Annotated in this window: 53 protein-coding genes, 1 tRNA gene and 2 CRISPR repeat arrays; of the genes, 49 read left to right on the top strand and 5 right to left on the bottom strand. The window is 36.8% G+C overall.

All coding sequences use genetic code 11. The features are described from left to right. Positions 1–120: 120 nt before the first annotated feature. Positions 121–540 (bottom strand): hypothetical protein, encoded by a 420-nt coding sequence (locus tag Q0E20_RS05445; protein ID WP_366509650.1) that lies wholly within the window; start codon positions 538–540, stop codon positions 121–123. A gap of 109 nt (positions 541–649) precedes the next feature. On the opposite strand from Q0E20_RS05445, the gene Q0E20_RS05440 reads away from it, so the two are divergent. The 5 genes from Q0E20_RS05440 to Q0E20_RS05420 all read left to right on the top strand — a co-directional run bounded on the left by Q0E20_RS05440 (position 650) and on the right by Q0E20_RS05420 (position 3,931). Next, positions 650–1,495 carry a hypothetical protein gene (locus tag Q0E20_RS05440; protein ID WP_295997403.1) on the top strand — a complete coding sequence of 282 codons (846 nt, stop codon included), beginning with the start codon at positions 650–652 and terminating at the stop codon, positions 1,493–1,495. A 96-nt stretch (positions 1,496–1,591) separates the two neighbouring features. Then, the gene (locus Q0E20_RS05435; protein WP_295997400.1) at positions 1,592–1,924 is read left to right on the top strand and encodes a LemA family protein; all 333 of its coding nucleotides are present in this window, start codon (positions 1,592–1,594) and stop codon (positions 1,922–1,924) included. Between the two features lie 342 nt (positions 1,925–2,266). Next, complete coding sequence (locus Q0E20_RS05430; RefSeq protein WP_295997397.1) at positions 2,267–3,085, top strand: class I SAM-dependent methyltransferase; 819 nt, start codon at positions 2,267–2,269, stop codon at positions 3,083–3,085. Positions 3,086–3,093: 8 nt separating this feature from the next. Continuing rightward, on the top strand, positions 3,094–3,441 hold the full coding sequence (locus tag Q0E20_RS05425) for a nitrous oxide-stimulated promoter family protein (RefSeq protein WP_295276146.1): 348 nt from the start codon (positions 3,094–3,096) through the stop codon (positions 3,439–3,441). Further along, the gene (locus tag Q0E20_RS05420; protein WP_105084401.1) at positions 3,431–3,931 is read left to right on the top strand and encodes a folate family ECF transporter S component; all 501 of its coding nucleotides are present in this window, start codon (positions 3,431–3,433) and stop codon (positions 3,929–3,931) included. Before Q0E20_RS05425 ends, Q0E20_RS05420 begins: the two co-directional genes overlap by 11 nt. A gap of 75 nt (positions 3,932–4,006) precedes the next feature. Here the strand turns inward: Q0E20_RS05420 and Q0E20_RS05415 are convergent, their stop codons facing one another. Further along, the gene (locus tag Q0E20_RS05415; RefSeq protein ID WP_205096883.1) at positions 4,007–4,285 is read right to left on the bottom strand and encodes a glutaredoxin; all 279 of its coding nucleotides are present in this window, start codon (positions 4,283–4,285) and stop codon (positions 4,007–4,009) included. 182 nt (positions 4,286–4,467) lie between these two features. Here Q0E20_RS05415 and ilvB point away from each other — a divergent pair, with 182 nt between their 5' ends. The 20 genes from ilvB (at position 4,468) to cas2 (ending at position 26,015) form a co-directional block, all read left to right on the top strand. Beyond that, positions 4,468–6,195 (top strand): biosynthetic-type acetolactate synthase large subunit, encoded by a 1,728-nt coding sequence (gene ilvB, locus Q0E20_RS05410; RefSeq protein WP_295997393.1) that lies wholly within the window; start codon positions 4,468–4,470, stop codon positions 6,193–6,195. 8 nt (positions 6,196–6,203) lie between these two features. Further along, positions 6,204–6,716, top strand: coding sequence for an acetolactate synthase small subunit (gene ilvN, locus Q0E20_RS05405; RefSeq protein ID WP_205096881.1), 513 nt, complete (start codon positions 6,204–6,206; stop codon positions 6,714–6,716). A gap of 32 nt (positions 6,717–6,748) precedes the next feature. After that, positions 6,749–7,336 (top strand): carbonic anhydrase, encoded by a 588-nt coding sequence (locus Q0E20_RS05400; RefSeq protein WP_295997389.1) that lies wholly within the window; start codon positions 6,749–6,751, stop codon positions 7,334–7,336. A 306-nt stretch (positions 7,337–7,642) separates the two neighbouring features. Continuing rightward, positions 7,643–8,830 carry a M20 family metallopeptidase gene (locus tag Q0E20_RS05395; protein WP_295997386.1) on the top strand — a complete coding sequence of 396 codons (1,188 nt, stop codon included), beginning with the start codon at positions 7,643–7,645 and terminating at the stop codon, positions 8,828–8,830. Positions 8,831–8,872: 42 nt separating this feature from the next. Continuing rightward, on the top strand, positions 8,873–9,883 hold the full coding sequence (gene argF, locus Q0E20_RS05390; protein WP_366509651.1) for an ornithine carbamoyltransferase: 1,011 nt from the start codon (positions 8,873–8,875) through the stop codon (positions 9,881–9,883). A gap of 60 nt (positions 9,884–9,943) precedes the next feature. Continuing rightward, positions 9,944–10,894, top strand: a complete 951-nt coding sequence (gene argC, locus Q0E20_RS05385) for an N-acetyl-gamma-glutamyl-phosphate reductase (protein WP_295997384.1) — start codon at positions 9,944–9,946, stop codon at positions 10,892–10,894. Further along, positions 10,891–11,748, top strand: a complete 858-nt coding sequence (gene argB / locus Q0E20_RS05380) for an acetylglutamate kinase (RefSeq protein ID WP_295997382.1) — start codon at positions 10,891–10,893, stop codon at positions 11,746–11,748. The genes argC and argB overlap by 4 nt, the downstream gene beginning before the upstream one ends. 89 nt (positions 11,749–11,837) lie before the next feature. Continuing rightward, a complete protein-coding gene (locus Q0E20_RS05375) occupies positions 11,838–13,025 on the top strand; it encodes an aspartate aminotransferase family protein (RefSeq protein ID WP_295997380.1) in 1,188 nt (395 codons plus the stop codon). A 141-nt stretch (positions 13,026–13,166) separates the two neighbouring features. After that, entirely contained in the window at positions 13,167–13,349 is a 183-nt protein-coding gene (locus Q0E20_RS05370) for a hypothetical protein (protein ID WP_005378597.1), read from the top strand. Positions 13,350–13,477: 128 nt separating this feature from the next. After that, the gene (locus tag Q0E20_RS05365) at positions 13,478–14,656 is read left to right on the top strand and encodes a M20 family metallopeptidase (RefSeq protein ID WP_295997375.1); all 1,179 of its coding nucleotides are present in this window, start codon (positions 13,478–13,480) and stop codon (positions 14,654–14,656) included. A 131-nt stretch (positions 14,657–14,787) separates the two neighbouring features. Then, positions 14,788–15,114: a hypothetical protein gene (locus Q0E20_RS05360; protein ID WP_295997373.1), complete on the top strand. Its 327-nt coding sequence runs from the start codon at positions 14,788–14,790 to the stop codon at positions 15,112–15,114. Positions 15,115–15,549: 435 nt separating this feature from the next. Continuing rightward, a CRISPR array of direct repeats spans positions 15,550–16,438; the repeat unit is 34 nt; unit sequence GTTAAATTAAATAATCCCCTAATGGGGACGGAAA. Positions 16,439–16,680: 242 nt separating this feature from the next. After that, positions 16,681–19,230: a type III-A CRISPR-associated protein Cas10/Csm1 gene (gene cas10, locus Q0E20_RS05355; protein ID WP_295997409.1), complete on the top strand. Its 2,550-nt coding sequence runs from the start codon at positions 16,681–16,683 to the stop codon at positions 19,228–19,230. 10 nt (positions 19,231–19,240) lie between these two features. Further along, on the top strand, positions 19,241–19,753 hold the full coding sequence (csm2, locus tag Q0E20_RS05350) for a type III-A CRISPR-associated protein Csm2 (protein ID WP_295997371.1): 513 nt from the start codon (positions 19,241–19,243) through the stop codon (positions 19,751–19,753). Positions 19,754–19,765: 12 nt separating this feature from the next. Beyond that, a complete protein-coding gene (gene csm3, locus Q0E20_RS05345; RefSeq protein WP_295997369.1) occupies positions 19,766–20,449 on the top strand; it encodes a type III-A CRISPR-associated RAMP protein Csm3 in 684 nt (227 codons plus the stop codon). A gap of 9 nt (positions 20,450–20,458) precedes the next feature. Continuing rightward, positions 20,459–21,457 (top strand): type III-A CRISPR-associated RAMP protein Csm4, encoded by a 999-nt coding sequence (gene csm4 / locus Q0E20_RS05340; RefSeq protein WP_295997365.1) that lies wholly within the window; start codon positions 20,459–20,461, stop codon positions 21,455–21,457. Beyond that, positions 21,450–22,640, top strand: coding sequence for a type III-A CRISPR-associated RAMP protein Csm5 (csm5, locus tag Q0E20_RS05335; protein WP_295997362.1), 1,191 nt, complete (start codon positions 21,450–21,452; stop codon positions 22,638–22,640). Before csm4 ends, csm5 begins: the two co-directional genes overlap by 8 nt. Then, on the top strand, positions 22,630–23,400 hold the full coding sequence (gene cas6, locus Q0E20_RS05330; RefSeq protein ID WP_295997359.1) for a CRISPR system precrRNA processing endoribonuclease RAMP protein Cas6: 771 nt from the start codon (positions 22,630–22,632) through the stop codon (positions 23,398–23,400). Before csm5 ends, cas6 begins: the two co-directional genes overlap by 11 nt. Beyond that, complete coding sequence (locus Q0E20_RS05325) at positions 23,397–24,716, top strand: type III-A CRISPR-associated CARF protein Csm6 (protein ID WP_295997356.1); 1,320 nt, start codon at positions 23,397–23,399, stop codon at positions 24,714–24,716. Before cas6 ends, Q0E20_RS05325 begins: the two co-directional genes overlap by 4 nt. A gap of 26 nt (positions 24,717–24,742) precedes the next feature. Then, positions 24,743–25,738: a CRISPR-associated endonuclease Cas1 gene (cas1, locus tag Q0E20_RS05320; protein ID WP_295997354.1), complete on the top strand. Its 996-nt coding sequence runs from the start codon at positions 24,743–24,745 to the stop codon at positions 25,736–25,738. A gap of 1 nt (position 25,739) precedes the next feature. Then, positions 25,740–26,015 carry a CRISPR-associated endonuclease Cas2 gene (gene cas2, locus Q0E20_RS05315; RefSeq protein ID WP_295997352.1) on the top strand — a complete coding sequence of 92 codons (276 nt, stop codon included), beginning with the start codon at positions 25,740–25,742 and terminating at the stop codon, positions 26,013–26,015. 301 nt (positions 26,016–26,316) lie between these two features. Continuing rightward, positions 26,317–27,669: a CRISPR direct-repeat array (repeat unit 35 nt; unit sequence GTTAAATTAAATAATCCCCTGATGGGGACGGAAAC). 253 nt (positions 27,670–27,922) lie between these two features. On the opposite strand, the gene Q0E20_RS05310 is transcribed toward cas2, so the two are convergent. Together Q0E20_RS05310 and Q0E20_RS05305 are read right to left on the bottom strand one after the other, a co-directional pair. After that, positions 27,923–29,041 carry a hypothetical protein gene (locus tag Q0E20_RS05310; RefSeq protein ID WP_295997350.1) on the bottom strand — a complete coding sequence of 373 codons (1,119 nt, stop codon included), beginning with the start codon at positions 29,039–29,041 and terminating at the stop codon, positions 27,923–27,925. 282 nt (positions 29,042–29,323) lie between these two features. Beyond that, entirely contained in the window at positions 29,324–31,675 is a 2,352-nt protein-coding gene (locus Q0E20_RS05305) for an autotransporter outer membrane beta-barrel domain-containing protein (RefSeq protein ID WP_295997347.1), read from the bottom strand. 380 nt (positions 31,676–32,055) lie between these two features. On the opposite strand from Q0E20_RS05305, the gene Q0E20_RS05300 reads away from it, so the two are divergent. The 3 genes from Q0E20_RS05300 (at position 32,056) to Q0E20_RS05290 (ending at position 34,850) form a co-directional block, all read left to right on the top strand. After that, entirely contained in the window at positions 32,056–32,652 is a 597-nt protein-coding gene (locus Q0E20_RS05300) for a DNA-3-methyladenine glycosylase I (protein ID WP_295997346.1), read from the top strand. Between the two features lie 128 nt (positions 32,653–32,780). Next, positions 32,781–33,497 carry a DUF554 domain-containing protein gene (locus Q0E20_RS05295; RefSeq protein ID WP_295997344.1) on the top strand — a complete coding sequence of 239 codons (717 nt, stop codon included), beginning with the start codon at positions 32,781–32,783 and terminating at the stop codon, positions 33,495–33,497. Between the two features lie 168 nt (positions 33,498–33,665). Beyond that, on the top strand, positions 33,666–34,850 hold the full coding sequence (locus Q0E20_RS05290) for an MFS transporter (protein WP_295997341.1): 1,185 nt from the start codon (positions 33,666–33,668) through the stop codon (positions 34,848–34,850). Between the two features lie 87 nt (positions 34,851–34,937). Here Q0E20_RS05290 and Q0E20_RS05285 read toward each other — a convergent pair whose 3' ends face one another. After that, complete coding sequence (locus tag Q0E20_RS05285; protein WP_295997339.1) at positions 34,938–35,924, bottom strand: GMP reductase; 987 nt, start codon at positions 35,922–35,924, stop codon at positions 34,938–34,940. A gap of 188 nt (positions 35,925–36,112) precedes the next feature. Between Q0E20_RS05285 and thiT the strand changes: the two genes are divergently transcribed. The 21 genes from thiT (at position 36,113) to mscL (ending at position 55,305) form a co-directional block, all read left to right on the top strand. After that, on the top strand, positions 36,113–36,643 hold the full coding sequence (gene thiT / locus Q0E20_RS05280) for an energy-coupled thiamine transporter ThiT (protein WP_295997337.1): 531 nt from the start codon (positions 36,113–36,115) through the stop codon (positions 36,641–36,643). After that, positions 36,636–37,760 carry a molybdopterin-guanine dinucleotide biosynthesis protein MobB gene (locus Q0E20_RS05275; RefSeq protein WP_295997331.1) on the top strand — a complete coding sequence of 375 codons (1,125 nt, stop codon included), beginning with the start codon at positions 36,636–36,638 and terminating at the stop codon, positions 37,758–37,760. The genes thiT and Q0E20_RS05275 overlap by 8 nt, the downstream gene beginning before the upstream one ends. Beyond that, positions 37,741–38,976, top strand: coding sequence for a molybdopterin molybdotransferase MoeA (locus tag Q0E20_RS05270; protein WP_295997328.1), 1,236 nt, complete (start codon positions 37,741–37,743; stop codon positions 38,974–38,976). Before Q0E20_RS05275 ends, Q0E20_RS05270 begins: the two co-directional genes overlap by 20 nt. Before the next feature lie 206 nt (positions 38,977–39,182). Next, positions 39,183–40,205 (top strand): AraC family transcriptional regulator, encoded by a 1,023-nt coding sequence (locus Q0E20_RS05265; protein WP_295997325.1) that lies wholly within the window; start codon positions 39,183–39,185, stop codon positions 40,203–40,205. A gap of 346 nt (positions 40,206–40,551) precedes the next feature. Continuing rightward, entirely contained in the window at positions 40,552–40,818 is a 267-nt protein-coding gene (locus tag Q0E20_RS05260) for a SemiSWEET family transporter (RefSeq protein ID WP_295997323.1), read from the top strand. A gap of 105 nt (positions 40,819–40,923) precedes the next feature. Next, positions 40,924–41,565: a hypothetical protein gene (locus Q0E20_RS05255; protein WP_295997320.1), complete on the top strand. Its 642-nt coding sequence runs from the start codon at positions 40,924–40,926 to the stop codon at positions 41,563–41,565. Between the two features lie 52 nt (positions 41,566–41,617). Beyond that, positions 41,618–42,640 carry an AraC family transcriptional regulator gene (locus Q0E20_RS05250; protein WP_295997316.1) on the top strand — a complete coding sequence of 341 codons (1,023 nt, stop codon included), beginning with the start codon at positions 41,618–41,620 and terminating at the stop codon, positions 42,638–42,640. A gap of 387 nt (positions 42,641–43,027) precedes the next feature. Next, entirely contained in the window at positions 43,028–43,930 is a 903-nt protein-coding gene (gene ttdA / locus Q0E20_RS05245; protein WP_295997312.1) for a L(+)-tartrate dehydratase subunit alpha, read from the top strand. Next, positions 43,930–44,541: a L(+)-tartrate dehydratase subunit beta gene (gene ttdB, locus Q0E20_RS05240; RefSeq protein ID WP_295997309.1), complete on the top strand. Its 612-nt coding sequence runs from the start codon at positions 43,930–43,932 to the stop codon at positions 44,539–44,541. Before ttdA ends, ttdB begins: the two co-directional genes overlap by 1 nt. 251 nt (positions 44,542–44,792) lie before the next feature. Next, the gene (locus Q0E20_RS05235) at positions 44,793–46,463 is read left to right on the top strand and encodes a formate--tetrahydrofolate ligase (protein WP_295997305.1); all 1,671 of its coding nucleotides are present in this window, start codon (positions 44,793–44,795) and stop codon (positions 46,461–46,463) included. Between the two features lie 70 nt (positions 46,464–46,533). Beyond that, the gene (locus tag Q0E20_RS05230) at positions 46,534–47,151 is read left to right on the top strand and encodes a cyclodeaminase/cyclohydrolase family protein (RefSeq protein WP_295997303.1); all 618 of its coding nucleotides are present in this window, start codon (positions 46,534–46,536) and stop codon (positions 47,149–47,151) included. Positions 47,152–47,314: 163 nt separating this feature from the next. Beyond that, entirely contained in the window at positions 47,315–48,637 is a 1,323-nt protein-coding gene (locus tag Q0E20_RS05225) for a nucleobase:cation symporter-2 family protein (RefSeq protein WP_295997300.1), read from the top strand. Positions 48,638–48,809: 172 nt separating this feature from the next. Then, positions 48,810–49,250 (top strand): MOSC domain-containing protein, encoded by a 441-nt coding sequence (locus Q0E20_RS05220; protein ID WP_295997297.1) that lies wholly within the window; start codon positions 48,810–48,812, stop codon positions 49,248–49,250. Between the two features lie 19 nt (positions 49,251–49,269). Beyond that, entirely contained in the window at positions 49,270–50,235 is a 966-nt protein-coding gene (gene moaA / locus Q0E20_RS05215; RefSeq protein ID WP_295997294.1) for a GTP 3',8-cyclase MoaA, read from the top strand. A gap of 4 nt (positions 50,236–50,239) precedes the next feature. After that, complete coding sequence (locus Q0E20_RS05210; RefSeq protein WP_295997291.1) at positions 50,240–50,542, top strand: hypothetical protein; 303 nt, start codon at positions 50,240–50,242, stop codon at positions 50,540–50,542. A 90-nt stretch (positions 50,543–50,632) separates the two neighbouring features. Further along, positions 50,633–50,708: transfer RNA gene (locus Q0E20_RS05205), tRNA-Lys, on the top strand. 69 nt (positions 50,709–50,777) lie between these two features. Then, a complete protein-coding gene (locus Q0E20_RS05200) occupies positions 50,778–50,975 on the top strand; it encodes a helix-turn-helix domain-containing protein (RefSeq protein WP_295997290.1) in 198 nt (65 codons plus the stop codon). Positions 50,976–51,063: 88 nt separating this feature from the next. Further along, complete coding sequence (locus Q0E20_RS05195) at positions 51,064–52,005, top strand: Dyp-type peroxidase (RefSeq protein ID WP_295997287.1); 942 nt, start codon at positions 51,064–51,066, stop codon at positions 52,003–52,005. 139 nt (positions 52,006–52,144) lie between these two features. Then, entirely contained in the window at positions 52,145–53,644 is a 1,500-nt protein-coding gene (gene thrC, locus Q0E20_RS05190; protein ID WP_295997284.1) for a threonine synthase, read from the top strand. Positions 53,645–53,723: 79 nt separating this feature from the next. Next, positions 53,724–54,611: a DMT family transporter gene (locus tag Q0E20_RS05185; RefSeq protein WP_295997282.1), complete on the top strand. Its 888-nt coding sequence runs from the start codon at positions 53,724–53,726 to the stop codon at positions 54,609–54,611. A gap of 226 nt (positions 54,612–54,837) precedes the next feature. Then, on the top strand, positions 54,838–55,305 hold the full coding sequence (gene mscL, locus Q0E20_RS05180; RefSeq protein ID WP_295997279.1) for a large conductance mechanosensitive channel protein MscL: 468 nt from the start codon (positions 54,838–54,840) through the stop codon (positions 55,303–55,305). Positions 55,306–55,432: the final 127 nt, after the last annotated feature.

Below are 55,432 nucleotides of genomic sequence, written 5' to 3'. Positions count from 1 at the left end.
ATTAAACCCTTATAACACTAGTAAATATCTAGTGTTATAAGGGTTTTCACACACACTTTTTGTCCTATAAGCCCTTTTTTATGTGTCTTTATGTTGATGTATGGTTCAGTAAATTATATTTTAGCATCTATATTTATTACACTGAATGCCTCTAGCTCTAAACTCCTGCATGAGTAATTCGATTGATTTATCAATGATTTCTTCATTAGTTATATATACCATCTTTTTATAATAGACCGTACCATCAAACTCTATCCAACGACTTGTCTTACCATTTAGTTTACAAATCTTCATTCTACCTGCCCAGCTTCCCATGCTACGGAATTTTTTTCCTTTAGAGAAACGCACTTCTCGAATATCTTTTAATTTATATGTTCTTCTTATTAATCCAATACCGATAGAGACTTGATCATCTTTAAAATAAAGAAGTTTATAACGTTCTTCAGGAGGTATAGACCTAATTATAGATAAGTTATAAGTCGCGAATGTGACAGCAATAGCAACTAACATAAACATTAGGATTATTATATATTTTTCCATATTTTCAAGCCCTACTTATATTTATTATAATAAATATAAGTAATGTATGAAATAATTTTTATTGTTAACATTGAAGCGATATTTGTATTGATTAAGGGAAGAGACATAAATGGCAATACATAAACGAACTGCTAAATGGAGTAAGGGTGTAAGAGAGATGGATGGATTATCTCTACAAGAGAAGGAGATTGTATGTAATAAAGTGGCTAAACAATTATTCATTATTTGTACTACTATTGGTACATTAATTTTAATTGCTATCACTTTTGGTATGCTAGAGTATCCATGGCTTTTAGAGTATATGACTAATACGGCAGATACAGTTAGACGAGCTCCAAGTAGTGCACACTTACAATCATCACATGCTAGTGGTGGTCTTACTAGCGTTTTTAGCATACTACCTCTTTTAGCTGTTATGTTGATTCCCACCATTGCCGTACTTTTTGTGATTAAAAAGCCTTTACTGAGAAGGGAAACTAAAAAATTATTAGATAATGCTTCACTAGTTGATGTAAATGATTTGCTAACACAGATTATCTGGCAGTTTACACCTAATGAATATGTATCTAATGAGACTTTCACAAAGGATATAATAGATTATATTGAAGATAATAGAGAAAACTGGGTACCTAATGAAATTGCTTTAAAAGCATCTAGGGTACATGTAGTATACGAAGCTTTTATTACGGGGTCCGAGCAACTTCGAATCAATGAAACCGTTCTTGATATGAGTACTTTAGACGAAGAATTTCGTATTGATGGTGTATTTCAAACTGACATTCAAGCGTATCTAACTGCAGATAATGGAAAATACTTTACCAATGTAGAGTTATTAAGGAAGATTCACAATCAACTTGCGTATAAAGATTTAGGAAATAATGAATTTTTAGAGGGTTTAGAATATATTGAAACTGATGGCGGAACTTCAATATATCGGCTTATGACAGGTTCATAAAATGTATTTATTATCAATCAATACTCTGGTTTAGTTGATGAATATGGTGATTATGAAAAATCAATTCAATTAAAAGTATCTGATAATTTCTTGGAAATGGCACGTGCAACGGCTAAGGCGGTTCAAAATATTACGGTGTTAGCTAATCAATTTCCTGAATTAAAAGCGGATTCTCAATATGGTAAATTTTTGGAAGCGATTAGTGCTAATGAAACTTTCATTTCTAATAAACGTGAAATTTATAACTTCCAAGTAAAAGAATATAACAGTGCTATTGCACAAATTCCAATGGTATTTGTAGCCGCTATGTTGGGCTTTAAACAAGCGCCATTCTTTGATCCTAAGAATGAAGAGGCTCTTGCAGAATTTAGTGGTGCAGATCCTGAAGCTATTAAAAACTTAGCCAAAGAAGGCACTGATAATCTGTAGATACAGAAGAAACTAAGCAAGATGATAAAAAATAATTTATCTAACTATAAGGGACTATACCTTATGCAAATATATTGCATGTGGGTATAGTCCCTTTTGATGATTATTGGGAAATAATGAAATACATTGTTTTCTAATCATTAAAATAGTGCAATGTGATTAGATTAGATTAGTAAATGTGACTATAGTAACACAAAAATTATTGAGAATAATATACAATAAAATATAGTATAGTATCCATATAAAAAATCTGAACTGCCCATTTGGACCGATGGAGTTATATGGATATTGTATTAACTATATTTACATTAGTATATACAGTATCATAGTAGAGGATATAATATGAATAATACAATACAAGAAGTATCCGTTGATCTCCATGATTGGCGCGATGAACAAGCGTCTTGGAATAATCGATCTAAATTTTTCGTAGAACTACATAATCGAGCAGATCGTAAGGCACAGGTAACTGACTTTCTCTCATTTTTAAAGGACGAACATCTATTACCTCCAAATGGTGGGACTGCCCTCGATATTGGTTGTGGTGTCGGCGATTACGCACTTGGATTAGCTAGAGAAGGCTATAAAACTACGGGCATTGATTTATCCGATGGTATGATTCATGGTGCAAAACAACTGGCAGATACAGAAGGCCTTGATGTAAGCCTATATATTGCACCATGGTCTGAAGAAACTAGGCAGACATTAGGCTGGGATAAAACGTTTGATTTGGCATATAGTATTTTTTGTCCTATTATGTTTGATGTAGAGAATATACGTTCCATGCATGATGCAAGCCATGATACATGTCTATGGATTGCGTTTAGTGAACGTATGGATGAAACGGTAGATATGTTGTCAGAACATTTCTTCGGGCGAGATTCATTTCCGTGGCCTGGTAAGGTGAAAGAATGTTTAGATGCTATTCATGAGATAGGTCATAATGTGAAAGTTACCTACAAAACAGTTCCTGAAACAGAGGTTATGAGCATCGATAAAGCGGTAGATTATTTTACATTGCGCCTCCACAATAATGAGTGGGGGATCATAGAAGATATGAAGCGAGAAATTAGACAACTCATTGAACCCCGTACTATAGATGGTAAAATTCATAATAAAACAGTGGATACGGTTGCATGGGTATCGTGGTCTGTTAACTAGGAGGCATCATGACAGTAGAAGAAAAGCGTCAATTAGAACTAAAAACGATGCGTCAAATCATTGGCATCTATTGTCATGATAAACATCATACGCAGAAGGGAAAATTGTGTGAGAATTGTGAACAGGTATGGCAGTATGCACAACATCGTATTGCTGTCTGTCCACATATGGAACATAAAACATTTTGTAGCGTATGCAAAACTCATTGTTATGCGCCAACGTACAGAGATAAAATTCGTGAAATTATGCGCTATGGTGGGCCTAGAATGTTGTTTGTATCTCCCATTCAAGTTATTCGTCATATGTATTTAGAGTGGAAGGATAGAAAAAGGAGCGAGACATTCCATGAAAACTGATATGATTGTAAAGACAGGCATATTTGTAGCATTGACGGTTTTACTATCTTATATATTTGCTATTCATACTACATTTATACATATCACCTTTGGATTTTTATCAACTGCCATATTTGGTATTCTTTATGGGCCTATGGCAGCAGGAATAATGGCTGCTATTGCCTGTTTTATAGGAATGTCTCTATTTGGACAAGGGGTGTTTTTTCCCGGATTTATCATATCTGAATTTCTAGTAGGTTATATATATGGGTATTTTTTACATGGTCGTGATATTACATTAAAAAAATTACTGTTACCAGAAATAATTGTTACTGTATGTATACATTTAATATTGAATACATTGTGGTTAACAATATTTTATAACAAAGCAGTATCTGCTATATTTGTTGGACGTCTTATTAAGAATATCATTTGCTTCCCCTTAGAAATTGCATTAATCTTAATTGTGTATAAGGCAGTCAGCAAGTTCATGGTACAAAAAAAGTTATAATTTTGCCGTATACAAAAATGCACCGCTAACATTAGCTTGTATGTTAGCGGTGCATTTTATTGATTACATAGATTTTTATGCAAGGGCTTTGTCGAATACAGATTTGATGTATGCTTTAGTTTGATCATAGCTTTCACCAGGTTGTGCTTCGTATTGTTTGTCTGTACCGAACCAAAGATTAGGGTAGTATTCATAAGGGTGAGTTTTGAATAATTCATGGGCATTTTGATCTTCAACCCAATCAATTTTAATGTTTTTATAGGCAGGATTTTCTGCTTGTAATTCTTCGATTGCACGGAATGCATTATGGCAATAAGGGCAGCCATTTAAGTGGAAACCTAAAATTTCTTTCATAGTATTCAGTCCTTTCAGAAAATATGACTAAATTTAGTAATTTATTGAGTTATTTCATACTCACATCAAGTAAGATATGATATATTTAAAAGTATATCATAAATTATAACAATATTCAATTTTTTAGATATACAATCTATTAATGTATCTATAGGTTGTTAGACATATGTAGGAGGATAACTATGATTTCAGGTGCCGCATATGTGGTGAAAGCATTGCAAGAGGAGAATGTTGAGTTTTTATTTAACTATCCTGGTGCAGCAACCATTGATATTATGGATGAATTATACAAACAAGATCAAGTAAAGGTTATTTTACCTCGTCATGAGCAAGCATTGGCACATGCTGCCGATGGTTATGCACGTAGTACTGGCAAGGTCGGCGTTTGTATGGTTACATCTGGCCCAGGTGCAACAAATCTCGTTACTGGTATCGCTACAGCTTATTCTGATAGTGTGCCAATGGTATGTATTACTGGTCAAGTTGATTTGTCCTTAATGGGCAATGATGCATTTCAAGAAGTAGATACAGTCGGTATAGTTCGTAATGTTAGCAAATATGCAGTGACAGTTCGTGATCGTAAAGATTTGGGGCGCATTTTGAAAGAAGCCTTTTACATTGCTCGTACCGGTCGCCCAGGTCCTGTTTTAGTAGATATTCCAAAGAATATTCAAAAAGCGATGGGGTCTGATGTATATCCAAGTGAGGTCAATATTCGTGGCTACAAGCCAAATACAACTGTTCATATTGGTCAGGTGAAGAAGGCTTGTTCTGTTATTGCTAAGGCTAAACGCCCTTTATTCTTATTAGGTGGTGGTATTAGCATCAGTGGTGCTAATGAATTGATGACACAGCTGGTAGATAAAATGGGTATTCCTGTAGTCACTACTTTGATGGGGAAAGGGGCTATTAGTTCACGTCATCCATTGTACTTAGGCAATGTAGGCATACACGGTGGTTATGCACCGAATGTGGCCATTACCGATTGTGATGTGATGATATCTATTGGTACTCGTTTCAATGACCGTATTACCGGCAAATTGAGTACATTTGCACAAAACTGCAAAATTGTACATATTGACGTAGATGCTGCATCTATTTCTAAAAATATTAAGGTAGATATTCCAATTGTAGCGGATGCAAAACTAGCGATTGAAGCCCTATTAGAATATATTGAACCTCACAACTTAGGCGATTGGCCAGCTCAATTGCAACAAATAAAAGAAGAGCGCCCTGTTACGCAAGCTGGTGAAGAAGGTCTTACGCCACAAAATATTATTGAGTATATTAATAATCATTATGATCGTCCTGTTGTGGCTACTGATGTAGGGCAAAATCAATTGTGGACTACGCAATTCCTCGAAATCGAAGGCAATCATCAATTGTTGACATCTGGCGGTTTAGGTACGATGGGTTATGGATTCCCTGCGGCTATTGGTGCTCAATTTGGCAATCCTACAAAACGCGTATTCGCCATTTGTGGGGATGGGGGCGTGCAAATGAATATTCAAGAATTTGCAACAGCTATGCATTATCATTTGCCTGTGACTTTGGTTGTCATCAACAATGGCTATCTTGGCAATGTACGTCAGTGGCAACAATTATTCTACGATAAACGTTATGCATGTACTAATTTGTTGATGGATGAAAGCGCTATTGTCACTCGTGATATGATTGATAATGATGAATTTGAATATGTACCAGATTTCGTAAAATTGGCAGAAGCATATGGTGCACAAGGTGTTCGTGTTACAAAGATTGAAGAGTTGGAAGATGCCTTTAAACGGGCGGATGCTTTTAAAAAAGGACCAACCTTAATCGAATGTATCATTCCGACAGAGGTAAATGTATTGCCTATGGTACCGGCTGGTAAATCATTGAGTGATATGTTATTAAAGGATAAAAAATAGGAGGGGCTATGGAATTACATTTAGAAAAACGCTGCATTTCAGCATATGTAGAAAACCAAATCGGCGTATTGGCAAAAATTTCTGGCCTCTTCGCTGGTAAAAATTATAACCTAGATACGTTGACAGTAGGCGAAACAGAAGATCCTACTATGTCACGTATGACCATTGAACTCACCTGCGACGATTTGACATACGAACAAATCATCAAACAACTTAATCGCAGTGTTGAGGTCATTAAGGTTATTGATTTTACAGACATGGCGATTACCAAAAAAGAATTATTATTTATCAAGGTTAATAGTTGCAAAGAAGCAGATAAACAAGAAATATTCCGCATTGCAGAAACCTTTGATCTAAAAATTATCGACTACAATCGAAAATCTGTACTAGTACAATGCGTAAAAACAGTATCTAAAAATAATGATATGATTTCTTTGTTTAAAGACCTGTTTGTTAATCGTATCGAAGTTGTCCGCGGTGGTAGTGTCGCAATCGAGGCATTGGCGACTCCGGACCGCTAGAGATAACAAGGTCTTTTTTATCAGGAGGAAATATGAGTTTACTTGATGATATTTTGCAGCATAATAAGGAGTATGTAGAGGATCAGAATACTGGTTATGCAGAAACAGACACTACATGCAGTAAGATGCCGAGCCGTCAGATGGCGATTGTAACGTGTATGGATACACGTCTTGTGAATTTTTTAGAGGATTCCATGGATATTGGTCGTGGTGAGGCTAAGATCGTTAAGACTGCAGGTAATTGTATTACAGGTCCTTTTGATGGTGTTGTTCGCAGCTTGTTGGTTTGTATTTATGAGTTAGGTGTTAACGAAATTTTTATCATTGGTCATCATGAATGCGGTATGGCAAAAACTACGGCTAAAGATTTAATAGAAAAAATGTTAGCTCGTGGTATTGCACCTGAGGCTATTCACATGGTGAAGAAGGAGATGGAACATTGGGCAGATGGATTTACGCATCCTGCTGAAAATGTAGAGGAAACAGTGGATGAATTGCGTATGAATCCATTGATTCCAAAAGACGTTCCCATTCATGGGCTTATCTTTCATCCAAGAACAGGTGAAATCGAGGTCATCGTCAACGGTTATACACAAATGAAACAATATTACACAAAATAATAAAGACTGTAATAGAAGGCGGTTTTATCGCATTCTATTACAGTCTTTTGTGCTTTTATACATTTTAAATTAGGTAGTTATCTTAAATGGGAGAAGGAGTATATATATGTGACTTTCATAGTTTCATATAATTTATAGCTTATAGTTCTATGATTAAAATTAATTCATAACATAACAAATAAAAATACAGAAATAATGTATAAAACTTGAATAATATAGGTAATAGTATTATAATACGTACATAGATTATAAAAATACACATAGCATGTATAAAATATGCATATAGTGTATATAGGAGATGGCATAATGGATACATTACAAGATTTAATTAAAGACTATGCGTCAAAATATAAAGAACAAGTTATAGCATGGCGTCGACATATACATAGTCATCCAGAATTATCGGGTCAAGAAAAAGAAACTTCGTTATTCATTCAAAAGGTTCTTGGTGAATTAGGAATCCCTTTTGTAAATGATATCTCTGATTATGCAGTTATTGGTGAAATACAAGGCTCTCATCCAGGCCCTGTTATAGCTTTACGGGCAGATATAGATGCGTTGCCTATTCATGAAATAACAGGATTGACATTTGCATCTCAACATGAAGGTGTTATGCATGCATGTGGCCATGATGGTCATATATCTATTTTGCTTGGTGCAGCTGCTATTTTGCAATCTATAAAAAATCAATTACATGGCACGGTTAAACTTGTATTTCAACCTTCTGAAGAGGAGGCTTTAAATCCAGGTGCACAAGGTATCGTAGATAGTGGTATTCTTGACGATGTTGATGAAATCTTTGGCCTTCATGTATGGCCACAATTGCCAGTAGGAACAGTAGGTCTAAAAAAAGGGCATCTAATGGCTGCATCAGACCATTTTCTTGTTCATATTAAAGGAAAATCCACTCATGGTGCAGAGCCTCATAATGGCATTGATGCCATTGTAGCTGCTGCTAACTGGATTGTAAATGTCGAATCCATAGTAGCTCGTGAAACAAATCCAATGGAAAATCTTGTATGCACCATAGGCGTTATTAATGGTGGTGATCGTTATAACGTGGGCTGTGGTGATGTATACCTCGAAGGTACATGTCGTACGTATGAACCAGAAAAACGTGATTATATTGAACGGCGGTTAGGTGAAAGCTTACAAGCTCTTGATATGATGTTTAAGACAAAAAGTACCTTAGATTATAAACGTGGACATGGTGCTACCACCAACGATCCTGATGCTATTGATTATGCTACATCGATTGTAGAAAAATATCTTGGTAAAGAGGCAGTCGTCCATCCAGAACATCCATCGATGGCAGCAGAGGATTTCTCCGCATATTTACAAAAAATCAAAGGTGCGTTCCTTTGGTTAGGAACTGGATTTGATGGTAATCCTGCACTTCATAATGCAGGTTTTACTATTGATGAAACGATTCTTGAGTCAGGTATTACTATGATGGCTGCCATTGCTGCTGAATATTTGCAACCAAAACAATAATTTTTATATACTTATACATCGTATAGAGTTGAAGGGGTTATCATGAAAAGTTTACATAATAAGTCATTTAAAACCATGTTGGATTATACACCAGAAGAAATACAATATTATTTAGATTTGGCAGCTAAATTAAAAGCAGATAAGAAGGCTGGTAAAGAAATTAAAACGATGGAAGGTAAAAACTTTGCCCTCATCTTTGAAAAGGATTCCACAAGAACACGGTGTGCATTTGAGGTGGGTGCCGCTGATCAAGGGGCACATACTACGTACCTTGGTCCAACTGGATCTCAAATGAATAAAAAAGAATCTTTAAAGGATACAGCGCGCGTGCTTGGTTCTATGTTTGATGGTATTGAATTTCGTGGCTTTGATCAAGAAGATGTGGATACCTTGGAACAATATTCCGGTGTACCCGTGTGGAATGGCTTAACGGATATGGATCATCCTACTCAAACATTGGCTAACTTTCTTACATTACAAGAAAATATCGACAAACCATTAAATGAAATTTCTTATGCCTATGTGGGCCATGGACAATCTAATATGTGTAATGCATTGATGAGTGGTGCTGTAAAAATGGGTATGGATTTTCGCCTCATTGGTCCTAAACAATTTTGGCCGGCAGGTCCATTCTATGAAGAATGCTTGAAAGTAGCAAAGGAAACTGGTGCGACTATTACATGTACAGATAATGTAGCAGATGGTGTGAAAGGGCTTGATGTTATTTATACAGGTGTATGGGTAACAATGGGTGATACCTACGATATGTGGGAAGAACGGATTAATCTTTTTAAACCATTCCAAATCAATGCGGAAATGATGGCACTTACCGGTAATCCAAATACAAAATTCTGTCATTGCTTGCCTGCTTTCCATAATACGGAAACACAAGTTGGTAAAGATATTTTTGAACGATTTGGCATGAATGGTATCGAAGTAACAGAAGAGGTATTTGAAGGCCCTAATTCATTAGCCTTCCAAGAAGCGGAAAACCGTTTGCATACTATTAAAGCTGTTATGGTTGCTACATTTAGTGATTATCCAATGAAATAATATGAATCAAACAGATGACAGGAGAGGTCATTTCGTACGTATAGTAAAGAAGGTTATAGAATGAATCCATATAAGGTATTTATAGTAGGCCATGAGGGAACGACGGGCCTTAGAATTCATGAACGGCTTTCAGGCCGGAATGATATTACATTATTATCTATTTCTGATGAAGATCGTAAAAATATAGATGTCATTGCAAGTATCGCAAAGGATGCAGATATTGTGTTTTTATGTTTACCTGACGCAGCCTCAAAAGAAGTAGTGGCTGCTATCGGTGACTATCCTTGCAAAATTATTGATACATCTACAGCGTTTAGAACCGCTTCTGATTGGGCATATGGTTTTCCTGAATTAGGTGAAAGCTATAAAAACGATATTAAGACGAAACAACATATTGCAAACCCGGGGTGTCATGCTAGTGGTATGATTGCTTGTATTGCTCCGCTTGTAAAAGCTGGCATTGCTCCAGCAGATTACCCTTTCACCATTACCTCCCTTACGGGCTATAGCGGAGGCGGTAAGAAAATGATTAATCAATATGAATCAGAACCTAAAGATTATTTTCTTTATGCACCACGTCAATATGGACTTAGTCAACAACATAAACATTTACCAGAGGTAACTCATGTATGTGGCCTTACAGCAGAACCAATTTTTATGCCTATTGTAGACGATTACTATAGTGGTATGGAGGTTAGTGTTGGACTACATACACGCTTACTAGCCAAACCTGTAACTGTTGAGGATGTACATGCTACATTAGCAGACTTTTATAAACATAGTAATATTGTAAAAGTGGCGCCACTTAATTTGGAAGAAGATAATAAGCAATTGTTAAATGCTAATAAATTAAGTAATACAGATGGTATGGTCATCTCTGTGACAGGCAATAATGACAGAATGGTCATTCATGCTATTTTTGATAATTTAGGAAAAGGTGCGTCCGGTGCAGCTGTACAATGTATGAATATTGCGCTTGGATTGCCAGAAGAAACGGGGCTTTCACTATGAACAGCGTAACGAATGCGATGCGGGCGCATATTTTGACAGCGGCTGTACCATATATTAAACAATATACAGATAAATATGTAGTCGTAAAATACGGCGGCAATGCCATGACGGATCCAGAACTTAAAAAATCAGTTATGAAAGATTTGCTCTTATTACAATTAGTAGGGGTGAAAGTAGTTCTTGTTCACGGTGGTGGCCCAGATATTAATAGTACCTTAGCGGCTATGAATATTGAGTCTAAATTCAGCAATGGGTTGCGTGTTACTGATAAAGAAACTATGAATGTAGTACAAATGGTTCTTGCTGGCAAGGTGAATAAAGGTTTAGTAGCGGATCTTATTGGTTTTGGTGGGCGTGCTGTTGGTCTTTGTGGTGTAGACGGTGAAATGATTCAAGTGCATAAGAAAAATGATGAACTTGGTTATGTAGGGGAAGTAGATCGAATTGATCCAACAGTGATTGATGATGTTATCAGCAAAGGCTATATCCCAGTTATTTCATCTATCGGTTGTGATACAGAAGGCAATGTATATAATGTGAATGCCGATACTGCTGCAGCTAAAATTGCGGGGGCTCTTAATGCAGAAACGATGGTAGCCATGACAAATATTGATGGTGTATTACGTGATGTTAATAATCCTGATTCACTTATTTCAAAAATTACTCTTGCTGAAGCTGAAAAACTAAAAGCAGACGGTATTATTGCTGGTGGCATGATACCAAAGGTAGACTGTTGCTTAGAGGCAATCCATGCAGGGGCTCAAAAGGTTTTCATCATCAATGGTGAAATTCCACACGCCATTCTCATCGAACTATTAACCGATGAAGGCCTTGGCACAATGTTTGTAAAGTAATATAGTAGATATAACGATGGTGACATCATTTGCCATCGTTACATTGCGTATAGATAGACGGCATCTAGGCCGTACGTTTGGAGGATATGATGAGTAAGACACAAGATTTTGAACAACAAGATAAAGAGTATATAGCCAATACGTATGGCCGGTTTAATGTTTGCTTTGAAAAAGGTAAAGGTTCCTTGTTATGGGATGTAGAAGGAAAAGAATACATCGACCTTGGTTCTGGCATTGGCGTTACAGCCTTTGGCGTAGATGATGATGAGTGGTCTAATGCTGTTATTGAACAAACTCATGCATTGAACCATATTTCAAATTTATACTATTCAGTTCCACAAATTAAATTAGCCGAATTATTATGTAAACGGACGGGCATGAAAAAGGTCTTTTTCTGTAACTCTGGAGCTGAATCTAACGAATGCTCTATCAAAGCTGCGCGGAAGTATAGTCATGATAAATATGGCGATGGTCGTAATGTTATTGTTACACTTGTAAACAGTTTCCATGGTCGTACGGTGACAACTTTATCGGCTACAGGTCAAGATGTGTTCCATCAACACTTTTTCCCATTCACAGATGGGTTTATTCATACGCCTGCTAATGATATTGATGCGGCTTTAAAAGCGTTAGCCAATCCAGCTGTATGTGCTATTATGATGGAACCAATTCAAGGGGAAGGTGGTGTTATGCCTTTAGATAAAGAATTCGTACAAGCTGTCACAGCATATGCACACGAACACGATCAACTCGTACTTATCGATGAAGTACAAACGGGTAATGGCCGGACTGGTACACTATATGCGTACGAACAATTTGGTATTGAGCCAGATATCGTATCGACTGCTAAAGGTTTAGCTGGTGGATTGCCTATGGGTGCTACCATGTTTAATGAAAAAACACAATACGTATTAACTGCTGGTGCTCATGCCACTACCTTTGGTGGGAACCCAATCTGTGCTGCTGCAGGATGTACAATTATTGAACGGTTAACACCAGAATTCTTAGCTACTGTAAAAGCTAAAGGGGATTATGTAAAACATACGTTAGAAGGTAAACCAGGCGTAGTAGGCGTTAGTGGTATGGGCCTTATGATTGGCATTGAAACAACTGTGGATCCAAAAGATGTTATTGCTAAGTGTCTCGAAAAAGGTGTCGTATGTTTATCCGCTAAGAATAAAGTTCGGTTATTGCCAGCCCTTAATATTCCACAAGAACAATTAGAAAAAGCAATTACCATTTTGGCAGATGTAATTGGGGAATTAGCTAGTAAATAAATTCTGGATTATATTCCATACCTATCTCTATTGGTTTTAATCGAGAGTCGATAAATATATAGATAAAATCCGATGAATATATGGACTTTATATTCTATTCGTGATAACCTAGAATAAATAGTCTATATTGGAGGAGTAACTATGAATACAGAATCCTTACGTAATGATGTATTGGTTCCTGCTGTTGCTAAAACATTAGACATTGCAGCAAAAGCAAAACCAACAAAAGATGAGCTCTGCACAACTGCAAAAATTACAGCAGCTGTAGCGGTAGCAACTGCTGTTGTATCCTTGGCGGTACAAGCAGTATTGCGCAATCGATAAGAGAAGCATAAAGAAAACGACATGGCATTGCCTGTCGTTTTCTTTTACATTTACCATGTTATTCCCATAAATATGGGGATTTCCAGTATATTTTGTTAATCTGTGCTGAAAGCTAAGGAGGCGATACAATGCATAGTCGCGATTTAATTGAACAATATAAAACGTATGTACAAGATTGGCGTAGGTATTTTCATAAACATCCAGAACTCAGTAATGAAGAGTTTGAAACAACAAAAACTCTAGCCAAAGAATTAGAATCCATGGGCGTAGAGGTTCATGTAGATACGGAACGTGGAACAGGACTTATCGGCATTATTCATGGTGCTAAGCCTGGTAAAGCGATTGCCCTTCGTGCAGATATTGATGCCTTGCCTGTACAGGAACATAATACATTCGATTTCAAATCCGATGTAGATGGCAAGATGCATGCCTGTGGTCATGACGGCCATATGGCGATATTACTCGGTGCGGCTAAGATGCTTACCTCTATGAAAGACCGTATTGAAGGTGATGTATACCTTGCTTTCCAGCCAGCAGAAGAAACAGGGGCGGGTGCTCCTGTTTTTATGAAGTTTGGAGATTGGTTTGAGAAAATTGATGCTATCTTTGGTGGTCATGTATGGATTGATTTGCCAGCTGGACTTATTTCTGTTGAAGAAGGTCCACGTATGGCCGCCAGTAGTCAAATTACAATCCGTGTGAAAGGTAAACAAGGTCATGGTGCACAGCCGCATCAAGCAATCGATGCTGTTGTTGTTGCCAGCGCTATTGTTATGAATTTACAAACTGTGGTATCCCGTAATGTAAGTGCATTAGATTCCCTTGTACTCACTATTGGTAATATTCACTCTGGTTCCGAGTGGAATGTAATTCCTGGGGAGGCCCAAATGGGAGGTACTATTCGCTTCTTTGATCCAGAGCAAGAAGAGTATTATGTAGAGTCTATACGTCGTGTGGTAGAACATACTGCACTAGCTTATGGTGCTACTGCTGAATTAACATATGAAAAGAAAGTACCACCAACTATTAATGATACAAAATCTAGTGAACTGGCTGAGAGGGTTGTTATTGACACACTTGGTAAGGAAAAATTGTCTAAGATGCGCAAGGTGATGCCAGGCGAAGACTTTGCTTGGTATCTACAAGATAAACCAGGTTGCTTTGCTTTTATCGGTATCCAAAACCCAGAGGTAGGCGCTACCTTTGATCACCATAATAATCGATTTACTATGGATGATAGCGTACTATCTGCTGCATCGGCGGTGTATGCGGAATATGCTATTGCGTGGTTGAAAGAGCATAAGTAATAGTATTACTATATAAAAACTATAGAGCACCATCATCGTATCTGATGATGGTGCTCTTGTCATGTATTTTTATTTGTATTTTATGTATACTATAAATATATTATATAAGAACTGTTATATGAGAGGTATCTATGAATATACTTATATGTCTCATCATTATTACTGTTACCGGTATATTCCTGATGAAGCGGTATCAACCACAGCCGATTTTGATCGGTATGGGCATTCTTATGATGTATATTACTTATGGAGGTAACTGGATTAGTGGCATGTTGGGCCTTAGCAAGGTAACAGGCAGTAATGTAGCTCCTTTGTTTACTCTAGTACCGCTAGTACCAAAAATTGTGGATAATCTTGGATTAGATTCTATTACAACCATGCTAGCTATGCAGAATGGGGCTAGTTTAGGTTTATTCTTGAGTCCCATAAGTCCTGTTATGGTTGGCGTAGCAGGGTAGCACATATTAAGGCTGTAGATTTACTGAAACGAACGGCTGTGCCTGTACTTGTAGCACTTATTAAGAGCTGTTTGGGGATATGGGTACTTTATTAATACTTGTAAATAATAAAACAACGAATACTGTATTTTAAGAATCAAGACCCCCGTTATCATTATAGTTAATGGGGGTAAAATACTTATTTATTTATCATGTTATAGCCTTTCTGATTTTATATGCAAAATTTAATTATATAAGATATAGAACTTCCTTAAAAGATTTGTGATATAATATACGTAAATATTAACTCTCTGAAACTAAATCTCCGCCGTTGTGATAATGGTGCGGTTTATAGGTACTATTTTAACTGACTAAAGTACTACTTGCAATTGATCTATAAACTCCGCCGTTAATTGCATTTTTAGGCTAGATCACATCTGTTGTTTCAGATATAGGGTTAAATTAAATAATCCCCTAATGGGGACGGAAATTATCATCAATAGTTACAGAATATAAATTGCATAATGTAATTAAAGTTAAATTAAATAATCCCCTAATGGGGACGGAAATTTGTTGGCTAGTTTTAGATCCGTTCGATTTTGTACTATCATGTTAAATTAAATAATCCCCTAATGGGGACGGAAATCGTTTTCTTCGTGATATTCCTTTATTTGTTCCAAAATATCCATAGTGTTAAATTAAATAATCCCCTAATGGGGACGGAAATAGTTGTACGGATCAACCAAGCTGCTGCCCTGTAACGTAACGTTAAATTAAATAATCCCCTAATGGGGACGGAAATCCCCAACTTGATAGCGAGCAAAGTTTCGATAGAGTGCACTAAATGGTTAAATTAAATAATCCCCTAATGGGGACGGAAATTCAATAATCTTATGTAACTCTTCATTATCTACTTGAATAATTGTTAAATTAAATAATCCCCTAATGGGGACGGAAACAAAAAATACTATGTCATTTGTTAGAATACAATCCTTAAATAGAGTTAAATTAAATAATCCCCTAATGGGGACGGAAACATATTGCATACATAATCATCGTATGAAACATCACGCAGCAGTTAAATTAAATAATCTCCTAATGGGGACGGAAACGCACCGCCGATAGTGGAACCTTCGACATAGGTTAGGCGGTCATGTTAAATTAAATAATCCCCTAATGGGGACGGAAACAGTCATCATAATTATTGTTAGCCGTTGCCACATCGTGAGCGTGGTTAAATTAAATAATCCCCTGATGGGGACGAAAACGTCAAGTACGACAGAACGAACATCACGTTTAGTAGAAACCCATATTAAATTAAATAATCCCCTAATGGGGACGAAAATCTCTATCTCTAACTCTTTCTCTAACTCTATTTCTATCGCTAACTAAATTCCCTTATAAGGGAGTGAGTCTTATCTCAAAAACTCATATGAGTACAAAAATATATCCAGTATATTCTTTTTTGTGAATATACTGGATTTTTTGTATAAATAAGACTACTTCTCTATTGGTTTTAAACAGAGATGAATATATAATGAAAGTAATAAGTCGTTTATTTCGTAATAAAAGTTTGGAGGCGATGTGATGGGTAAATGGGATGCACTGGTAAAGGGTGCATTGCTACATGATATCGGCAAAGTTGTGTATCGTGCTAATCAAGGATCTGATGCACATTCTAAGCGCGGTGCTGCTTTCATCGAATCCTATTTTTCAGATATGGGCTCGAAGCAAAGTATTACTCATTGTTTGAAGTATCATCATGGGAAAGAGCTTAGTAGGGCTCAATTAAAAAATGATGATTATGCATACATTGTGTATGAAGCGGATAATATTGCTGCTGCCGTGGATCGTCGGGATCTTGATGAGGGTGAAAATACTTCTACACAAAAATTTGATAAAGCGTTACCGCTCCAATCAATTTTTCGTGTGTTTGGTGGTAACACTAGTAATAAACCTTTACAGTATTACCTACGTGGCATTTATGTATCTGATCACTTTAATTATCCTGAAAGCGATAAAACGATAAGTGCATCAAGTGATAAGTATAAGGCACTATATGATGAATTAGTACGTAACTTTCAGCAACAACCAATTGACAAGATGTCCGTCAATGAGTTGTTGAGAATTTATGAAGATACTGTGTCTTATATGCCATCTAGCACAGCAACAGATCAGGCTAATGATATTTCTTTGTATATGCACTCAAAGATAACAGCTGCGGTGGCACATAGTATAGTGCATTATTTTGAGGAGCAGGGAATTGCTGATTATAAAGAATACTGTTATCAGAATTCTAAAAAGTTCCGTAACATGTCAGCTTTTAGACTCATATCTGGAGATATTTCTGGTATCCAAAATTTTATCTACACGATTCCGTCTAAAGGTGCATTGAAATCATTACGTGGTCGTTCATTCTATTTAGAAATCTTGATGGAACAAATTGTAGATGAGTTGTTAGATGCATTGCAGTTAACACGAGCAAACCTTATTTACAATGGTGGCGGTCATTTTTATATATTGGCTTCTAATACAACAAAAACTAGTACTGCTATTGAAACTATGGAGAAATCCATTAACGAATGGTTCTTAACCGTATTTGGTACTAAATTGTATTTAGCGATTGGTTCTGCTACAGCAACAGCCGATGAGTTAATTCAATCGCAACGTACATTATTCCGTAAGGTGAGCCAATCTATTGGTGAGGCTAAGTCTAAACGATATTCTGAACAGCACTTAGCAGATCTATTTAATCCCAATAGTACGTATAATATAGTTCTTCATGGTGAACGTGAATGTTCTATTTGCCACACATCAACAGCAACACTGTCTCCTTATGGTAAGGATACAGATGCGGAAGCCTGTCCAATTTGTAATGGGTTGTATCGTTTAGGGGAACAGATTGTTGATAGTCGAGAGTCTGTCTTTGTATTAGCTCATCTAAATAATAGTGATACTTGTGAAAGTATTCCAAAGGTTGAGGTATATGTTAACAACTGGAATGATGATAGGGATACTTTGAGACTCTATCTCTATGTAGTTCCTGAAACATCCTTACAAAAGTTTGAATCTAGTCATAAAATTCTTAGAATTTACTCTAAGAATACAGCTAAAACTGGACATAATGTATTCAATCGTATCTGGTTAGCAGATTATGTAGCACGTAAGGATAATGGTCAAGTTTATGAGTTTGAAGAGCTAGCTACATCAAGTGGTTTAGGTGAGGACAAGGGGATTAAACGTCTTGGTGTATTACGAGCAGACGTAGATAACCTTGGAGCTGCTTTTATTGGGGGCTTTATTTCCGAGGGCTCTGATAAATTTAAATATGGTACATTATCACGCTATGCTGACCTGTCTCGTGATTTAGCAATGTTCTTTAAGGTTGCTATTAATAAAATGGCTCAAGGTGATGTACAAGGTTTTGGCACATCTGTTATGCCATTTACTATTTGGGCCAATAAACAAGTTACAACTAGAAAAATACACGTTATTTATTCTGGTGGGGATGATGTATGCCTTGTTGGTGCATGGGATGAATTATTAGAATTAGCCGTTGACATTCGTAAGAAATTAGCAGTAGTTACTGATAATAAAATTACTATGTCTGCTGGCTTAGCTTTATTCTCTCCATCCTACCCAATTAGTCAAATGGCAACGATTACAGGCTTACTTGAAAGTATAGCTAAAGATAATGACGGCAAAGATAGTATCGCGTTATTTGGATTTGAAACAAACTCAAACGGTGAAGAGCGTATATGCCGACATGTATATAAATGGGATGAGCTCATTGATAATGTCATTGAAGATAAGCTCTATACACTGAATCAATTATTTGTTATTCCAGGCATTAATGAGGGGCAAGACTCAAAAATGAAATTAGGTAAAGGCCTAATTTATAAGTTGATGGAATTGTTACAAGGTATGTTAAATGATAGAGCTTTAGGTAAACATATTAATGTGGCTCGTATACTCTATTTATTAGCTAGATTAGAACCTAAGAAAAATAATCCTACCTATGAATCATATAAAAACTTTGTTACAGCTATTCATAGATGGATTCAATCAGAAGAAGATTGCAAAGCTTTGTTAACAGCTTGCAACCTCATTGTTTACTATATGCGTGATACAAAGTGAGGAATAGTATATGACACAAGGTAAATTTAATTGGGATATAGACATTGTCACTAAGGCAGAAGAAACTATCGGTCGTTTAAGATATAATCCAAAATGCAGAAAAACAGATGAAGTATTTGATGTAAAGTATGCACAAGTACGTAAAATTTTATCTAGCGTAGTGGCCATTAAAAATAAATTGGGTGTAGAGCAACGTAAAAGCAAATCCTTTAATAAGCTACCTGAAAATATAGCGATGGAGGTTCGTTTTTTAAAAACTACATTCTTATATCAAGCTGGTCGAGATAAAGATAATAAATATCCAGTAAAAAACTTTATTGAAGATAGTCAATTGGTAGAGATGGTTGAATGCATTGGTACTGATGTTAATAAATTTGAAATGTTCTGTAAATATGTAGAAGCATTAGTAGCTTTTTATAAATATAGAGCGGTTAGTGTTATAGCCGCATCTAATGAAGCGTGGAACAAAAATAAACAGTATAGTAATCAAAATTACAATCAAGCAAATGGAAACCGTCGATAGGAGGAGCACAAGATGGAGAACAATGATAAATTAAAATCCTTACGTGGTAAATTACTAATTACAGGTACTATTAAACTAGAAACTGGTATGCATATTGGTGCTAGTAATGATTTTGCTCCTATTGGATCCGTTGATACACCATTTATTCGCGATGTAGTTACTCAAGAGCCGATTATCCCAGGTAGTTCTATTAAAGGTAAATTGCGCACCTTACTAGCTAAAAGTCATTGTGACGCTTATATAATGAATGATATTAAAGATGATAAAGAAGAAATCAAACGTTTATTTGGTTCCGTAAATCCTGTAAAGCCAGCTCGGTTACAGTTTTATGATTTATTTATCACAGATGAAACTCGTCAATTGTTTGCTAATATAGAAACTGATACGTATATGGGTGAAATCAAGTTTGAAAATACTATTAATCGTGTTGATGGCAGTGCTAATCCTCGTCAAATTGAACGTGTTCCAGCAGGTACCGTATTTACATTTAAAGTAGCCTATAATATTGAAAACGAAGCCGAAGTGGCTGAGGATATGAATATATTAAAAGATGGTCTTGATTTATTAGATATAGATTATCTCGGCGGTCATGGTTCTCGCGGCTATGGTCGTGTGAGCATTTCTATTGATGAGGTAAAGTCAGTAGGTAATAGTGCTATTAATACGCAGGATTTATTAGATATATTAAGAAAGTAGGTTGTTACTATGAACTACTATCTATATCCACTGCGTTTTCTTACACCGGTGCACTTTGGAGATACCTCAGAAGGCGGTAATTTAGAAACTATTTCCCTTACACTCGGCTCTGATGCATTATTTGGCGCATGCTGTCATGAAATCAGTCATGATATAGATTTATTACAATCTTTTATCGACTCTGTAAAAGAACAGCACATTGTATTATCTAGTTTATTTCCATACTGTATAGACGACGGTGAATATCAATTATATGTTCCTTCACCTATTATGCAAATCGATTCAAAAGAGATGCCGATTACAAGTTTTGAAGAAATAAAGCGAGTAGCAACGGAACAAAAAAAGATAAAGAAAATTGAGTACATTCGAGCATCACAGCTGCAAAATTTTAGTCAATATATAGAGGCAGATACCGCACAAAAACATATGCCTATCTTTGGAACTAAGCAAGCTGTGACACAAGTAAATATGCGTGGAGAAAAGAGTCGACCATATTATGTGGGGAACTATCAATTCATGTCACATACAGGGCTATATATTATTGCTGGTTTTAGTGATGATTCTAGTCGTGATTTATTTGAAGCCATTCTTGAACTGCTAGGTCTTTCTGGGCTTGGTGGCAAGCGTAGTGGCGGCTATGGAAAATTTGAATTAGCTGATGATCCAATTGAGCTGGAAACTGAAGGTATTTATGAGGACGATTCTGCTTTATATGCATTGCTTCATAATAGGCAGGGAAAGATGATGTGCATTAGTGCCTGTGTTCCAACTAGTGATGAAGTGGCTACTTTAAAACAAGGTTCTTATAAATTACAAAAGCGTGGTGGCTTTGTAGGCTCTGCTGGAAGTGAGACTCAAGTAAAGCGTAACTCCTATTATGTTGTTAAAGAAGGCTCTGTTTGTCCAAAAGCATTAGTCGGACAAATGCTTACTATTACGGGGGATAGTTTACCGCATCCTGTATATCGTAATGGTATGGGCTTATGGATTGGGGTGGATTATGAGTAATCGTATTGATCATGCAAAATTATCACTCACTATTGTGAGCCCTACTAATATTGGTGGCCCTGAGAAATTAACAACTAAAGACTATATGTACAATTACGATGCTGGTGAAGTATATCTCCTTAATAACTATGAATGGTTTCGCTTTTTAGCTCGTCATAATAAATTAGCAGAGTTTGAAACATATATGCAGAATGAGATGGTGAGACCAAATGGTCGAACTATGTATGATTGGGCTAAAAGTACTATTGGTGCATCTCAAATAACAAAAGATGTATTAGGTCCTGCTATCGATTCTATTATGAAATCAGCGATATATAATGAAGGCCGCAAAAACTCATTAAATGATATTACACCTCAGATTCGTGGGGCAAATGGAGAAGTTTATATTCCTGGTAGCTCTATTAAAGGTGTTATTGACAGTGCTATTATTTCACATATGCTTCGTAAAAATGAGACTTTTAGAGATAATGTTCAAAGAGAATTAGAAAAAGTTTTATATGCATATAATGAATTTAGGTATAAAAAAGGGTATTGTAAAAAGTTATTAAGAGATATATTTAATTCTGTTGATAAAATAATCCTTGATCATATCCATGTTTTAACAAAGAGTGATGGAAAACAGTTTAGAGGTATTTTAGCCAGTGCATTCCGAGGTATTTCTGTTTCTGATGCTATGCCTATGGGTGCGATTCAAACAGAGATATTAAAGAAAGAAGATTCTTGTCTTGATGAAGATGGGACTCACACTATTTCGGTGCATCGTGAGTGTGTTTTACCAAATCAGAAGTTCTCCTTTACAGTAACCCTTGATACGGCTATGACTAAAGAAATAGGGATTACTAGTGTCAATCAAGTATTAGCTATTTTACAGGAAGACTTTGATGCTACTCATAAGTTATTAGCCTCTAAATTTAAGAAAGTTAGTCCATCTATTTTTAAAGCTCTAGAATCAGCTAATGCCTATATTGGTAGTAATACTGGATTTGTTCAAAAGACTATTATTATGGCTGCTTTTACAGATGATGAAAAAACAGGAATTGATATCATTAGAGCAATCTTAGATATGAATTTCAAAAAAGCTAAACATGCTACTAAAGATTCGTTTATGGCACCTCGTGCTTTGAAATTAGTGAAGTGGAATGGCCATTATTATGAGATGGGGGGCATTTATATTGGCAGATAATATTGAAATTATGGCCATTGAATTAGCAATAATAGCAGATCCATCAATTAAAGTTGTACAGTCCATAGGTAGCGTGCTACATGGCGTCTTAATGGAGTTGGTGGGGACAGAATACGCAGGTCAGTTACATGAAACGGGCCTGCGTCCTTATAGCCAATATGTCTATTTTAATAAAGAAACAGGTCAATATATTTGGCACCTTTCTGCTGTAACAGCAGAGGCCGTTGAACGGATATTGCGACCAGTATTCGATATACCTGAAAAAATATATTTAAAGCAAAAACGAGGACATATTTATATTCAAAATAGAACTATCCTAGAGGAAACCTCCTATGAAGCACTAATGGCTAAGTTTTGGAGTAGTGAAGCAGAATATACTCAAGCTAAATTACGGTGCGTGACCACTACAAGCTTTAAGGTAGACCAACAGTATACGATTTTCCCTGAAGCATTTCGTATTTATCGCTATTTATTGCGTCAATGGAATCAGTTCACCACCTTTGAAATGATGGATTCTGATGATTTATTAGCGGCGCTTGAATCGGCTGCCTTTATTCGTGATTATAATTTACGTATGGGCATGTATGGTTTAGAAGGCGTTAAAATCCGTGGTTTCCGTGGCGAGATTGTTATGCAATTTAAGAGAAACCTAGTGATGCAACGTATCTTATCTCTATTAACCTATTATAGCCAATTTACAGGGCTTGGAATTAAGACCGCATTAGGCATGGGTGGAGTGCAAAGTGAGGTAATACAATGAGAATTCTTTATACCCCTGTAGGGGATACCGATCCTATTCGTGGTTGTTATGATGGAGCAATGCTCCATATCGTAAGGCATTATAATCCAGATATGGCAATCCTAGTATTGAGTATGGAGATGGAGCAAAAGGAAGTTGCTAATCATAGGTTTACTAAGGCTTTAAAACATGTGAAAGCTGACTTAGATATTAAGCTCATACATACAGGACTTACAGAGGTGCACCGCATTGATACTTTACAACTGTTTGTTGAGCATTTTTATGAAACACTTTCAAAATATCCTGATGCAGAGATATTAGTTAACTTAAGCTCTGGTACGCCTCAAATGAAGTTGATTATGTCTTATCTTAGTGTTGAACATGATGCGGTACGAGGTATTCAGGTTGATAGTCCTCAATGTGGTTCTAATCGCTCTGAACCAGCTGTTAATGATAATGAAGACATTGAGATCATTATTGAAAATAACTTTGATGATCAAGCGGATAGTGAAAATAGATGCCATGAGCCTCAAATGGGGTATATTAAGAGGAATAATATTAAGCAATCACTTCATACGCTCATTACTAGCTATAAATACAAAGAAGCTATAAGCTCTTATCATAGTTATGAAAGAACTTTTGAAGCGGGTGTTATTAATGATGTATTACCATTATTAGAACATGCTAAGTTACGATTAGAGTTAGATTATGAGGGGGCTTTACAAAAAGTTCGTAAGGTAGGCTCTATATCCTTATCTTCGCTATTTACTGATTGGGAACCACGTAAATTATATGAGTTTTTAATGCTTATGGAAGTACGATTAAAACAAGGTCAAATTGAGGATTTTATTTTAAAAACTACTCCTTTTATGTATGATCTTATGCGTTATTACTTCTATAAAGTACTTAATGTAAATTGGCGACAAGTTGAGAGAAAAACTCCAATGGGTACACGTTTAGATATGAGGGCTTTTGAATGCAAATATCCTGAGTTATATAAATCATGGAGAGCGAATACTAAGACGCCTCAAATGCAAGATATCCAATTATCTTTGTATCATATGTTACATATGTTAGAAGATTTAGATACAGTTGATAAATCTTTATTGGAACAGTTAAAAGAGATTCGTAGCATTGAGCAAAAAATTCGTAATAAAATGGCTCATGAGATTGTTGTGTTTTCAGAACAAGATATATGTAGTTCTGTAGGAATTCAATCATTACAATCTTTTTTACATCAAATTAAGAATATATTTTTTACTATTACTGAACAGAAAAAACAAAATAAATTGATTTATGATGTTATTAATCAATATGTGTTAGAAAAGATACAATAGAATGGTGCGGTAAAGGAGGCGATTCTATGTCATCCTTATATGTCACAGAAGCAGGTTCATTTATTAAACGGAATGGTGGTCATGTTGTAGTAGGGCGTAATAATGAAGTTTTATTTGAAGTACCGTTAGAACGTATTGAAGATATTACTGTTTTTGATACTGTGTCAATATCGAGTACGCTTGTTACTGATTTTATTGAAAGAGGCGTACCTATTACATGGTTATCTGGTTATGGAGAATACTTTGGCACTATAATCAATACTAACACTATTGATATTAATAAACATAAGAAACAATTCGATTTATTAAACAACCATGAATTTAGATTAGCTATGTCACGAAAAATTATTCGTGCAAAGGTTCGTAATCAACTAACTATATTGCGTCGTTATGCACGAAATTTAGATGAAGATATAAGTATAGATACGCAAATTGATAATATAAAATCTGTCCGTAGCCATATTGGTGAATGTGTTCGTATTTCTGAACTCATGGGGTATGAAGGTATAATTAGTCGATTGTACTTTGAGGCTCTCGGAAAAATTGTTCCGCCTACATTTTCTTTTACTAAGCGATCTAAACAACCTCCGCGAGATGAATTTAACGCCATGCTAGGCTTAGGATACAGCATGTTATTTAATGAAATTCTAGCAGGTTTAATTAATGCGGGCTTACATCCTTTTGTTGGTGTTATGCATAGACTTGGCAAGGGGCACCCTGCACTTGCATCAGATTTGATCGAGGAATGGAGAGCTCCTATTATAGATTCTTTAGTTCTTTCTATGGTGAGTCGTAACATGGTGGACCTATCTGATTTTGATAACTCAGATAAAGGTTGTTATATGACTCCAGAAGGTAGAAAAGGACTTTTGACCGCGTATAATAAGAAAATTCGTTCTGAAAATCAATATATTGAGGATCGTAAAAGTTATAGGGAATCAATCTATAAGCAGTGTAAGCAATTTGCTAGTGCCATTATGCACGAAGACGTAGATTTGTATACACCTTTGGAGATTCACTAATATGAAAAAGTTTATAGTATTAGTCATCTATGATGTAGTAGATAATAAAACGCGTAATCATTTAGTAAAATGCTTAGAGCGTTATGGCGTGCGTGTTCAAAAATCAGCATTTGAGGCACTACTAAATAGAAAGCAATATGATGCTATGATGCGGCGTGCCAGTCGAATTATCAATCCCATAGAAGATTCCCTACGTGTATATATACTTGACGATATAATTAATATCTATACATGGGGGATTGGAGAACGAAAAGAGCAAGATTGTATTATATTGTAATGAAAATTAATGTATTTATTAGAGATGTTATTTACTGAGCAATGGTAGAATCATCTGTTTTAATTAGTTATCTATCTTTAATTTGATATCCTTGATAATTCTACTATTGCAATTTCTTTGTTTTTTTATGCTATAATATATCTAGATTATAACCTTGTGAAATAAAATCTCAGCCGTTGTGATAGTGGTGCGGTTTATAGGTGTTATTTTAGCGTGCTAAAGTGCTATTTGAGGTCGATTTATGATCTCCGCCGTTAATGGTGATTTATGGCTAGATAACATCTACTGTTTCAGATACAGGGTTAAATTAAATAATCCCCTGATGGGGACGGAAACATTTTTGTAATTGTCAATCTTTAAGTTTTTCATTGTTTATTAGTTAAATTAAATAATCCCCTGATGGGGACGGAAACTCGTCCATTGGGTTTTTATTACCGTCAACCAAACGAACCAGTTAAATTAAATAATCCCCTGATGGGGACGGAAACTCCACTACAAATATAATTACTATAGTACTTTAAATCGTCAAGTTAAATTAAATAATCCCCTGATGGGGACGGAAACTGGCTGTATGGGTTATCACTGTTATTAAATGGATGAATGACGTTAAATTAAATAATCCCCTGATGGGGACGGAAACGTGGTTTGGGTTTTCTTAGTACACTTTGTAATTGTACCTAATGTTAAATTAAATAATCCCATGATGGGGACGGAAACGCTTTTGTCTATCTATCGTGTTCATACATCCGCATGACATTGTGTTAAATTAAATAATCCCCTGATGGGGACGGAAACTCATTTACCCAGTTTATCATATCAATAATTTTCTGTGGGTCTGTTAAATTAAATAATCCCCTGATGGGGACGGAAACAAATCAGAATGGATACAAAACTTAATTTGTTTGCATTCCTCATGTTAAATTAAATAATCCCCTGATGGGGACGGAAACTACTTTTTCTCTTTCATGTGGTTTCACCTCTTTGTTTCTTATAGTTAAATTAAATAATCCCCTGATGGGGACGGAAACCAGTTTTCAAGACTGTTGCAATAAACCAGACTCTGCCAACTTGTTAAATTAAATAATCCCCTGATGGGGACGGAAACTGGATTCATAGCCAGCAGCAAGTGACTTTTCATAGTTTTCAGGTTAAATTAAATAATCCCCTGATGGGGACGGAAACTCCGTAAACTAGCCAATTCTTTAAAATACATCAGACCATTTAAAAGTTAAATTAAATAATCCTCTGATGGGGACGGAAACGCCACCATTTCAAATTCATCTAACATGCAAACACGTGGCTTTTTGTTAAATTAAATAATCCCCTGATGGGGACGGAAACCAGCAAAAAATACTTCATCATACAAACTATGTATTCTATCAAGTTAAATTAAATAATCCCCTGACGGGGACGGAAACCCAATTGCATATGTGTATTCAACCAATGCTTCTGCATGGCTACGTTAAATTAAATAATCCCCTGATGGGGACGGAAACACGACGTATTCTCTTATAATATTGTAATACAGCCAATAATTAGGTTAAATTAAATACTCCCCTGATGGGGACGGAAACTCCTGCCATCAATGCAATAGGATTACACATTCGCATCCCCCTTTCGTTAAATTAAATAATCCCCTAATGGGGACAGAAACTATTTAGCTTTGTTAAAATTATTAGGTTTACTATAAGGCTTTATTTGAATATAAAGATTCCTGAAATATCATTTCCCAAAATTTATTCTATATATCTCCTAATCTTTGACTAGGTTTCGATTATGATGTAATTTACAATAAAAAAGTAGCATTACTATACATAATATAGATTATTTGGCATATGCCATCTGTGTCTATATGTTAGTAATGCTACTTTTGTTATGTTGCTAGATTTATTCTGTTAAATATTTTATTACTTTAATTTCGTTAGATATGCATTTAGCATGTCTAATCGTTCAGCAAATAATGTTTTCATCATAGTAAGACGATCTTCCGTAATATTTGAATTTTTTGCATATATGGAATCCATCAATTCCATTGCTGTTTTAGACAATGACTGCGGAATTGTTAGTGGTGTTGTTACATACTTTATTTGCTTATCATGTTTCGATTTAAACGGTAATGATGGATACGTATGGAATGGTCTATGTGGATTAATCGTCATTTCGTTGTACCATAGGGTATTGCCATTATCGAAGATAGGGGCCCTGCCAAGGAATTCAAGTGTTGTAGAATTCCGTAAGAACCCAAAGTTACCGTAGTGACGGTCGTCATTTAATGTTAGATAGTCCAAAGCAAGTGTCGTATCTAAATGGGCTTTCACATTTGGAATTGAAAAATGTGTACACTGATCTAAGAACGCTTGGTATTTATTATCGCGTCGTTTAAGTGGCGCTGCTATGTGCCATGCAGGGATGTATTCAATGTCTCCGCTCGTAAATAGTGGGCAAGATGACACGATTTCACCAGATGCGATTGTTTCTAATTCATATGGTACATGGTGAAAGTTTAGTTCTTTGCATAATTTTGACACAAATATTTCATTAAATGGTTGTTGATTGAGGAAGTTTCCAGCTTTTAATAGGCGAATACCTTTTATTTGTTGCACCCACATCTGACGAAGAGAACCGTTTACAGATGAATTCGGTGTAATTAAATCGATATCGATATCATCAGAATCAGATAAGAATAAAGGCGTGTCAATTATAGGATGGTCATAAAAATTGATAGTATCCCAATCTAAATTAGAGTGTATTGGTTTCATCCAATAGTGGTCAGATAGATTAAGTTGATATGATTTTAAAGAAAATTCTAATGCATCTGATGCGTGATAGGCCTCTAGTAAATCTTCTAAATTAGGTCTCGAACCGGGAATCGCACGATGCTTTAAAAAATCATTAAGTGCGATTTCTTGATTGTCCATGACCATCATATTCAATGGTTTGCGGTCTGGATTTATTATTTCAGTAACCTTTGTTACTGTTAAAGTATCATCTAATCTAATATTTCTTAATAAAATGACTATTAGCAAAACAAAACGCCCCCTTCATAGCAACCATCTAAGGTTGCTCATGAAGAGGGCGTTTTGCATTGTAGTAAGAAAGTTAGTAAACATTTAGACGGAATCTAAATGTATGTATATAAGGCCATACAGCTTACGATAAGAGGGGGAAGTAGCATCCTATTGGAGTAATATTGCATAAAAATGGGAAATATATTAGGATGCGTCTCTCATAGATATGCAAGGGATATACAGGGGAGATATCTATGGTTGTACAACTATATGGCCGTATATAACGGTATGTAATATAAATTAGAATTTATGAGTAAATTCAGCGTTTACGCCCCAGTCAGCTTGGTAATCACCAGATAGACCGGTAGTAATGTCCGCATATACGCTGTTGTTTGTATTGAAACCATAACGGCCGCCGAATGCGAGTTCAGTCCAAGTGCCTTTGAGGTCTTGTTCTGTCAATTTTACGGCATTACCGCTAGCATAGGTAGTTTTTACATTGCCTGTGAAAGCATGACCTGCAGCAAAGCGTGTATATAGGTTACCATTGCCAAATTGTTTGCCTACTTCCAGGCCTAGTTTGCCAGATGTGCTATTTACACCAGCTTGGTTAACGGATACATTGCCTGCTGTAAAGTCACGACCACCGAAGTGTGTATAGTTTAATTGTGCTTGTGGTTCTACATAGAAACCATTAGCAGATTTTATAGTTTTGCCGTAGCGAACGCCGATGCTATACGCATTGGATTTTACATCGCCAGATTTAGCTTGGCCGATTTCATTACGCGCTGTAAATTCATTAGAGATACGACCTACTTGAGATTCTACATGTACGTATTGATTCTTACCAAGGTCTTTCAATCCATAAGCGCCAACAGCATAGGATTTTACCTTGCCAGAACCATTGAATACATAATCTTCAGAACCGCGTAGATAAGAAACTTGACCGCCTACGGTCCAGTCACGGCTAGTTTTAGTATCATAGCCACCTTGGATGCTTGTGTAATCAGTAGCTGTATTGATACCGTCATTAGCATAATTATATCGACCGCCACCAATACGAGCCCAAATACCTGTTGGAGAACCTTGTTGTAATTGGTTAGCACGATTCATATCGCTCGTCATTGTACGCCATGCGTTGATATTACCAACTACAGCAGAACGAATGTCGCGCATTTGTGGTGTATCATAAGCGCCAGGAGTTACTACAGGATTTGGTGTTACAGGGGTAGGTGCTGGAGTAACAGGAGTAACAGGAGTTACAGGTGTCACAGGGCTAGGCGCTGGAGTTACCGGAGTAACAGGAGAAGGTGTTGGCGTAACTGGAGTAACAGGGGTTATCGGAGTAACAGGGGTTACCGGAGTAACAGGAGTAGGTGTTGGAGTAACCGGAGTTACAGGGGTAGGTGCTGGGGTAACTGGTGTTACAGGCGTAGGTGCCGGAGTAACAGGAGTTACTGGTGTTGGAGCTGGCGTAGACGTTGGAGTAGGAGTAGGAGTAGGAGCCGCATAGGAACCTTGACCATTACCGTTTTGCCATGTAATAGCACCTTCTTTTTGGTCTGTAGTTAACGCTTTTTGGAAGCTTGACACGATGCCATTAGAAGCGATGGATACAGTACCAGAAAGGTTTCTTTCACCATTCATATAATTTTCGTAATAGAATTTATGCGCCAAGTTATCTAGAATCTTGTTTACATTGCTTTCAGAGGACGTATCGAGATGATCGCCTGTTACATAGCCATGTACACCAGACCCTGTTGTAGCGGATTTTACGATGAAGTTACCGCCTTCGATGTCAGATGCATCAAGGCCTGTTTTTTGAGCGGCTGGTTTAGCGAAGTTCAAACCAGTACCAGCGCTCATATCGTAAATGACATTGATGTGGCCGTCCAAATTATTAACGTGGATGTCGCTACGAGAATCTTGGGAAATACGACTGAATCCTTCACGTGTACGAGTGCCTTTGAGTGTATTGATACTGCTGCGCGCTTCGTTGCCTTTAATTTGGAATGCCTCCAAGCCACCCATGTTATCGTGGCTCCACATGCCACCATCAAAGGTCATGTTGATTTCGCCACCCTTATCCTCTAATGTGTTCACAGCCTTGCCGGTAAATTGGTTAGGGCTATTGTGCGCGCGGCCGAGGCCAATATTAATCACGGATGGTTGCTGTTGTTGGTATGGAGGCATCGTTTTATCAGATACAAGTATATTACCTTGCATATTAAATACTTTATATTTTACAGTACCTGCATCATCGATACCAAGATTAATTTTACTGTTATAGGCAAATGCTAGTGGATAGGGTGCGTCCCATGGGGCCGTATTCACGTTCATAACCCCGCCATCCACTTGAATGGAACTATTATCTAGCATGCCTGTAATGAAAGCTGGTTGGCGATGGCGCTTAGGTAATTGGTTTTGATCAGGTGTATCTAAGGAGGCAATAGTCACTTGACCGCCGTTTGATGCAATGACACCTGTTGCCGTCGTATCGCCAGTGCTTTCAAATTTACTTTCAGAAACTACTGCAAACACATTGCCATTAGAACCAAGGCCTGCTGACGCCCACGTGCTAGGGAGGGCCACTGTAGATGACAACATGGTCATCATCACAGCGGACAATAACATCTTATTTCTCGCTCTCATTCTCTTACACCTCAACTATATTACTTAATTTGTAATTAATTTTTATATTGTGAAAGACTCTTCATAAATGAATATATATATCTATCGGTTGATTTAATACTCTCTTATATAATAAAAGATAGATATATACTCACTTTATAAAGAATTAAAGCCTAACACATTTAAAATATATTTAAAATAATATAACATTTTTCGTGAGTTGTAAATGAATTTTCACAATTTTATTTTAAAAATATTTCAATTATTAATAGATGAGTTACATATTAGGGGCAGTAAATACGATGTATGGTATTCTTTACAAACCTAGCGAGCATGGGTATTATTGTATGTATAGCACGATTTCTAGTAACAGGCTAGTTGTAGTATAGAAAGGAGCCTTCATGAAAGTCACTTGTTCCTGGCCCACAACACCACTGTATCAGGCGTATCATGATTATGAATGGGGGCGTCCTATTCATGATGACCAACATCAATTTGAACATTTATGTTTGGAGAGCCTACAATGCGGTCTGAGTTGGCTTACGATTTTAAATAAACGAGACGTTATACGTCAGTGCTTTGAACATTTTAATGTTGATGCAGTAGCTAAATATACGGAAACAGATATAGAGCGTATTATGAGTACAGAGGGAATGTTAAAATCCCGCAAGAAGATTGAGGCCATCATCAACAATGCACAGGCGTTTCAACGCATTCAAGACGAGTTTGGATCCTTTTGCGAATATATATGGGCTTTCACCAATCATAAGACTCTTATTTATGAAGGCCATTCTGAGGGAAGGGTGCCTGCTAAAAATGAATTATCTACGCGCATTAGCAAAGACCTTAAGAAACGAGGGTTCAAATTTGTAGGACCTGTGACCATCTATTCCCATTTACAAGCTAGTGGTCTCATCAATGATCACGGTAAGGATTGCCCTTGTTTTAATGAAATCAATGAGGCCAATCCTGTGGTTTATATGACAATAGATGATTAATATAAATAGAACCGTATCTACTGAAACATAAATACGGTTCTTTTGTAATATTTTATATTGATTGTTATCGATATAGTTGGTATACTACTTTCATAATAACTTTCATACGTAAGGGAAAGGATAAGAAGATGATTGGATTAGGAACGGCTATTAATATGGGCCTAATTGTGGGAGGCAGTCTTATAGGTCTCGCTTTTGGGCGCTTTATGAAAGAGAATCTAAAACAAACTCTTATGATGGTCAGTGGTATCATTGTATTATTATTAGGGATGAGTGGCGCCATGCAATTTATGCTGGTTATTGTTAATGGTTCTCTCCAAACATCAGGGCCTCTATTAATGATTGTTAGTATGGTGGTAGGTGCTGTTATTGGCGAGCTTATTGACTTAAATCGATGGATTACTGTTTTTGGAGATTGGGTGAAAGCTCGTACTGGTAACACGGGAGATCCAACCTTTACGCATGCATTTATTACTGCTTCGCTTACTTTTACCGTTGGTGCTATGGGCGTTCTTGGTTCTATTCAAGATGGATTAACAGGAGATTATCAAACACTATTATTAAAAGGTATTCTTGATGGTGTTATTGTTATGGTTATGACTTCATCGATGGGGAAAGGGGCCTTATTTTCTTTTATACCTGTTGGGATAACGCAATGGGTAATAACTGCTATGGCACATATCGCAGCACCTTTAATGACGCAGACTGCTATAGATAATTTATCTTATGTAGGTTCTATTTTAATATTTTGTGTCGGTATCGATTTGATTTGGCCTGGTAAGATTCGTATTGCCAATCTTTTACCAGCTATTTTCATAGCTATGGGACTTACATTTTTAATTTAAATTTAATTTTATATACCCCTCTTTACATTATATGTAAAGAGGGGTATTATATTCTTCATATTATTTGTCTAGTTAAAATGGTTTCCCATAGGAATGCATGTTATCGCGACCTGCGGATTTAAAAGGGCCTTTCTTCGCCGGACGGTTCTAGAAACCAGAAAGGATGTAATGAACAATCAAATTTTCCTATCAACATCAAATATTCGTGGTGCTTTTGGTGCCTTTTTTATTCCTGGTATGTATACTGCCTTATGGGCTGGGTTTGTACCATACTTAAAAGCAAAACTTAGCATCGGTGAGGATGTATTAGGTTCCATGATTTTGTTGCTCGGTGTAGGTTCTTGTTTATCCATGGCTATAGCTGGCAAGCTTGTAGAGAGTTTTGGGTGTAAGCGAGTCGTTTTATTGGCTAGTTTTATCGGTATGTTATCGCTTGCGATTGTTACCATGTGTTCTACAATTATGACAACGACAATCGCGTTGTTCTTTTTTGGTATTGGCGTGGGCCTTAGTGGTGCTTCTGCTAATTTGCAAGCTATTTTAACGGAAAAGATAAGTAAAAAGCATTTAATGGGTGCTTATCACGGAGGTTGGAGCCTAGGTGGTTTTGCTGGTGCCGGTGTATTGCTTGTTCTCTTAAAAATCTTATCTTTACCTGTTAATGAAAGTATTTGGGGCCTTCTCATCATACTCTTTATTGCGATGATCGCGGTTAGTCAATTTATGTTAACCTTTGGTAGTGATCCGAATGCAAAGGTTATGAAGAAGTCTAAAAGCCCATTGTCTTTCCATCCGATTGCTATTATTTTTGGCCTTTTATCTTTTGTGTCTTACTTGGTGGAAGGTGCTGTAGGTGATTGGAGTGCATTGTATCTCCATGAAGATAAAGCCATTGTTATTCAAGAAGCTGTAATGGGAGTTATGTTTTTTAATGGCACCATGTGTGTTGGTCGCTTGTTAGGTAATACACTGGGGAAACATATAACATCAAAACAAGTTGTTGTCGGTGGTTATCTTTTAGGCGCTGTTTCCATGGCTCTTATTGTGTTATTACCAGGCTATGCATCGATGTATTCTTATCTATTACTTGGTATTTCGCTGGCTATGGTAGTACCCAATTTGTTCTCTGCTATGGGTGAACAAAATGTCATTCCTATGACACAAGCTGTAGCCACATCTACTATGCTCGGCTATATGGGGATTTTAATGGGGCCTGCATTGATTGGTTTTATTGCGCATGCTAGTAGTTTAACAGTTGCATTTATAGTTCTTACTATATTACTTATTATTAGTGCAGGTATTGGTAAATATGCATATTATATAATGAATAAAAATTGTATAACAGAAGAGTAAGTTACTGTTTTAGCTATTGCCTCTATAAAAAGAAGAGCGGCTATGATTCAAAAGAATCGTGGCCGCTCTTGGTATGTTAGCAATCGATTAACGATCGCCATTAAATATGGAGTTTTTAACGAGTACGTAGTCTACTTTACGGATAGCTTGTAACGTAGTGCCACCAGCATAGGAGATAGCAGATTGTAAATCTTGTTCCATTTCAATTAATGTATCGAAAATGGAGCCTTTAGAAGGAATGAAGATTTTTTTACCTTCTACGTTTTTGCGTTCACCTTTTTGGAACTCAGAAGCAGAACCAAAGTATTCTTTTACAGCTTGGCCGTCAACAATTTTTTCTTCACCAGGGGATTCTTGGTGACCAGCAAATAGAGAACCAATCATAACCATAGTTGCACCAAAGCGGATAGATTTAGCGATGTCACCGTGATCACGAATACCACCATCTGCAATGATTGGTTTTGTAGCTGCTTTTGCACACCAACGTACTGCTGCTAATTGCCAACCACCTGTACCAAAACCAGTTTTTAATTTAGTAATGCATACTTTACCAGGGCCAATACCTACTTTTGTAGCATCTGCACCTGCATTTTCAAGTTCACGAACTGCTTCAGGGGTACCAACATTACCAGCGATAACAAATGTATCTGGTAAATTCTTTTTAATATATTGAATCATATTAATAACCGCATTAGAATGACCATGTGCGATATCGATTGTGATATAATTAGGAATAAGATTAGCTTTAGCTAATTCATCAACTAATGTGAATTCTTCTTCTTTTACACCAATAGAAATAGAAGAATATAAGTTTTTCTCTTGCATACGTTTTACGAAGTCAAGACGGCGTTCAGGTTGGAAACGATGCATGATATAGAAATAGCCTTTTTTCGCTAGTTTTTCAGCTAACTCTTCATCAATGATAGTTTGCATGTTTGCAGGAACTACAGGCAATTTAAATGTACGATTACCTAGTTTTACATGAGTATCACATTCGCTACGGCTATTTACGATACATTTGTTAGGAATCAGTTGTACGTCTTCATAATCAAAGATGTTAGTTGTATTAATCATAGTTTTCTATATCTCCTTTGAGGTATAATAAATTGAACCTGTACTATTATACTGAATTTAATTTAAATTTTCAATACATTCCGAATATTAAAAAGCCTTATATAGTTATTCCATAATTTTATAGGTTGATTGTCTGTACATTTTCTGTATGTCAGAAGTTTACATATTTATAGTAGGAGGTCATTTCAATGGGTCACTCTAAAACACGCATGATAGCAGAAGCCGGTGTAGCAATTGCTATTGCACAAGTATTATCTTTTATTACATTATTTCATATGCCACAAGGTGGTTCTATTAAGGCCGCTTCGATGGTACCTCTCATGATTTTTGCATATCGTTGGGGTGGTACGCGTGGTATTTTAGCTGGTGTTGTATATGGCGTACTTCATTTCTTGCTCGGATTTAAGTCATCTATCCATTACCTTAGCATCATTTTAGATTATCTTGTTGCCTATGGTGTTATTGGTGTTTGTGGTTACTTTAAAGATAATGTTACAGGACTTGTAAGTGGTTCTGTTATAGCGATTGTTCTTCGTTGGTTAGCATCTGTAACGAGTGGTGCAGTTGTATTTGCTAGTTATGCACCACAAGGTCAAAATCCATGGATTTACTCTATGATTTATAATGCATCCTACATGATACCTGATGGTATCATTAATATCATTGTATTGTTGTTTGTTTATCAAGGCGTAAAAAGAGGGTTGAAACGCGGTGCTTAATTTAGGCGTAATTATATTGGCTGGTGGGTTAAGTTCCCGTATGGGGTATCCTAAGGCTCTATTGCCATGGGTAAATGGTGAAAGTCTTATTTCTCATGCATTGCGCAATGCGTTAAACCATGATGTAAAAGAGGTGCTCATTTCTATCGGTGATGATGATGTACTTCGTCAAGCTATTCAAGCGGATATTATTGATACATTATCGAATAAAGGAAAAGAAAAAGTTTCTATTGTTCGGGATTCTGTTGCGAGATGTGGCCCTTTAGGTGGATTGTATAGTGCTTTATCTGTAGGAAACAGTCACGCATATGCAGTGTTGGCTGTAGATATGCCATTTATGGATTTTAATTTATATTATGATTGGTTATATCAAGTAGAGGACGATAATTGGTTGAGTATTGTTCCTGTTGGTGAAAATGGACGTTATGAGCCTATGGCTGGGATATATAAACCATCTATTACACCTCTATTACAAACTGTTTTAGCTGGAGAAGATGTATCTTTACATCATGCCATAGATGTTGTGGGCCACATGGTAACTATTAGTACAGTTGACTACAGTTACTATTTGCGCAACGTAAATCATATGGAAGACTATCAATGGGCACGAGCTGAGGCTGTTAATGCTAATCGTCTTGTTCCACTTATTAGCGTGGTTGCTGAAAAACGTAAAACAGGTAAGACGACAGTAGTAACACGGTTAGTTAGTGAGTTACAACGAATTGGTTTATCTGTTGGCGTTGTAAAAAGTGATAAACATGGCTTTCACATGGACTATGAAGGCACCGATACAGATCTTGCTATGAATGCAGGCGCCACAGCCGTAGCCATTGCAGGCCCAACGGAAACGGCGATACGTATTCGCACTGAAAAGCAATCTAACCTGTATGATTTGGTACAGCAATTACCTGTAGATATTGCTATACTAGAAACGAGAACGCAAGGTATATTTCCGATAGTAGAGGTAACCCGAGAAGGGTATACAGAATCGCTGATATCTAGTGATATAGAACGAGTAGGTACCATAGAGGTTACTGATTTAGATGAATGCATACCAGATTTAGTATGTCGTATACAAAGTATGATGAGGAATATAGATGATAGCCGTTACTGTTGATGAGGCCCTTCATTTGTGGAATGAGGCTTTACGAGAACAACATCATAAAATCGAGTCTATTGCTGTTGGTGATGCAAAAGGCTATATAGTAGCTAACGATGTGTTAGCACCTACCGATGTACCTGCCTTTCATAAATCAGCTATGGATGGGTACACGTTAGCATATGATCCTAATTGTAATGACTATATCGTTGATGGTATTATTGGTGCTGGCGTTGTATGGGATAAGCCGGTAACAACTGGTCATGCAGTACGTATTATGACAGGTGCGCCAGTACCAAGTGATTGCGATACTGTTATCATGCAAGAACAGGTACAAGGCATTGGTGAAGTAGGGTCTATAATTACTATACAAGGCACACAACAAAAGGGGAGCCATATTATCCCACGAGGTGAAGAATGCTCAGCAGGGACTGTTGTTATACCAAAGGGAACAGAAGTAACTGCTACTGTGCAGACTATTTTGACTGGTTTAGGTTTTACCAATGTTTCTGTGTATGCGATGCCACGTATTTTGGTTCTTACGTCAGGCCATGAAGTGATTGAACCTGGTGAACCATTAGTGGCTGGAAAAATCTACAATTCTAATCGCATGATGATTTGTAGTTTACTCGAGGATTTAGGATTTCAGTGTATCACACACTATCATGTAAGTGATCTACCGGATACATTGGACGCAGAAATAGATCGAGTCCTAGCATTGAGTGAACAAGCGGATATTATCATTAGCTCTGGTGGAGTATCTGTTGGTATGTTTGATACAATGCCGTTGATCTATGAAAAATTAGGAGCTAAGACTTTATACGGACGTATCCAAATGCGTCCAGGTGCAGCCTCCTATGGGGCCGTTACGCCTAAAGGTCAACTTATCTTTGGCTTATCGGGTAATCCCGGTGCAGCCTTTAATGGTTGGCACTTACTAGTGGTGCCTACATTACGTAGATATAAAGGCATTAAAAATTGGAGTACGCCAGTACTTAATTGTGTGATGGACTGTGAGGTATCTAAACGCAATGCCTTTGATCGCTACGTACAAGGCAAAGTGATATTCGGTGATGGACAACCACGTTTTGTAGCTAATCGTCATTTTAATAGTAGTAGCATGTTAGGGTTATATACTGTGAACGCGTTGGCATGTATACCTCAAGGTGTGCATGAGGTACATGAAGGGGATATTTTTAAGGTTTATTTATTAGGTATCTTGCCGACAATATAATAAATCACAAAGGGGCTCATAGACGAGTCCCTTTTTTATTAGTACAGGCCTGTACTGATTTGAGAAATAGTATGTATCTGGTTGACACTATGGTAGAACAAGTTTTATTTGGCCCTTGGACAAAGGATGAATATGATTTGTTAGCAATTGGTCGGACTCAAGAGAAGGCTTTGCGTAAGCAATTGAATTATGGAGTGTAGGTAATAATGGAGTATCTAGACTATACATATAAGCACAATTATATAGAGTTTAGTAGCAGTATATATAGGGTTGGTACTTATACTTACAATTGGCACGGAGGAACAGAGATTTTTATTCTCTTAAAGGGTCGTGTCGAGATGCGTTGTAATGATGAGACTTTTACGATGGAACCTCTTGATGTTGCCATTATTTCACCTCAGGTGGGACATTCAATACTAGCGCTTGAAGATGATGTGATTGCCTTTGTTGTTCAGGTCGGTAATGAATTTTATCAACAGTATGATCCGAATTTTGGTATGTATGAGTTTGTTATTCGTTCCGATGTGAGCACACGTCATAATGAATTTTTTACGACCTTACGCCATCATGCGGCCATGACGATGTTGTTAATGAATAAAGGGGAAAACCCAATTTATCGTATGTGGATAGAGCATCATTATTTGGCTTTAGTGGGGGATGTATTTAGAGAATTTGATCCAGTTAAAAAAGTTCATGAAAATGCGAGACCTGGTGATATTAAACCGGCTACCTTTGATAAAATGATTGAGTATATCGACGAACATTATCAACAAAAGTTAGAGCTAGAAGATATTGCGAGAATAGGTGGCTATAATGTGGCCTATACATCACAATTCTTTAAACGGCAAATGGGCATTTCTTTTGTGGACTATGTGTTGCGGTTGAGACTGCGAGATGCTACGACACAATTAACTAGTACGGATGAGGCTATTGCAAGGATTGCAAGTGGTTGTGGATTTGCAGATATTAAGGCCTTTAATATAGCTTTCAAAAAGCATTTTCATATGACACCAACAGAATATCGGAAGCAAGTAAAAGAGATCGGTCGGAAAACGATAGTACAAGATTCGAAGAAAATTATTTCGGTTGAAAATCAAGATGTACTAGACCTATTACATTCCTTTTTAGCCTATGAAGATGACGCTAGAGCAAAGGCTGAACTAGAGTTTATGAGCCATAAGCTAGAATCATTAAAATCGAAGCTTGCTGATGTAGTAAAGGATTTATAATGTATCTTGTTATATAGATAGCGATTCTATTTTCTTAACAGGAATATTGTAAGTAATATATTTGGGTTATATATAGAAATATTAGAATTAGGTGATTTTCTATATATTTAAAATTTGGATAAAGTATCAAAAGGCACTATAGTCGATAGTTAGTGCCTTTTTTGTATAGGTGAATATATAGAATTATAGTTGTACATAATAAGAAAAAATAGAAAAAACCTATAGGTTTTGCATGATTTTACTAAAAAAAACTATCTTTTAATTTGGATAGTTATATTCTCCAAACTGAGTAAAATATACTTCATCAGGAGTAAAAAAATTAGTAAGTTATAATTTTGGAGGATATATGAATCGAGTTAAATTTATGGAAAATGTAGGTAAAGTTGCAACTGTTACTGCTGTAGCTATGTATGTGTCTTACTTCCCACAAATCATGCATAACTTAGCTCATCCAGGCACAGGCGATTGGATCCAACCATTAGTAGCAGCTATTAACTGCACATTATGGGTAGCATATGGCTTGTTCAAAGAGCATAGAGACATTCCAGTAGCATTAGCCAATGCCCCAGGCATCTTCTTCGGTTTAGCAGCAGCGATTACGGCTCTTATGTAATTTTGAATTAAGCTGCTATTGACCATTGTTAAAAATATATATCATAATAAATGCATCCCTTAGATTAATAAGGGGGGCATTTTTATGTGAATAAGAGAGGTTTTTATGGTTAATAGTACTGACTCTATTAGCGTATATAGACAAATTATTAATGCTGTTGTGAGTCCTAACTTATGGTTACCATACTTTCAAGTTAGAGGAACTTTTAGAGGTTCTATAAAAGCTGTTGTGTTTTATATAGTATTGATGCTACTTATTATGACTATTGGTAGTATAAGTGTTAATTTATTAAAGCCTGAATCTACAACAACATTCGCGGAACTTTTAATTAATCCTACTCTTGCAATGAATATTGCAGGTTCATTTGTAACTTTTATCGTTATGTCTGTTGTATTCGTACCTATCTTTTTGTTGATAGCAAAAGGGGCCGATGCAGCATTGACATTAAAACGAGTTTTTATGGTTTATTTTTATGCCTATGCTGAAATATTTTTAGTTAAGAGTGTAGAGTTATTTATTTTTTCGCTTATGTCTGTTTTGGTATTAACAAATATTGTTAATATGGTTTTTGCAGGAGCAGTAATTCTAGGGACAACATTAACCTGTGGACTTTTACAGATATTGTTATTTTTAAAAACGTTTAGGACTGTTCTTGATATTCCGTATTTGACAATAGTAGTAGCTGGTGGGATTGGTGGAGGTATTTCTATATTTACATTATATCTATTAGGGAAAATTGGTTTTTAAAATATGATATTCAATAATTATTATTTGATTTTCTAGGGAGCATGTAATTCTTATGGATTATTTCTACTACACCTATAAACATAATCATATAGATTTTAGTAGCCATATATACAAGGTTAGTACGTATCATTATAATTGGCATGGAGAAACGGAAATCCTTATCTTGTTAAAGGGCCGTATTGAGATGAGCTGTAATAGTGAGGTTTTTACAATGGAACCTCTCGACTCTATCATTATTTCCCCTCAAGTGGGACATGCTACGTTGGCATTAGAGCAGGATACGACGGCATTGGTTATTCATGTAGGTAAGGATTTCTTTCAACAATTTGATCAGAACTTTGGGATGTATCAATTTGTAGTACGTTCAGATGAAACGAATCGCCACAATTCATTCTTTACATCCTTGCGTCATCATGCGGCTATGATGATGTTGTTGAGGGCTGATGGTGAAAGTTCGGCTAATCGCTTATGGCTGGAGCATCATTATTTGTCATTGGCTAGTGATTTATATAGTAAGATTGATGCGGTTAAGTCGATTCATGGTAAGCCTGTTGAAATGACGGTAGCTACCTTTGATAAGATGATTGCCTATATAGATAAAAATTATCAGCAAAAGATTGAATTAGAAGATATTGCCCAAATCGGTGATTATAATGTGAACTATACATCTCAGTTCTTTAAACGCCAATTAGGTGTTTCCTTCTTAGAATATGTGTTGCGCTTGCGATTACGCGAGGCGACCGTCCGATTGGCTAACTCCACAGATAGCGTGGCATATATAGCTAGCGATTGTGGATTTGCAGATATAAAGGCTTTTAATGTGGCTTTTAAAAAGCATTTTCATACAACTCCTTCTGAATATCGTAAGCAGGCAAAAGAGATGGGGCGTAAGACTAAGCTGCATGATTGGAAGGAAATTATTTCCACTCAAGAACAAGATATTATAAGAACACTAGAATCTTTCGTTCCTTATCACGATGATCTGCAATATAAGGTTGAATTAGATAAGGCAAATCAAAAACTTAAAGCGGTTACAACACAGCTTGAGAATGTTGTTAATTCATTGAAAGCCTGATTTAGATAGTTTTGGTATCCTTTTAAGCATAAATAATGTAGAATTCTATAACTAATTTGGAATGTATATACAATCATTAGGTATAGGTGAATTTGTATATGGTATAATTCTATAAGAATAAATGGTAAAAGAGCGCTACTTTTTGATAAGTAGTGCTCTTTTTGATATTTTTGTATAGGTGTAATTGTATATTTTAGATGGGTGAAAATATAATCATATGGGTGATTTTGTATGAATTTGTCGTGCTTTTACCATCAAAAATCAACTTATAAATTGGATAGTTATATCCTGAAAAAAGAGTAGAATGAAATCATCGAAAGGAGCTAAAGCTCCAAAGCAGAAATGATTATAAAGTTCTAAATAATAAAGTCCATTTGGAGGTTTACGATGAGTACGAAAGAACAACAAGTACAAGAAATGACAAATGTCATTGCTAAGTTCATTGCTTATGTAGCAAAAAAATTACCTGATGATGTAGAAGCTAAAATTAAAGAGCTTGCTGCAGATGAAAAAAATCCATTGGCGAAAACAATTTATGAAACAATGCACAAAAATATGGATCTTGCTTATGAATTGAACCGTCCATCCTGCCAAGATACAGGGGTATTACAATTTTGGGTAAAGGTTGGTTCTAATTATCCATTGATTGGTGAGCTGGAAGAAATTTTGCGCAATGCTACATATCAAGCTACACAAGATGCTCCACTTCGTCATAACTGTGTAGAAACATTTGATGAATTCAATACGGGTAAAAATATTGGCCGTACAGCACCTTATATCACATGGGATATCGTACCTGGTCGTGATGATGTAGAAATCTTCCCATATATGGCTGGTGGCGGTTGCTCTTTGCCCGGTTCGGGTAAAACATTGATGCCAGGTGAAGGTTATGAAGGGGTAGCTAAGTTCGTACTAGACTTGATGACAAGTTATGGCTTGAATGCGTGTCCTCCACTTTTAGTAGGCGTAGGCATTGCCACATCCATCGATACAGCCGCTGTTATGTCCAAAAAGGCTTTGATGCGTCCTGTTTCCTCTAAAGCTGATAATGAAAAAGCAGCGTACATGGAACAACTACTAGAAGACGGTATTAATGCATTACATCTCGGACCTCAAGGTATGGGTGGTGATAAATCCGTCATGGGCGTTAACATCGAGCATGGTTCTCGTCATCCATCTGTAATTTCTGTAGCTGTAAACGTTGGTTGTTGGAACCATCGTCGCGGTCATGTAGTATTTGATAAAGACGGTAAGTACGAAATTTTATCTCATAAAGGAGTGACATTCTAATGGCTAAACATATTTTGACAACACCAATTCAAGCATCTGATCTTGAAGGTATCAAAGCAGGGGATATTATATATTTAAATGGTCACATTACAACATGCCGTGATGTAGCTCATCGTCGTCTTGTTGAATATGGCCGTGAGTTACCTGTAGATGTTCGCAACGGTGCTATCCTACATGCAGGTCCAATCGTACGCGATCATGGAGATGATACATTTGAAATGATTTCCGTAGGTCCTACAACATCTATGCGTATGGAAAAATTCGAGTACGAATTTGTGAAACAAACCGGTGTGCGTCTTATTGTTGGTAAAGGTGGTATGGGGCCTGAAACAGCACGTGCATGTAAAGACTTTGGTGCATTGCACTGCGTATTTCCAGCTGGTAATGCCGTACTTGCTGCTACAGAAGTAGAGGAAATCGAGTCTGCTAACTGGCGTGAACTCGGTATGCCTGAAACATTATGGACTTGCCGTGTTAAAGAATTTGGTCCGCTCATCGTATCCATTGATGCAGAAGGTAATAACTACTTTGAAAATAAAAAAGTAGAATACAATGCGAAAAAAGAAGAAGTGTTAGAAGAAATCTATAAACACGTAAGCTTCATTAAATAATCTCATTGTGAGGATTAACTTAATAGGGGGATTATCCGCAAAAGAAGCATTGGTACACCCTGTATCAGTGCTTCTTTTGTATTTAAAGTGATGGTTAATGAATTTTATCCAATGCACTTATTAGATAGTTTACTAATTTTGTTAGTGATTAGTATTAGACATAATCTATACTTTCACATATAATAGAAAAAGTAACAAATGTACAAATATACATTCACAGTAGACAAAACAAGTGTGTATGAGGAGGAATTATGCTTACCGATATTGAAATAGCTCAACAAAATAAGATGGAAAAAATTCAGGTTATCGCAGATAAATGTGGGCTTACGCCTGATGATATAGAACAATATGGCCATTATAAGGCAAAGATTTCTTTCGATGCTATTAAACGATTAGAAAATAAAAAAGATGGGAAATTAGTCCTCGTCACAGCTATTACACCAACGCCAGCAGGGGAAGGAAAATCAACGACTTCTATCGGTTTGGTACAGGCGTTAAATAAAATCGGTAAAAAGGCCATTGCAGCTCTTCGTGAGCCATCTTTAGGTCCTGTATTTGGTATTAAGGGGGGCGCTGCTGGTGGCGGTTATGCACAAGTAGTGCCAATGGATGATATTAATCTTCATTTTACTGGTGATATGCATGCTATTACAGCGGCGAATAATTTGTTGTCCGCTATGATTGATAATCACATTCATCAAGGGAATGAGTTACAAATTGATTTACGTCAAATTTCTTGGACTCGTGTGCTCGATATGAATGATCGTGCTTTACGTAACGTGACTGTTGCAATGGGTGGCAAGGTGTGTGGTTTTCCTAGAGAAGATCACTTCATGATTACGGTTGCTTCTGAAATCATGGCAATTTTGTGCTTGGCTAAAGATTTAGAAGATTTAAAGGCCCGTTTTGGTCGTATCGTTATCGGTCCAAATCTCAAGGGTGAGCCTGTGTATGTGCATCAACTTGGTTGTGAAGGGGCAATGGCTCTTCTTATGAAAGATGCAATAAAACCAAATCTTGTACAAACCCTGGAGCATACACCGGCTATCGTACATGGCGGTCCATTCGCTAATATTGCTCATGGTTGTAACTCTGTAGTAGCTACAAAATTAGGTATGAAACTTGGTGATATCGTAGTGACAGAAGCTGGTTTCGGCGCTGATCTAGGGGCAGAAAAGTTCCTCGACATTAAATGCCGTTATGGCGATATCTTCCCAAATGCTGTTGTCATCGTCGCTACATTGCGCGCTCTTAAAATGCATGGTGGTGTGCCAAAACAAGAGTTAAATACGGAAAATGTAGAGGCTGTAACAAAGGGCTTCAGCAATTTGCGTAAAGCTATTGAAAATATGCGTTTCTTCGATGTACCTGTGATGGTTGCTATTAACAAATTTGTTACTGATACGGATGCAGAAATTACTGAGTTAACACATTTGTGTAATGACTATGGTGTACCGGTAGAGCTCAACGAATGTTGGGAAAAAGGTGGCGAAGGTGGTATCGACATGGCGAAACGCGTTGTGGAACTCGTGGAAGGTAGCGTGCCAACACCTAAATTTGTATATGAATTAACAGATAGCATCGAAGATAAAATCGGTAAGATTGTTCGTACCATTTACGGCGGTGATGGTGTTACATTTGGTGCAAAGGCGAAAAAACAAATCGCTCAATTAAAAGAGTGGGGGCTAGATAACTTACCAGTATGTATGGCGAAAACTCAATATTCTTTGTCTGATAATCCAGCATTATTGGGGGCGCCAACAGGATTTACAATCAATGTAACTGACATCCGTGTTGCTAATGGAGCAGGATTTCTAGTATGCCGCACCGGTGATGTGATGGTAATGCCAGGTTTACCTAAGCGCCCTGCTGCACTTAATATGGATATTGAAGCGGATGGCACTATTAAAGGATTGTTCTAATTAATATGTTATGTTGATTGACATAGTATACAGAGGGGGCAATGGCCCCCTTTGTTATTGAGGAGTATATATGGATTTATTGACGAGTTCTGTAAAAGATTTGGTAGCGGCAACTGCCTCCAAGGAACCTACACCAGGTGGCGGTGCTATTGCAGCATTGACGGCAGCTATGGGGGCAGCATTGGCTGAAATGGTAGCGAATCTCACCTTTAATAAAAAAGGGTATGAAGATGTGCAAGAGGATATGCATCTGTTACAACAAAAAGCCGAAAGTATTCGTGAAAAAGCACTTTCACTAGCGCAAGCAGATGCAAATGTATTTAATTTATTTATGGATGCTTTGGCATTATCAAAACATACGGATGAAGAAAAAATGGCACGTACGGCTGCTATTCAACAGGCTTATAAGGATGCGGCTAATGTACCTTTAGAAATTGGTATGATTAGTTATGAAATCTTTGATCTTGCTTATCTTGCATCTACAAAGGGAAATCAAAATCTCATTACTGATGGTATTATTGCAGCTATTAATGCGCGGGCAGCGGTAAAGGCGGCATTTTTAAACGTGCGTATCAATATAGCTAGTATTAAAGATGAATCCTATGTGGCTGAGTTGAAAGCGCAAATGAATCAAATTGAATCTGAACTAGATGAAAAGGAAGCATCCATTTTAGCCTTGTACAAATAAATGGACGATAACATACTTTTACAAGGGTAATGTTCGGAAAATATAAAAATAGGAAGCCTTAGAAAATAAAATTTCTAAGGTTTCTCTTTTTCTATTGTTAAAATCCGAATAATAACGTAAAATATAAGTGTAATGTTTGTAGTTTAGAAAACAGGAGACCATTATGTCAGAACAAAAGAATACTGTTGACACTATGTTGCCAATACCTAAACTGTTTGCTTATGGCTTACAACACGTATTAGCAATGTATGCTGGTGCTGTAGCGGTACCAATCATTATTGCGCAAGCTATGAATTTGCCTGTAGAGGATTTAATTCGACTTATTACAGCAGACTTATTTACTTGCGGGATTGCCACACTTATCCAAACAATAGGGTTTGGTAATATTGGTGGTCGCATACCGATGATTCAAGGTGTAACCTTTGCCTCTGTTGGTCCTATGGCCATGATTGGCGCTCAACATGGTATGACTGCTATTTATGGTGCTATTATTATAGCGGGTATTTTTACATTCTTAGTGGCACCATTTTTTAGTCGTTTGATTCGTCTATTCCCACCTGTTGTAACAGGTACCATTATTACAATTATCGGTATTAATCTAATGCCTGTAGCCGTTAATTGGATGGGCGGTGGAGTAGGAAATCCGCAGTTTGGTAGCCTTACTAATATAGGATTAGGATTCCTTACATTCTTAATTGTTATTTTTACTTATAAATTTGCTAAAGGTTTTCTTGGTAATCTTTCTGTTTTAATTGGGCTTATTGGTGGTACTGCCATTGCTTTTGCAATGGGGGTAACTAATTTTGCTGAGGTTGGCAAAGCTCACTGGATAGCTATGATTGAACCATTATACTTTGGTATGCCAACATTTGATTGGGCATCTGTACTTTCCATGGTAGTCGTTATGCTCGTTGTTATGGTTGAAACAACTGGTGATAGTATTGCTATCGGTGAGATTGTAGATAAAAAAATCGGCCGTAAGGAGTTGGCGTCCATTATCCGTGCAGATGGTATTTCTACTGTTATTGGCGGTATTCTTAACAGTTTCCCTTATACTGCATTTGCTCAAAATGTAGGACTTATTGCTGTAACACGCGTTAAGAGTCGCTTTGTAGTAGCTGCATCTGGTGTGATATTGATTTTATTAGGCTTGTTCCCTAAATTGGCTGCCGTTGTAGCAAGTATTCCTAATGCGGTACTTGGTGGTGCGGGTATTGCTATGTTTGGGATGATTATTGCTAGTGGTATCCGTTCTCTTGGAAAAGTTAATTTCGACGGAAATCAAAATTTGATGCTCGTTGCTATTAGTATCGGTGTATCCATGATTCCTATTGTGGCACCAACATTCTATGCACATTTTCCTGCATGGGCTCAAATTATTTTGAAATCTGGTATTACCTTTGGTAGTATCATGGCAATCATGCTTAATCTATTGCTCAATGGCGTGAACAAGGGTGATGAATTCAAAGAAATGGGGCGTCGTTAATCGACTTCTATACTATTAATACTAAGGACTCTACTTGTAATGAGTAGAGTTCTTTTTTTGAAAGTATTAATCTTGAAAAAGTGACTAAATTCACAGGGGTTATACCTATATACTATGGTATAATAAATTGATAAAATTAGATAATTTGTTCCCATAAGAAGGGAAGGCGTTTATGGCTGAAGGTAAGATTATTGCCATCTCGATTAGTGAGAAAAAAGGGCAAAAGAAACATAATATTGAATCTGCTAATCTCATTGTAGATTACGGTATGGAAGGCGATGCACACGCAGGTAATTGGCATCGTCAAATTAGCTTGCTCGGTATTAAGAGCATTGAGCATATGCGTGAAAAAGGCGCCGATGTGAAACCTGGCGATTTTGCTGAAAATATTACTGTTGAAGGCATTGTGTTGTATGATTTACCGGTAGGAACTAAGCTACAATTAGGATCTGATGTGTTACTAGAGGTAACACAAATTGGCAAAGAATGTCATCACGGCTGCGAAATTATGAAACAAGTCGGATCTTGTATCATGCCTACGCAAGGTATTTTTGGTAAAGTTCTAAAAAATGGTACAATTAATGTAGGCGATGATGTAACCATTATTAAATAAAATTGTAAAGAGGTGTACTATGAAGGACGCATGGGGCCGAACAATTGAATATGTACGTCTGTCTTTGACAGATGCGTGCAATTTTTGCTGCCCTTACTGCAGACCGACAGAGATTACACCACAGAGTCAAATGCAGCTGTTATCTGTAGATGAATGGATGACGATATTGGGGGCTTTTCATCGGGTAGGCGTGAAGGCGGTACGCCTTACAGGTGGAGAACCATTACTATATCCTCATATTGAGGAGTTGTTAATGCGTGTTAACAAAACAGGCTGGTTTGAAGATATATCCATGACTACCAATGGTAGTTTGTTGTCGCCTCGGGCTGCTAGATTAAAAGAACTTGGCTTGAATCGCGTAAATATTAGCTTGGACTCTCTTGATAGAGAGGCCTTTGCATTATGTGTGGGTAAAGCTAATCAACTTGATTCAGTATTAGCTGGGATTCAAAGTGCTATTGATGCGGGCTTTACTTCTGTTAAAATCAATACTGTTTTGTCACGTCACTGGACGGATGATGAGGTCCGTGCTTTGCTAAATTATGTGGAAACATGGCCGGTCATTTGGCGTTTTATCGAATATATGCCGTTTCAAGGTGATACATTTCATGGACCAACGTTTGATGAATGGAAGGCTCAGTTAGAACGTGTGAGTGGTGGCCCTCTTACAGAAAATCACGGAATATATGGATTTGGACCTGCTACGTATTATAATTTACCGAGTGGCAAGGAAATCGGGTTTATATTCTCTATGTCCCATAGTTATTGTGATACATGTAATCGTGTTCGTCTTACCTCAGATGGTCAAATGCGTCTATGTCTTTTACGTGATGATGAGGCTGATTTAGTATCTCTTGTACGAAGAGGATTAAGTGAAACTGAACTTGCTAGTCATATTGAATGGGCTTTACAACATAAACAAGAACGTCATGATGGGGTAACGATGGATCAACCGGAACGTCCTATGTGGCGCATCGGAGGATAATGGGATGGGGTTTTTTGATTTTTTTAAACCAAGAAATAAAGAACATGTAGAATCCTGTTGGCCTGGTGGTAAAATGCTGCAAGTTCATATGGAATATGACACACAGAATCTTATATTTACCTATTTAGGTCGCTATGGATTACAATTTAGCGTGCCTAAGACTGATGTAACAGACATTATTGTGAAAGAAGTAAGTCGTACCCATAGCATCATTCAAATTTACCGCGGCGAGGCATGTGTGGGTACCACGGATATCATCCCTACAGAGGCTTGTGAAACGATAAAGGATTGGATGTTACAATTCTGATAGGCTATAAAAATAATGGATATATTTTATAGGAATGTAATAAATATTCTTTACATTCCTATAAAATAAGCATATAATAATTCATGTCATGGACCACTAGCTCAGCTGGCAGAGCACCTGACTCTTAATCAGGGTGTCCAGGGTTCGAACCCCTGGTGGTCCACCAAAATAAACCCGCACTACGGTGCGGGTTTTTCTTTTGAGGAGTGTTATAGCTAATTATTAGGGGATTTATATGAAACTAGAAGATGTTATGACAACACAAGAGGCGGCAGAACGTTGGAATGTTACCGCTGATTCTCTTAAACAAAACTGTAGAGGTCGTGTGAAAAATGGATTTTTAGAAGGGGAATTTAGAAAATCGGGAAAAATGTGGCTAGTGACCAGACAAGGGATGGAGCGCTTATATGGTGAGGAGATACACGATATATGAATTTATTTTAATAGATAATTGTCATAGACAATAAATTAGTGATAGCGTATGATTAAAATTAATAGTATTTTTCATTAGGAGGCTTAAAATGGCAGTAGATGTAGCTAGAACACAAGATGTATATAAAGATGCGGGTCAAAGTGTCAATTTCACAACATTATTATTAAATCGTAAAGATCGAGATGCAGAATTAGAAGTTATTCAAGATATGGCTGATCGTATTCAAGCCATTAAACGCTCTGTTAGTATTCGTGCTAATGGCGAAGGCTTGGGTATCGCTTTTGGCTTTAGCCGTAAAGCATGGGATTATTTATTCCCTAATGCACCTGTACCAAAAGAGTTAGAAGACTTCCAAGGTATTAAAGGTGATAAACAAGACGTGCCAGCTGTAGCGGCTGATTTGTTCTTACATATACGTTCCAATAATGAATCTGTTACATATACTGTAGTGGATCAAATCATGGAATTCTTGCGTCCTATTACATCTGTAGTTGATGAAACTCATGGTTTTCATTATGAACAAGGTCGTGCTATTATCGATTTCGTTGATGGTACGGAAAATCCTGTAGGCCAAGAAGCAGTAGAGTGGGGCGTTATCGGTGATGAAGATCCTGAATTCACTAATGGGTCTTATGCATTTGCACAAAAATATGAACACGACCTTGATGCTTGGCGTGCACTTCCTACAGAAATGCAAGAAAAATTCATTGGCCGTCGTAAATTCAGCGATATTGAATTAGACGATGATGAAAAAGATCCAGCAGCTCACAATGTAGTAGCTCAAGATAATCGCGATGACGAAGAACATAAAATCGTTCGTATGAATGTACCATTTGCACAACCTGGCCAAGGTGTGCGCGGCACATATTTCATCGGCTATGCTCGTTACTGGGATGTAACGAAAACAATGCTTACAAACATGTTTACACAAAACGATAAATTGCTTGATTATTCTAAACCTATTACAGGTATGCTTTTCTTTATTCCATCCCTTGATACATTGGATGCCATAGCAGAAGGTGAATTATAATCGTTGTAAGTTTATAATAAAAGTCATGATAAAATAATATGCAATAAAATCTATAGAAAGCGCCCTTTTTGAGGCGCTTTTATGCTATAATTATAGAATATTATATATTCCATAGAATTTTAGTTTGTAGAGGTTGCCCATGAATTATACAAGTACACGTGGCACTGTTGCCGTAAATGAAACATATGCATTATTACATGGTTTAGCTGAGGATGGCGGTTTATATGTACCTGCTTTATTTCCAACGAATTGCTTAAGCTATAATGACGTTAAAGACAAATCCTACCAAGAGGTAGCAGCTGTTGTATTAGCAAAATTATTTCCTTGTTTTTCCGAAGCGCATCTTAAGGAAATGATTAACTCTGCTTATTGTGATGCAAACTTTAGCACGCGTGATATTGCACCTTTACATTCTTTACTTGAAAAGGTGTCTGTATTGGAATTATTTCATGGTCGTACACAAGCGTTTAAAGATATGGCGCTTTCACTATTCCCATATTTATTGGTAGCCGCAAAAGAAGCGGAAGGGGAAGATAAAGAGGTTCTTATCCTAACAGCTACATCTGGTGATACAGGTAAAGCGGCTCTTGAAGGCTTTAAGGATGTACCAGGCACTCATATTCAAGTGTTTTATCCAACTGATGGTGTTAGCCCTATGCAAGCAGAACAAATGCAGAAACAAGAAGGTGCTAATGTTAACGTAACTGCTATTCATGGTAACTTTGATGATGCTCAGCAATTCTTAAAACGATTGTTTGTTGATACAGAAACTGCAAAAGAGGTTGCTGAAAAAGGTGTTATGTTCTCTAGCGCAAACTCTATTAATATCGGTCGTTTGGCTCCACAAGTTGTATATTATGTGAATGCTTATGCTGAACTTGTTGCACAAGGTGCTATTCATGAAGATGAAGCCTTCAATGTGGTGGTTCCGACAGGTAACTTTGGCAATATTTTAGCTGCTTACTATGCTAAAAAGATGGGGATTCCTATTGGTAAATTGATTTGTGCATCTAATCAAAATAACGTGCTTACTGATTTCTTTAATACTGGTACATACGATATGAATCGCCCGTTCTATACGACGATTTCACCATCCATGGATATCCTTGAATCCTCTAATTTTGAACGTTTCTTGTACTACATTTCTGGTGAAGATAGTGAAAGAACAGCTCAATGGATGAAAGATTTGAAAGCAACAGGTAAATTGTCTGTTAACGAAGAAGAATTTAAACGTGTACAAACCAATTTTAGTGGTGCCTATGTAAATGATGAGGAAACAAAGGCTATTATTGAACAAGTCTATAATTCCTATGGTTATTTGATGGATCCTCATACAGCTGTTGCAATGGGTGCTTATATGAAAGAATTAGAAGCTCACCCAGAAGATGGTGCTAGACATACGATTATCGCATCTACGGCACATCCATTTAAATTCCCAACACCGATTTGTGAGGCTCTTGATATCAAGGTTGGTTCAACACCTTATGAAAGCTTAGATAATATTTCTGCTGTAACCGGTGTGGCATTTCCTAAACAATTAGCTGCATTAAAGTCTAAATCATTGCGCTTTACAAAAGCTATTGACAAAGAAAACATGAAACAAGAGATTCTTGATTTTGTTGATACATTTTCGAAATAATACGATACCGCCTTTCTGTTGAAGGGCGGTATATCTATATATAGAACGCGTGCAATACTAGTAACTGAAAGGGGATATAATGGTAAAAAAAGGTTTGATTTATGCACTTTTATCGGCACTTTTATTAAGTACTATGAACTTATTTGTTAAGATGTTAGGATCTAATATTCCATCTGGGGAAATTGCGTTTTTTCGTGGATTATTTGGTACTGTTGCAGTTCTTATTGTTATGTATATGAAGGGCATCCGTTTTTCCACAGAGGATAGAGGTTTACTCATCATGCGTGGGCTTTATGGCGGTTTTGGCATGGTTTGCAACTTTATCGCTTTGGTACATATGAAAATGTCTGATGCTACTATATTGTTTCAAACATCGGGTATTTTCGTATTTATTTTTAGCGCTTTTTTCTTAAAGGAACGCGTTCCTAAAGGTGCTGGTAAATGGCTGATCTTAATCTTTATAGCTGTAATGGTTATGGTTAACCCATTTAGTTATGGCGGATTTACCTGGTATGCTTTAGTAGCCATCTTAGGTGCAGCATTATCTGCTGCTGCGTATACTACCATTCGATCTATTAGCAAGCATGGTAAACATAGTAATTTTGAAATTATGGCTTATTTTTTGATCACAGGTATGATAGCAGGCCTTGTAACAACCGATGGATTTGTGATGCCTCAAGGCCAAGAATGGCTTATTATAACTGCTATTGGTGCTATTACAGTAGTAGCACAGTTTTTCTTGACGGGTGCTTTTGTTACAACAAATGCAGTAGTAGCTCAGTTTTTACAATATGTAGGTGTATTTATTAGTTCTTTCTATGGGTTCTTGTTCTTTGGTGAAAACTTAACTATTGAAACGGTAGGGGCTGGTATTGCTATGTTTGTGGCTTCTGTTATGTTGGCGCGGTTGAAAGAACAAAATGGTCCTATACGTGAAGGTAAGATTATAGAAGCAAAAACAAAATAGTCATATAGTATATCTTTAGCGTTTAAAGATATAGCAAAGGTGTCATTGTCTATAAGTATTTATATAGACAAATGGCACCTTTTTATACATTATGAAAATATGATGATAAATACATTAAAAATATTCAATTAACTATATCGAAAATTCTTGACATAGGAGTTTTTTTCTTTTATGATTAATGAGGTTAATTTTTCCGGACGATTTTAAATGTGAGTAGGAGTTAGACATGAAGGAATTTATCAAAGAGTTTAAAGAGTTCGCTTTCAAAGGGAATATGATGGACCTCGCTGTAGGTATGATTATTGGTGCAGCTTTCACCGCATTAGTGAATTCTGTAGTTAGTAATTTGTTCATGCCTTTGATCAGTTTGTTCACAGGTGGTATTGATTTCAGCAATTTATATTTGCCATTGAGTGAAGCATCTAAGGATGCATTTATGAATGGTGCTGATATTGCAACAGCTCGCGCTGCCGGTGCTGTATTGCCTTACGGTACATTCATCACTGACCTTATTCAATTCTTAATCTTAGCATTCGTTGTATTCTTGATGATTCGCGCGTTGACGAAGTTGATGCAAACTGCTAAAAAAGAAGCTGAAGAAGCACCAGCAACTACAAAAGAATGTCCATTCTGTAAAACAGAAATCAATATTGATGCAGTTAAATGCCCTAACTGTACTTCTGATTTGAAATAATCAATTTATTAAGATAGAGTTCTAGAATGATATGTACCCCCTTTACTGGACAACCAGTAAAGGGGGTATTTTCATGAGATATAATTATGAATTTAAAAAGAAAGCTATTGAGTTATTCTACCAAGGC

The organism is uncultured Veillonella sp. (assembly GCF_934230905.1).
Taxonomy (GTDB): Bacteria; Bacillota; Negativicutes; order Veillonellales; family Veillonellaceae; genus Veillonella.
This window is presented reverse-complemented; position numbering and strand designations above follow the sequence as displayed.

Excerpts from the sequence above, each read along its gene's own strand:
- ttdA (WP_295997312.1), top strand. The coding sequence starts at position 43,028 with ATGAGTACGAAAGAACAACAAGTACAAGAAATGACAAATGTCATTGCT.
- Q0E20_RS05250 (WP_295997316.1), top strand. The coding sequence starts at position 41,618 with ATGGATTATTTCTACTACACCTATAAACATAATCATATAGATTTTAGT.
- Q0E20_RS05440 (WP_295997403.1), top strand. The coding sequence starts at position 650 with ATGGCAATACATAAACGAACTGCTAAATGGAGTAAGGGTGTAAGAGAG.
- ilvN (WP_205096881.1), top strand. The coding sequence starts at position 6,204 with ATGGAATTACATTTAGAAAAACGCTGCATTTCAGCATATGTAGAAAAC.
- csm3 (WP_295997369.1), top strand. The coding sequence starts at position 19,766 with ATGGAGAACAATGATAAATTAAAATCCTTACGTGGTAAATTACTAATT.
- Q0E20_RS05435 (WP_295997400.1), top strand. The coding sequence starts at position 1,592 with ATGGCACGTGCAACGGCTAAGGCGGTTCAAAATATTACGGTGTTAGCT.
- Q0E20_RS05195 (WP_295997287.1), top strand. The coding sequence starts at position 51,064 with ATGGCAGTAGATGTAGCTAGAACACAAGATGTATATAAAGATGCGGGT.
- thiT (WP_295997337.1), top strand. The coding sequence starts at position 36,113 with ATGGGTCACTCTAAAACACGCATGATAGCAGAAGCCGGTGTAGCAATT.
- ttdB (WP_295997309.1), top strand. The coding sequence starts at position 43,930 with ATGGCTAAACATATTTTGACAACACCAATTCAAGCATCTGATCTTGAA.
- Q0E20_RS05395 (WP_295997386.1), top strand. The coding sequence starts at position 7,643 with ATGGATACATTACAAGATTTAATTAAAGACTATGCGTCAAAATATAAA.
- thrC (WP_295997284.1), top strand. The coding sequence starts at position 52,145 with ATGAATTATACAAGTACACGTGGCACTGTTGCCGTAAATGAAACATAT.
- argB (WP_295997382.1), top strand. The coding sequence starts at position 10,891 with ATGAACAGCGTAACGAATGCGATGCGGGCGCATATTTTGACAGCGGCT.
- csm5 (WP_295997362.1), top strand. The coding sequence starts at position 21,450 with ATGAGTAATCGTATTGATCATGCAAAATTATCACTCACTATTGTGAGC.
- Q0E20_RS05415 (WP_205096883.1), bottom strand. The coding sequence starts at position 4,285 with ATGAAAGAAATTTTAGGTTTCCACTTAAATGGCTGCCCTTATTGCCAT.
- cas2 (WP_295997352.1), top strand. The coding sequence starts at position 25,740 with ATGAAAAAGTTTATAGTATTAGTCATCTATGATGTAGTAGATAATAAA.
- Q0E20_RS05420 (WP_105084401.1), top strand. The coding sequence starts at position 3,431 with ATGAAAACTGATATGATTGTAAAGACAGGCATATTTGTAGCATTGACG.
- Q0E20_RS05400 (WP_295997389.1), top strand. The coding sequence starts at position 6,749 with ATGAGTTTACTTGATGATATTTTGCAGCATAATAAGGAGTATGTAGAG.
- Q0E20_RS05260 (WP_295997323.1), top strand. The coding sequence starts at position 40,552 with ATGAATCGAGTTAAATTTATGGAAAATGTAGGTAAAGTTGCAACTGTT.
- Q0E20_RS05365 (WP_295997375.1), top strand. The coding sequence starts at position 13,478 with ATGCATAGTCGCGATTTAATTGAACAATATAAAACGTATGTACAAGAT.
- Q0E20_RS05295 (WP_295997344.1), top strand. The coding sequence starts at position 32,781 with ATGATTGGATTAGGAACGGCTATTAATATGGGCCTAATTGTGGGAGGC.
- cas10 (WP_295997409.1), top strand. The coding sequence starts at position 16,681 with ATGGGTAAATGGGATGCACTGGTAAAGGGTGCATTGCTACATGATATC.
- Q0E20_RS05300 (WP_295997346.1), top strand. The coding sequence starts at position 32,056 with ATGAAAGTCACTTGTTCCTGGCCCACAACACCACTGTATCAGGCGTAT.
- argC (WP_295997384.1), top strand. The coding sequence starts at position 9,944 with ATGAATCCATATAAGGTATTTATAGTAGGCCATGAGGGAACGACGGGC.
- Q0E20_RS05255 (WP_295997320.1), top strand. The coding sequence starts at position 40,924 with ATGGTTAATAGTACTGACTCTATTAGCGTATATAGACAAATTATTAAT.
- Q0E20_RS05370 (WP_005378597.1), top strand. The coding sequence starts at position 13,167 with ATGAATACAGAATCCTTACGTAATGATGTATTGGTTCCTGCTGTTGCT.
- Q0E20_RS05220 (WP_295997297.1), top strand. The coding sequence starts at position 48,810 with ATGGCTGAAGGTAAGATTATTGCCATCTCGATTAGTGAGAAAAAAGGG.
- ilvB (WP_295997393.1), top strand. The coding sequence starts at position 4,468 with ATGATTTCAGGTGCCGCATATGTGGTGAAAGCATTGCAAGAGGAGAAT.
- argF (WP_366509651.1), top strand. The coding sequence starts at position 8,873 with ATGAAAAGTTTACATAATAAGTCATTTAAAACCATGTTGGATTATACA.
- Q0E20_RS05445 (WP_366509650.1), bottom strand. The coding sequence starts at position 540 with ATGGAAAAATATATAATAATCCTAATGTTTATGTTAGTTGCTATTGCT.
- mscL (WP_295997279.1), top strand. The coding sequence starts at position 54,838 with ATGAAGGAATTTATCAAAGAGTTTAAAGAGTTCGCTTTCAAAGGGAAT.
- csm2 (WP_295997371.1), top strand. The coding sequence starts at position 19,241 with ATGACACAAGGTAAATTTAATTGGGATATAGACATTGTCACTAAGGCA.
- Q0E20_RS05325 (WP_295997356.1), top strand. The coding sequence starts at position 23,397 with ATGAGAATTCTTTATACCCCTGTAGGGGATACCGATCCTATTCGTGGT.
- Q0E20_RS05430 (WP_295997397.1), top strand. The coding sequence starts at position 2,267 with ATGAATAATACAATACAAGAAGTATCCGTTGATCTCCATGATTGGCGC.
- cas1 (WP_295997354.1), top strand. The coding sequence starts at position 24,743 with ATGTCATCCTTATATGTCACAGAAGCAGGTTCATTTATTAAACGGAAT.
- Q0E20_RS05270 (WP_295997328.1), top strand. The coding sequence starts at position 37,741 with ATGATAGCCGTTACTGTTGATGAGGCCCTTCATTTGTGGAATGAGGCT.
- Q0E20_RS05210 (WP_295997291.1), top strand. The coding sequence starts at position 50,240 with ATGGGGTTTTTTGATTTTTTTAAACCAAGAAATAAAGAACATGTAGAA.
- Q0E20_RS05305 (WP_295997347.1), bottom strand. The coding sequence starts at position 31,675 with ATGAGAGCGAGAAATAAGATGTTATTGTCCGCTGTGATGATGACCATG.
- csm4 (WP_295997365.1), top strand. The coding sequence starts at position 20,459 with ATGAACTACTATCTATATCCACTGCGTTTTCTTACACCGGTGCACTTT.
- Q0E20_RS05200 (WP_295997290.1), top strand. The coding sequence starts at position 50,778 with ATGAAACTAGAAGATGTTATGACAACACAAGAGGCGGCAGAACGTTGG.
- Q0E20_RS05375 (WP_295997380.1), top strand. The coding sequence starts at position 11,838 with ATGAGTAAGACACAAGATTTTGAACAACAAGATAAAGAGTATATAGCC.
- Q0E20_RS05230 (WP_295997303.1), top strand. The coding sequence starts at position 46,534 with ATGGATTTATTGACGAGTTCTGTAAAAGATTTGGTAGCGGCAACTGCC.
- Q0E20_RS05425 (WP_295276146.1), top strand. The coding sequence starts at position 3,094 with ATGACAGTAGAAGAAAAGCGTCAATTAGAACTAAAAACGATGCGTCAA.
- Q0E20_RS05185 (WP_295997282.1), top strand. The coding sequence starts at position 53,724 with ATGGTAAAAAAAGGTTTGATTTATGCACTTTTATCGGCACTTTTATTA.
- Q0E20_RS05285 (WP_295997339.1), bottom strand. The coding sequence starts at position 35,924 with ATGATTAATACAACTAACATCTTTGATTATGAAGACGTACAACTGATT.
- Q0E20_RS05290 (WP_295997341.1), top strand. The coding sequence starts at position 33,666 with ATGAACAATCAAATTTTCCTATCAACATCAAATATTCGTGGTGCTTTT.
- Q0E20_RS05360 (WP_295997373.1), top strand. The coding sequence starts at position 14,788 with ATGAATATACTTATATGTCTCATCATTATTACTGTTACCGGTATATTC.
- Q0E20_RS05265 (WP_295997325.1), top strand. The coding sequence starts at position 39,183 with ATGGAGTATCTAGACTATACATATAAGCACAATTATATAGAGTTTAGT.
- moaA (WP_295997294.1), top strand. The coding sequence starts at position 49,270 with ATGAAGGACGCATGGGGCCGAACAATTGAATATGTACGTCTGTCTTTG.
- Q0E20_RS05225 (WP_295997300.1), top strand. The coding sequence starts at position 47,315 with ATGTCAGAACAAAAGAATACTGTTGACACTATGTTGCCAATACCTAAA.
- Q0E20_RS05235 (WP_295997305.1), top strand. The coding sequence starts at position 44,793 with ATGCTTACCGATATTGAAATAGCTCAACAAAATAAGATGGAAAAAATT.